At 61.9% G+C, this 56,971-nt stretch carries 55 protein-coding genes and 1 tRNA gene (1 of these 56 only partly in view); 35 read left to right on the top strand and 21 right to left on the bottom strand.

Going from position 1 to position 56,971, the window contains the following annotated elements; genetic code table 11:
* Window positions 1-186: 186 nt before the first annotated feature.
* Window positions 187-1,302: an alanine dehydrogenase gene (ald, locus tag NKH01_RS04520; RefSeq protein ID WP_352641875.1), complete on the bottom strand. Its 1,116-nt coding sequence runs from the start codon at window positions 1,300-1,302 to the stop codon at window positions 187-189.
* A 158-nt stretch (window positions 1,303-1,460) separates the two neighbouring features.
* Here ald and NKH01_RS04515 point away from each other — a divergent pair, with 158 nt between their 5' ends.
* Complete coding sequence (locus tag NKH01_RS04515; protein WP_023675099.1) at window positions 1,461-1,934, top strand: Lrp/AsnC family transcriptional regulator; 474 nt, start codon at window positions 1,461-1,463, stop codon at window positions 1,932-1,934.
* 30 nt (window positions 1,935-1,964) lie between these two features.
* Here NKH01_RS04515 and NKH01_RS04510 read toward each other — a convergent pair whose 3' ends face one another.
* Window positions 1,965-2,621: a 5-formyltetrahydrofolate cyclo-ligase gene (locus tag NKH01_RS04510; RefSeq protein WP_352641873.1), complete on the bottom strand. Its 657-nt coding sequence runs from the start codon at window positions 2,619-2,621 to the stop codon at window positions 1,965-1,967.
* A 180-nt stretch (window positions 2,622-2,801) separates the two neighbouring features.
* Between NKH01_RS04510 and NKH01_RS04505 the strand changes: the two genes are divergently transcribed.
* Together NKH01_RS04505 and NKH01_RS04500 are read left to right on the top strand one after the other, a co-directional pair.
* Window positions 2,802-4,067 (top strand): NAD(P)/FAD-dependent oxidoreductase, encoded by a 1,266-nt coding sequence (locus NKH01_RS04505; RefSeq protein WP_352496508.1) that lies wholly within the window; start codon window positions 2,802-2,804, stop codon window positions 4,065-4,067.
* 130 nt (window positions 4,068-4,197) lie between these two features.
* Window positions 4,198-6,177, top strand: a complete 1,980-nt coding sequence (locus tag NKH01_RS04500) for a bifunctional 2',3'-cyclic-nucleotide 2'-phosphodiesterase/3'-nucleotidase (protein WP_353019140.1) — start codon at window positions 4,198-4,200, stop codon at window positions 6,175-6,177.
* An 87-nt stretch (window positions 6,178-6,264) separates the two neighbouring features.
* Here the strand turns inward: NKH01_RS04500 and NKH01_RS04495 are convergent, their stop codons facing one another.
* Window positions 6,265-7,254, bottom strand: coding sequence for a glycerophosphodiester phosphodiesterase family protein (locus NKH01_RS04495; RefSeq protein ID WP_353019138.1), 990 nt, complete (start codon window positions 7,252-7,254; stop codon window positions 6,265-6,267).
* A 186-nt stretch (window positions 7,255-7,440) separates the two neighbouring features.
* On the opposite strand from NKH01_RS04495, the gene NKH01_RS04490 reads away from it, so the two are divergent.
* The 16 genes from NKH01_RS04490 (at window position 7,441) to NKH01_RS04415 (ending at window position 21,120) form a co-directional block, all read left to right on the top strand.
* The gene (locus NKH01_RS04490; protein WP_023675095.1) at window positions 7,441-7,575 is read left to right on the top strand and encodes a hypothetical protein; all 135 of its coding nucleotides are present in this window, start codon (window positions 7,441-7,443) and stop codon (window positions 7,573-7,575) included.
* A gap of 102 nt (window positions 7,576-7,677) precedes the next feature.
* Window positions 7,678-7,965 carry a Dabb family protein gene (locus tag NKH01_RS04485; RefSeq protein ID WP_023717556.1) on the top strand — a complete coding sequence of 96 codons (288 nt, stop codon included), beginning with the start codon at window positions 7,678-7,680 and terminating at the stop codon, window positions 7,963-7,965.
* 304 nt (window positions 7,966-8,269) lie between these two features.
* Complete coding sequence (locus NKH01_RS04480; RefSeq protein WP_353019134.1) at window positions 8,270-9,154, top strand: VOC family protein; 885 nt, start codon at window positions 8,270-8,272, stop codon at window positions 9,152-9,154.
* Complete coding sequence (gene kdsA, locus NKH01_RS04475) at window positions 9,151-10,002, top strand: 3-deoxy-8-phosphooctulonate synthase (RefSeq protein ID WP_031193559.1); 852 nt, start codon at window positions 9,151-9,153, stop codon at window positions 10,000-10,002. The genes NKH01_RS04480 and kdsA overlap by 4 nt, the downstream gene beginning before the upstream one ends.
* Window positions 10,003-10,124: 122 nt before the next feature.
* Complete coding sequence (locus tag NKH01_RS04470) at window positions 10,125-10,490, top strand: PRC-barrel domain-containing protein (protein ID WP_023717559.1); 366 nt, start codon at window positions 10,125-10,127, stop codon at window positions 10,488-10,490.
* 399 nt (window positions 10,491-10,889) lie between these two features.
* Window positions 10,890-12,164, top strand: coding sequence for a phosphopyruvate hydratase (gene eno / locus NKH01_RS04465; protein WP_353019131.1), 1,275 nt, complete (start codon window positions 10,890-10,892; stop codon window positions 12,162-12,164).
* A gap of 134 nt (window positions 12,165-12,298) precedes the next feature.
* Window positions 12,299-12,619: an FtsB family cell division protein gene (locus NKH01_RS04460; protein ID WP_023717561.1), complete on the top strand. Its 321-nt coding sequence runs from the start codon at window positions 12,299-12,301 to the stop codon at window positions 12,617-12,619.
* A 171-nt stretch (window positions 12,620-12,790) separates the two neighbouring features.
* On the top strand, window positions 12,791-13,831 hold the full coding sequence (gene pdhA, locus NKH01_RS04455; RefSeq protein ID WP_502895946.1) for a pyruvate dehydrogenase (acetyl-transferring) E1 component subunit alpha: 1,041 nt from the start codon (window positions 12,791-12,793) through the stop codon (window positions 13,829-13,831).
* A gap of 15 nt (window positions 13,832-13,846) precedes the next feature.
* Window positions 13,847-15,268 carry a pyruvate dehydrogenase complex E1 component subunit beta gene (locus NKH01_RS04450; protein ID WP_353019128.1) on the top strand — a complete coding sequence of 474 codons (1,422 nt, stop codon included), beginning with the start codon at window positions 13,847-13,849 and terminating at the stop codon, window positions 15,266-15,268.
* An 18-nt stretch (window positions 15,269-15,286) separates the two neighbouring features.
* On the top strand, window positions 15,287-16,663 hold the full coding sequence (locus NKH01_RS04445; protein ID WP_353019125.1) for a pyruvate dehydrogenase complex dihydrolipoamide acetyltransferase: 1,377 nt from the start codon (window positions 15,287-15,289) through the stop codon (window positions 16,661-16,663).
* 17 nt (window positions 16,664-16,680) lie between these two features.
* A complete protein-coding gene (locus NKH01_RS04440) occupies window positions 16,681-17,100 on the top strand; it encodes a hypothetical protein (protein ID WP_352789955.1) in 420 nt (139 codons plus the stop codon).
* Complete coding sequence (locus NKH01_RS04435; RefSeq protein ID WP_352789958.1) at window positions 17,097-17,735, top strand: SGNH/GDSL hydrolase family protein; 639 nt, start codon at window positions 17,097-17,099, stop codon at window positions 17,733-17,735. Before NKH01_RS04440 ends, NKH01_RS04435 begins: the two co-directional genes overlap by 4 nt.
* A gap of 12 nt (window positions 17,736-17,747) precedes the next feature.
* Window positions 17,748-19,193, top strand: coding sequence for a dihydrolipoyl dehydrogenase (gene lpdA / locus NKH01_RS04430; protein WP_353019122.1), 1,446 nt, complete (start codon window positions 17,748-17,750; stop codon window positions 19,191-19,193).
* Between the two features lie 95 nt (window positions 19,194-19,288).
* Window positions 19,289-19,546, top strand: a complete 258-nt coding sequence (locus tag NKH01_RS04425) for a GlsB/YeaQ/YmgE family stress response membrane protein (RefSeq protein WP_023717568.1) — start codon at window positions 19,289-19,291, stop codon at window positions 19,544-19,546.
* A gap of 134 nt (window positions 19,547-19,680) precedes the next feature.
* Window positions 19,681-20,646 (top strand): lipoyl synthase, encoded by a 966-nt coding sequence (lipA, locus tag NKH01_RS04420; protein ID WP_023717570.1) that lies wholly within the window; start codon window positions 19,681-19,683, stop codon window positions 20,644-20,646.
* Between the two features lie 12 nt (window positions 20,647-20,658).
* The gene (locus tag NKH01_RS04415; protein WP_023717571.1) at window positions 20,659-21,120 is read left to right on the top strand and encodes a type II toxin-antitoxin system RatA family toxin; all 462 of its coding nucleotides are present in this window, start codon (window positions 20,659-20,661) and stop codon (window positions 21,118-21,120) included.
* Here the strand turns inward: NKH01_RS04415 and NKH01_RS04410 are convergent.
* Both NKH01_RS04410 and NKH01_RS04405 read right to left on the bottom strand, forming a co-directional pair.
* Window positions 21,096-21,605, bottom strand: a complete 510-nt coding sequence (locus NKH01_RS04410) for a CinA family protein (protein ID WP_023717572.1) — start codon at window positions 21,603-21,605, stop codon at window positions 21,096-21,098. The genes NKH01_RS04415 and NKH01_RS04410 overlap by 25 nt on opposite strands.
* The gene (locus tag NKH01_RS04405) at window positions 21,602-22,822 is read right to left on the bottom strand and encodes a bifunctional 2-C-methyl-D-erythritol 4-phosphate cytidylyltransferase/2-C-methyl-D-erythritol 2,4-cyclodiphosphate synthase (RefSeq protein WP_352894850.1); all 1,221 of its coding nucleotides are present in this window, start codon (window positions 22,820-22,822) and stop codon (window positions 21,602-21,604) included. Before NKH01_RS04405 ends, NKH01_RS04410 begins: the two co-directional genes overlap by 4 nt.
* A gap of 181 nt (window positions 22,823-23,003) precedes the next feature.
* Between NKH01_RS04405 and dusB the strand changes: the two genes are divergently transcribed.
* The 8 genes from dusB to hflX all read left to right on the top strand — a co-directional run bounded on the left by dusB (window position 23,004) and on the right by hflX (window position 33,221).
* On the top strand, window positions 23,004-24,029 hold the full coding sequence (dusB, locus tag NKH01_RS04400) for a tRNA dihydrouridine synthase DusB (protein ID WP_353019121.1): 1,026 nt from the start codon (window positions 23,004-23,006) through the stop codon (window positions 24,027-24,029).
* Window positions 24,026-25,165 carry a two-component system sensor histidine kinase NtrB gene (locus tag NKH01_RS04395; RefSeq protein ID WP_352587536.1) on the top strand — a complete coding sequence of 380 codons (1,140 nt, stop codon included), beginning with the start codon at window positions 24,026-24,028 and terminating at the stop codon, window positions 25,163-25,165. The genes dusB and NKH01_RS04395 overlap by 4 nt, the downstream gene beginning before the upstream one ends.
* Window positions 25,162-26,622 carry a nitrogen regulation protein NR(I) gene (gene ntrC, locus NKH01_RS04390; protein ID WP_023717576.1) on the top strand — a complete coding sequence of 487 codons (1,461 nt, stop codon included), beginning with the start codon at window positions 25,162-25,164 and terminating at the stop codon, window positions 26,620-26,622. Before NKH01_RS04395 ends, ntrC begins: the two co-directional genes overlap by 4 nt.
* A gap of 127 nt (window positions 26,623-26,749) precedes the next feature.
* Window positions 26,750-29,035 carry a sensor histidine kinase NtrY-like gene (locus NKH01_RS04385; RefSeq protein ID WP_023717577.1) on the top strand — a complete coding sequence of 762 codons (2,286 nt, stop codon included), beginning with the start codon at window positions 26,750-26,752 and terminating at the stop codon, window positions 29,033-29,035.
* Entirely contained in the window at window positions 29,025-30,386 is a 1,362-nt protein-coding gene (ntrX, locus tag NKH01_RS04380) for a nitrogen assimilation response regulator NtrX (protein WP_352482545.1), read from the top strand. The genes NKH01_RS04385 and ntrX overlap by 11 nt, the downstream gene beginning before the upstream one ends.
* Before the next feature lie 188 nt (window positions 30,387-30,574).
* Window positions 30,575-31,438: a D-amino-acid transaminase gene (locus NKH01_RS04375; RefSeq protein WP_023717579.1), complete on the top strand. Its 864-nt coding sequence runs from the start codon at window positions 30,575-30,577 to the stop codon at window positions 31,436-31,438.
* A 145-nt stretch (window positions 31,439-31,583) separates the two neighbouring features.
* Window positions 31,584-31,829, top strand: coding sequence for an RNA chaperone Hfq (gene hfq, locus NKH01_RS04370; RefSeq protein WP_006202172.1), 246 nt, complete (start codon window positions 31,584-31,586; stop codon window positions 31,827-31,829).
* The gene (gene hflX / locus NKH01_RS04365) at window positions 31,830-33,221 is read left to right on the top strand and encodes a GTPase HflX (protein WP_353006125.1); all 1,392 of its coding nucleotides are present in this window, start codon (window positions 31,830-31,832) and stop codon (window positions 33,219-33,221) included.
* A gap of 5 nt (window positions 33,222-33,226) precedes the next feature.
* On the opposite strand, the gene mazG is transcribed toward hflX, so the two are convergent.
* Both mazG and NKH01_RS04355 read right to left on the bottom strand, forming a co-directional pair.
* Window positions 33,227-34,051 (bottom strand): nucleoside triphosphate pyrophosphohydrolase, encoded by an 825-nt coding sequence (mazG, locus tag NKH01_RS04360; RefSeq protein WP_352496547.1) that lies wholly within the window; start codon window positions 34,049-34,051, stop codon window positions 33,227-33,229.
* Window positions 34,052-34,186: 135 nt separating this feature from the next.
* Window positions 34,187-35,371, bottom strand: coding sequence for an amino acid aminotransferase (locus tag NKH01_RS04355; protein WP_352587530.1), 1,185 nt, complete (start codon window positions 35,369-35,371; stop codon window positions 34,187-34,189).
* 215 nt (window positions 35,372-35,586) lie between these two features.
* On the opposite strand from NKH01_RS04355, the gene NKH01_RS04350 reads away from it, so the two are divergent.
* The 4 genes from NKH01_RS04350 to NKH01_RS04335 are packed head-to-tail and all read left to right on the top strand — an operon-like array spanning window position 35,587 to window position 38,211.
* Window positions 35,587-36,120 (top strand): sigma-70 family RNA polymerase sigma factor, encoded by a 534-nt coding sequence (locus tag NKH01_RS04350; protein ID WP_023717583.1) that lies wholly within the window; start codon window positions 35,587-35,589, stop codon window positions 36,118-36,120.
* Entirely contained in the window at window positions 36,117-36,890 is a 774-nt protein-coding gene (locus tag NKH01_RS04345) for an anti-sigma factor family protein (protein ID WP_023717584.1), read from the top strand. Before NKH01_RS04350 ends, NKH01_RS04345 begins: the two co-directional genes overlap by 4 nt.
* Before the next feature lie 27 nt (window positions 36,891-36,917).
* Complete coding sequence (locus NKH01_RS04340) at window positions 36,918-37,625, top strand: Bax inhibitor-1/YccA family protein (RefSeq protein ID WP_023717585.1); 708 nt, start codon at window positions 36,918-36,920, stop codon at window positions 37,623-37,625.
* Window positions 37,626-37,656: 31 nt separating this feature from the next.
* Window positions 37,657-38,211, top strand: coding sequence for a DUF2076 domain-containing protein (locus tag NKH01_RS04335; protein WP_353019117.1), 555 nt, complete (start codon window positions 37,657-37,659; stop codon window positions 38,209-38,211).
* Window positions 38,212-38,301: 90 nt separating this feature from the next.
* Here the strand turns inward: NKH01_RS04335 and NKH01_RS04330 are convergent, their stop codons facing one another.
* From NKH01_RS04330 to NKH01_RS04290, 9 genes are all read right to left on the bottom strand, one after another.
* Window positions 38,302-38,817: a hypothetical protein gene (locus NKH01_RS04330; RefSeq protein ID WP_353019116.1), complete on the bottom strand. Its 516-nt coding sequence runs from the start codon at window positions 38,815-38,817 to the stop codon at window positions 38,302-38,304.
* A 277-nt stretch (window positions 38,818-39,094) separates the two neighbouring features.
* On the bottom strand, window positions 39,095-39,913 hold the full coding sequence (locus NKH01_RS04325; RefSeq protein WP_352482553.1) for an MBL fold metallo-hydrolase: 819 nt from the start codon (window positions 39,911-39,913) through the stop codon (window positions 39,095-39,097).
* A gap of 3 nt (window positions 39,914-39,916) precedes the next feature.
* Window positions 39,917-40,711: a TatD family hydrolase gene (locus tag NKH01_RS04320; protein ID WP_352494666.1), complete on the bottom strand. Its 795-nt coding sequence runs from the start codon at window positions 40,709-40,711 to the stop codon at window positions 39,917-39,919.
* On the bottom strand, window positions 40,711-42,297 hold the full coding sequence (gene metG / locus NKH01_RS04315; RefSeq protein ID WP_353019195.1) for a methionine--tRNA ligase: 1,587 nt from the start codon (window positions 42,295-42,297) through the stop codon (window positions 40,711-40,713). Before metG ends, NKH01_RS04320 begins: the two co-directional genes overlap by 1 nt.
* 120 nt (window positions 42,298-42,417) lie before the next feature.
* On the bottom strand, window positions 42,418-43,473 hold the full coding sequence (locus NKH01_RS04310; protein WP_353019112.1) for a DNA polymerase III subunit delta': 1,056 nt from the start codon (window positions 43,471-43,473) through the stop codon (window positions 42,418-42,420).
* Window positions 43,470-44,144, bottom strand: coding sequence for a dTMP kinase (tmk, locus tag NKH01_RS04305; protein ID WP_352482558.1), 675 nt, complete (start codon window positions 44,142-44,144; stop codon window positions 43,470-43,472). Before tmk ends, NKH01_RS04310 begins: the two co-directional genes overlap by 4 nt.
* A 64-nt stretch (window positions 44,145-44,208) precedes the next feature.
* Window positions 44,209-45,339, bottom strand: a complete 1,131-nt coding sequence (locus NKH01_RS04300) for a D-alanyl-D-alanine carboxypeptidase family protein (protein WP_036244342.1) — start codon at window positions 45,337-45,339, stop codon at window positions 44,209-44,211.
* Between the two features lie 132 nt (window positions 45,340-45,471).
* Complete coding sequence (locus NKH01_RS04295) at window positions 45,472-46,689, bottom strand: septal ring lytic transglycosylase RlpA family protein (RefSeq protein WP_353019111.1); 1,218 nt, start codon at window positions 46,687-46,689, stop codon at window positions 45,472-45,474.
* A gap of 275 nt (window positions 46,690-46,964) precedes the next feature.
* Window positions 46,965-47,711: a hypothetical protein gene (locus NKH01_RS04290; protein WP_245278523.1), complete on the bottom strand. Its 747-nt coding sequence runs from the start codon at window positions 47,709-47,711 to the stop codon at window positions 46,965-46,967.
* Between the two features lie 447 nt (window positions 47,712-48,158).
* Here NKH01_RS04290 and NKH01_RS04285 point away from each other — a divergent pair.
* The 4 genes from NKH01_RS04285 (at window position 48,159) to rimO (ending at window position 51,059) form a co-directional block, all read left to right on the top strand.
* Window positions 48,159-48,248, top strand: a tRNA-Ser gene (locus tag NKH01_RS04285).
* Between the two features lie 90 nt (window positions 48,249-48,338).
* Window positions 48,339-48,746, top strand: coding sequence for a DUF930 domain-containing protein (locus NKH01_RS04280; RefSeq protein WP_352641843.1), 408 nt, complete (start codon window positions 48,339-48,341; stop codon window positions 48,744-48,746).
* 193 nt (window positions 48,747-48,939) lie between these two features.
* A complete protein-coding gene (locus NKH01_RS04275; protein ID WP_023717595.1) occupies window positions 48,940-49,599 on the top strand; it encodes a TerC family protein in 660 nt (219 codons plus the stop codon).
* Window positions 49,600-49,745: 146 nt separating this feature from the next.
* Window positions 49,746-51,059, top strand: coding sequence for a 30S ribosomal protein S12 methylthiotransferase RimO (gene rimO / locus NKH01_RS04270; protein WP_353006123.1), 1,314 nt, complete (start codon window positions 49,746-49,748; stop codon window positions 51,057-51,059).
* Between the two features lie 66 nt (window positions 51,060-51,125).
* On the opposite strand, the gene NKH01_RS04265 is transcribed toward rimO, so the two are convergent.
* From NKH01_RS04265 to NKH01_RS04245, 5 genes are all read right to left on the bottom strand, one after another.
* Window positions 51,126-52,193 (bottom strand): BMP family ABC transporter substrate-binding protein, encoded by a 1,068-nt coding sequence (locus tag NKH01_RS04265; RefSeq protein ID WP_353019108.1) that lies wholly within the window; start codon window positions 52,191-52,193, stop codon window positions 51,126-51,128.
* 47 nt (window positions 52,194-52,240) lie between these two features.
* Window positions 52,241-53,161 (bottom strand): ABC transporter permease, encoded by a 921-nt coding sequence (locus NKH01_RS04260; protein WP_353019106.1) that lies wholly within the window; start codon window positions 53,159-53,161, stop codon window positions 52,241-52,243.
* A complete protein-coding gene (locus NKH01_RS04255) occupies window positions 53,161-54,273 on the bottom strand; it encodes an ABC transporter permease (protein ID WP_352847942.1) in 1,113 nt (370 codons plus the stop codon). The genes NKH01_RS04260 and NKH01_RS04255 overlap by 1 nt, the downstream gene beginning before the upstream one ends.
* Window positions 54,270-55,835 carry an ABC transporter ATP-binding protein gene (locus tag NKH01_RS04250; RefSeq protein WP_353019105.1) on the bottom strand — a complete coding sequence of 522 codons (1,566 nt, stop codon included), beginning with the start codon at window positions 55,833-55,835 and terminating at the stop codon, window positions 54,270-54,272. The genes NKH01_RS04255 and NKH01_RS04250 overlap by 4 nt, the downstream gene beginning before the upstream one ends.
* A gap of 179 nt (window positions 55,836-56,014) precedes the next feature.
* A protein-coding gene (locus NKH01_RS04245) for a quinone oxidoreductase family protein (protein ID WP_353019104.1) crosses the window boundary here: on the bottom strand, window positions 56,015-56,971 show its 3' portion. 21 nt of this gene lie beyond the right edge of the window; the window shows 957 of its 978 coding nt (coding positions 22-978); its start codon lies beyond the right edge, outside the window; the stop codon is at window positions 56,015-56,017.

Here is a 56,971-nt window from a genome sequence, read left to right as displayed (position 1 = left end):
AATAAACCCAGCATCTTCTTAGCATCGGGTCATTAGGGCGGCTGTAACAAAAAAGCCACAGAAAGAGCACATTGCATCAAACGGGCACCAGATGCGGGAAAAATCTGCTGTAGACCGTGAAAATTGCCTGTGAACAAGCAAGCCGCCGACGGCATCGGCGACTCATCCGGAAAAAACGGTTGGAAATCAGGCCGCGAGAACGGCCTTTGATTCGACCAGCTCGTAACCGAGTGCTTCGGCCACTGCGCGATTCGTGATCTTGCCCTTGTGGACGTTCAGCCCGTTGCGCAGATGGTGGTCGTCTACCAGCGCCTTGAGGCCCTTGTCGGCGAGTTGCAGGCCATAGTGCAGCGTCGCATTGTTGAGCGCGTGGGCCGATGTGACCGGCACCGCACCCGGCATGTTGGCGACGCAATAGTGGATGACGCCGTCGACCTCATAGGTCGGCTCGGCATGGGTGGTGGCGTGCGAGGTCTCGAAGCAGCCGCCCTGGTCGATGGCGACGTCGACCAGCACGGCGCCTTTCTTCATGCCCGAGAGCATTTCGCGCGTCACCAGCTTGGGCGCGGCTGCCCCCGGGATCAGCACGGCGCCGACGACGATGTCAGCCGAAAAACATTCTTCCTCCAGCGCCTCGACGGTCGAGTAGCGGGTGTGGACGCGGCCTCCAAAGATATCGTCGAGCTGACGCAGGCGCGGGATCGAGCGGTCGATGATGGTGACGTCGGCGCCAAGCCCGGCAGCCATCCGTGCAGCATGCAGGCCGACGACGCCGCCACCGAGCACAGTGACCTTGCCGGGCAGCACGCCGGGCACGCCGCCAAGCAGCACACCGCGGCCGCCATTGGCCTTTTGCAGCGCCGTGGCCCCCGCCTGGATCGACAGGCGGCCGGCAACTTCCGACATCGGTGCCAAGAGCGGCAGGCCGCCGCGCTCGTCGGTGACGGTCTCGTAAGCTATTGCGGTGACGCCGGAGGCCAGCAGGCCCTTGGTCTGCTCCGGATCCGGGGCGAGATGCAGATAGGTGTAGAGGATCTGGCCGTCGCGGAGCTGAACCCATTCGTTGGGCTGCGGCTCCTTGACCTTCACGATCATGTCCGACTTGGCAAACACGTCGGCCGCCGTCTTGGCGATCGTGGCGCCGGCGGCGCGGTACGCGTTGTCGTCGGCTCCGATGCCGGCGCCGGCGCCGGTCTCGATCAGCACTTCATGGCCATGCGCGACATATTCGCGGACCGAGCCCGGTGTCAGGCCGACGCGGTATTCATGGTTCTTGATTTCCCGGGGGCAACCGACGCGCATCTTTTTTCTCCTGATCCGGCCCTTTTAGGGCCTGTTCCCTGTCTAGAGATAGTGAACCACGAATCGTTCGGGAAGTGTTTGCGAATGCGCTTGCCGAAGAGACTACTGTTCGATAATCGTTGCGCGAAACAGTAGAATTATCGCAGGAACCCGCAAAAATGCCGCTCGACAGGATTGATATCGCCATTCTCGAGACATTGCAGAAGGATGGGCGGATACCCAATGCAGCGCTCGCCGAAAAGGTCGGCCTGTCGCAGTCGGCCTGTTCGCGGCGGCTGGACAATCTGGAGAAATCCGGAACCATCCGCGGCTATCACGCCCGGCTGTCCAACGCCGCACTTGGGCACCAGATGACGGCGATCGTGCATATATCGCTGTCCGGGCAGTTCGAGAAAACGTTGTCGGATTTCGAAGCGGCGATAAAGCGCTGCCCGAACGTCCTGTCCTGCCATCTGATGTCGGGCGAATATGATTACATCCTGCGCATCGCGGCGAAGGATCTCGTCGACTACGAACGCATCCACAAGGAGTGGCTGTCGGCAATGCCGCATGTGACGAAGATCAATTCGTCCTTTGCCTTGCGCGAAATCGTCGATCGCACGGCCGTTGGAATGAAGCCTGAGCTAGCCTAGGCCCCGAACTCGCCTAGGCCCCAAACTCGCCTAAACGTTGAATGACTCGGTCACCACACGGTCCATCGGAATATCGTGCGGCTGCGGGTAGATGGTCACGATGCGCTGCAACTCGTAGCCGACGCCGATGACCAGCGGCTTGAACGGCATCGCGGCAAGCGTGCGATCGAAGAAGCCGCCGCCATAGCCCAGGCGAAACTGTCCGGGATCGATTCCGACGATCGGCGAAATGACGATGTCGGGCAGCACCGGATCACCCTCGGCCGGTATCGGGATATTCCAGACGCCCTTCTCCAGCCGGTCTCCGTGGGTATAGGCGCGAAAGACCAGCGGCCGGTCTTTCTCCACAACAACGGGCAGCGCCGTGCGGCCACCCCGCGCGTTAACGGTTTCCATCCACGAGCGCAGGTCCGGCTCGCCGCGAAACGGCCAGTAGAGGCTGACCATGCGCCCGGCGATGTCGCCGATCACCGCATCGAGACCATCGGCAATGCGCTGCGACATGGCTGTGCGCATGTCGGCGGAAACGGCAAGGCGGGATGCGATCAACCGCTCGCGCTCGGCCTTGCGCCAGCGCCTGACATCGGTCCATTCGGACAGCGGCGCTTGGAACTCCGGATCGAGCTCGTGCATAAAACAAGGCGGCGAGGCGTACTGCCCCGAGCCTTCATCTTCATCCTTAGCCATGATTCACCTGCAATATACTGTTCCGACCAAGCCATATCTGGGACGTAGGCTATATCCGGGAATGAGTCTGCAGCATGCGTATTCACGACATCAGGCGACGAGTCCCAGGCAGGTGCAGCGCAGGCATTGCTGCACTGCACAAGGATACTTACATCAGCCTTGGCGAGAGGGATGAGTGAGATGAACACAGCCAACCATCACGTCGTCGTCGTAGGCGCCGGATTCGGCGGCCTCGAATTCACCCGCGCACTTACTGGCGCGCCGGTGCGCATCACCATGATCGATAGGCGCAATCATCACCTCTTTCAGCCGCTACTCTACCAAGTGGCGACGACGGCGCTGGCAACCTCCGAAGTCGCCTGGCCGATCCGCCATCTCCTGCGCAAACGCAAGGACGTGACGACGCTGCTTGCGACCGTGACTGGCATCGACCGCACCGGCAAGCGCGTGCTGCTGCAGGATGGCGGAGCGGTCGCCTACGACACGTTGCTGTTGGCCACCGGTGCGCGGCACGCCTATTTCGGCCATGACGAATGGGAGCCGTTCGCGCCGGGCCTGAAGACGCTGGAGGACGCCACCACCATCCGACGGCGTATTCTTTTGGCTTTCGAGCAGGCCGAGCGGGAAACCGATCCCGCCAAGCGCCAGGCACTGCTGACGCTGGCGATCGTCGGCGGCGGGCCGACCGGCGTGGAATTGGCCGGCACGATTGCCGAACTGGCGCATGACACGCTGCGCGGCGAGTTCCGCAACATCGACACGCGCGAGACGCGTGTGGTGCTGATTGAGGCCGGCGACCGCGTTCTTGCCAATTTCGCGCCGGAGCTCTCCGTTTATGCAATGAAGGCGCTCGAACGACTCGGCGTGACCGTCGAACTCGGCCGGGCGGTTACACGCTGCGATGCTGAGGGTGTCGTCTTCGGCGACAGGCATTTGCCGGCCAGGACAATTCTTTGGGCGGCGGGCGTCGCCGCTTCGCCGGCCGCCGAATGGCTCGGCACGGCAGCGGACCGCGCGGGCAGGGTGCTTGTCGAGCCCGACCTCACTGTGCCGGGAAACCCGGAGATTTTCGTCATCGGTGACGCAGCACACGTCCTGCGGCCGGATGGCCGGCTGGTGCCGGGCGTCGCGCCCGCCGCCAAGCAGCAGGGACGGCACGTCGCCGCGACGATCAAGGCCAGGCTCGCCGGCGAAACAACGGTACGTCCGTTCCGCTACAGGCATGACGGCGATTTGGCGACGATCGGCAAGCGCGCCGCGGCCATCGATTTCGGCTGGATCAAGCTCACCGGCCGGCTTGCCTGGTGGCTATGGGGCTTGGCGCATATCTACTTCCTGATCGGCTTCCGTAACCGGCTTGCGGTTTCCCTGAGCTGGCTATGGATCTACTTCACCGGTCAGCGCAGCGCTCGGCTGATCACCCAGGGCGACGACGACAAGGGCTGATTGTTCGCTGCCGGACGTTCATCAGCGCGTCACCTCCTCTTGATGGAATCGACTTCTGGACTCGGCTGGATTTCGGCGCGAAGCTTTGCTTCGGGCAGGACTTGTCACGTCGTGGAAGAAAGAGAAACGAATGTCCCAATTGCGCCACCTCGTCTCACGCCGCGATTTCCTCGCCGGCGTCGCCACCGGCGGAGCGCTGATCATGCTGCACCCGTTCTCCGCCCGGGCTCAAGCCAATCAGGCGCATCTGAGGATTATGGAGACGACCGACATCCACGTGAACGTGCTTCCTTACGATTACTACGCCGACAAACCTAACGACACGATGGGGCTGTCGCGAACGGAATCATTGATTGAAGCCGTGCGCAAGGAAGCAACCAACGCGATGCTGATCGATAATGGCGACATTCTGCAAGGCAACCCGATGGGCGACTACTTCGCCTACGAGAGGGGCATGAAGGACGGCGATCTGCATCCGGTCATGAAGGGCATGAACCTGCTCGGCTACGAATGCTCGACGCTCGGCAATCACGAATTCAACTACGGCCTGTCGTTCATGGACAAGGTGCTGGCCGGAGCCAATTTCCCGTTCGTCTGCGCGAATTTGACCCGCGGCACGGAGCTTGCCGCGAACCCGCGCGAAGACAAGCTTTATCTCAAACCTTACGTCATCCTCGACAGGAAGATCAAAGACGGGTCGGGCGCCGAGCAGCCGATCAGGATCGGCATCATCGGCTTCGTGCCGCCGCAGATCATGGTCTGGGACCTGAAGAATCTCGAGGGCAGCGTCAAGACGCGCGACATCGTCGAGGCGGCCAAGGCGTGGGTGCCGCAGATGAAGGAAGAAGGCGCCGACATCATCATTGCGCTCTCCCATTCCGGCATCGACGCGAAGCAAGGCGACATGATGGAGAATGCCTCCTTCTTCGTTGCCGGTGTCGAAGGTATCGATGCGGTGTTCACGGGCCACCAGCATCTGGTCTTCCCTGGTAAGAAGGACTTTCAGTCGCTGGAGGCCGTCGATACGGCGAAAGGCACGTTGCAAGGCAAGCCCGCCGTCATGGCCGGCTTCTGGGGCTCGCATATGGGGCTGATCGATCTGTTGCTGGAGCGCGACGGATCGACATGGAAAATCGTCTTGGCGACCTCTGAGGCCAGGCCTATCTTTGAGCGGGCCGACAAGACGAACAAGCCGACCGTCGCTGACGACCAGCGCATCGTCGACGCGCTCAAACAGGACCACGAGGCGACGCTTGCCTATGTGCGTCGGCCGGTCGGCAAAACCTCGGCGCCGCTTTATTCCTATTTTGCGCTGGTCGCCGACGATCCATCGGTGCAGATCGTGAGCCAGGCGCAGACCTGGTACTTGAAGGACATCCTGAAGAACACCGAATGGAAGGATATGCCGCTGCTGTCGGCGGCGGCACCGTTCAAGGCGGGCGGGCGCAACGGCGCCGACTATTACACCGACGTGCCGGTAGGCGATATCGCCATAAAGAACGTCGCCGACCTCTATCTCTATCCAAACACGGTGCGCGCCGTCGAAATCACGGGGGCAGAGGTGAAGGAATGGCTGGAAATGTCGGCCGGCATCTTCAACCGGATCGAGCCGGGCAAAGCTGACCAGGCGCTCATCAACACCGACTTCCCGTCTTATAATTTCGACGTGATCGACGGCGTCACCTACCGGATCGACCTGTCGCAGCCACCGAAATATGATTCGAAGGGCGGGCTGGTGAACGCCGGCTCGAACCGCATCATTGACTTGATGTTCGACGGCAAACCAATTGATCCCATGCGGAAATTCGTCGTCGCAACCAACAACTACCGGGCCGGCGGCGGCGGCAATTTCCCGGAGATCAATGCCTCGAAGATCATCTACGAAGCGCCCGACACCAACCGCGACGTGATCGTGCGCTATATCGTCAGCAAAGGCACCATCAACCCGTCGGCGGATGCCAACTGGTCGTTTGTGCCGCTGCCGGAAACCAGCGTCGTGTTCCAGACCGGCGCCAAGGCGAGAGAGTTTATTGCGCAAGTGAAGTCGCTGAAGATCGAGCCGGCGGGCGAGGGCGAAGCGGGGTTTTCCAAGTACCGCATCACTCTTTGAGGCGAGGATTTGAGCGTCGGCTCGAAACTGTCTCAGCGTTAAGATACTGTCCCGATACGGCCGATCCGTTTGAGGCAGGCAGCCTCTTCAGGCAGGTGGTGCGAAACGCCGCTTGACGGCAGGCATGACCAGATCCAGCGCATCCGTCGAAATCCCACCGGAATAATCGTCCGGCAGTTGGTCGATTGAGGCGGGGTCGTCGAGGCCTTGTGAAAAGCCGCCGCCGGAATAGGGACCGAGCAGGTAGACGCGGCTGCCGACGCTGTCCATACGGTCGAGAAAACGGCCGGGCCAGCCCCACATCCACTTTGCGACATTGACGGGGATGAGCAAGGTGCCCTGGCGGCAGGCATCCGGAACGTAGCCACTCCAGCCGAGCGCAGCATAGCGAAGAATGCAGCGCGTCAGGGACGCGCGGCTCTGTGTGTGCATGTCCGGCAACGCTGCCTTCACTGCTTCTATAGGCCTGTCGCCGCCATAGACCGTCAGATTGGCGCGCTCGGCCGGCGTCAATGTGGCGAGCCAGGCGGCCAGCATCTCGCCTTCCTTGGGATCGTTGCTTTTGATGTTGATATTAAAACGCCCGTTCGGGAAGCGCTGCAAGACTTCATCCAGCGACGGCATCATGCCGACACCCTTGCCGCGAAACGGAAAGGTCTTGCCGCCATCGGCAGTGTAGCCATAACCGATATCGAGCGTCTTCAATTCGGACATCGCATGGCGGCGCGTTTCTCCCTTGCCGTTGGTGCGACAATCCAGCGTCCAATCGTGGAAGACGGCGAACTTGCCGTCCGTAGTGGGATGGACATCGAGTTCGAGCGCGTCCGCACCGAGCGCGAAGGCGGCTTCCATCGAGGGTATCGTGTTTTCGAGGAAGGAATGGCGCGGCGTCAGCATGCGATCGGCCGTGCATGTTTCCGATCCGAGGTTCGTACGGTCGAAATCCTGAGCCAGGCCGCGATGGGCAAGCACCGAAGGGGTGACGGCCGGCCGGCTCGACAGCAGCGAAGTGTTGTTGAGCCAGATGCCGCCTGCAGCGACAAGAACTGCAATGAGGGAGATCGTCCGTTTTCGCATGGTATGATTCCTGAAGCGGTCGTCGAAGCCGAGCGGGGTTATCTTTCCAAGCCGCCTGCAGCGGTAGCGCCAGTTTGGCCAGCAAGCATCGCAGCAGACAGACCAAAGACCGTTAAAATTCGGGGAGGGTCCCAGCAGGGCCGGAATCACTATGGTTGCAACCACCCATATGCGCTAGTTTTAGCCATGCGTTATGTCATCATCATCACGACCGTCACCTTCTTCCTGATCTGGGACGGCATTTACAACCAAGGCCGCTACCTCGACAGGACCATCAGGGAGGTGACCCGCGTCGTGCACTATGTAACCAGTATGGTGTAGTTTCTCTTCTTCGCCACGGTTCGCCGACGCGACATCCTGCCGATTGACGGCACGCTCCCGCTGACACAAAAGAACGCCGGTCCAACGGTCGAGGAGGCTGGGTTGATCCGGCATATCGTTTTCTTCAGCGCGCGTCGTAAAGTGGACGTCGAGGCAGTGCGTACGGGTCTGCTGGCGCTCGGCAAGATACCCCACTCGCGCCGTTTCGAGGTGACGCTCAACACCAAGGTCGACCCGCTCTCGGATGAAATCGATGTGGTCGTCTACGCCGAGTTCGAAGACGAGGCAGCGCTCGCCGCCTACAAGGCGCATCCGCTCTATGCAGAGACCACCAGCCGGGTAAAACCGCTGCGCGAATTGCGTTATTCGGCCGATATAGTGGCAAGTTGACCGCCCTAAGGCAGATTTCACGTCGCGGAGCGGGGCCGCGCCGCAGCCCGATTCATTCCGTCTGAGCCGCGGAGGTCTCGGTCGGATCGACGCCCGGCCGCTTTGGCGCGTTCCAGATCAGCACGGCGATAACTGCTATCGCAATAACGGCCAGGGCAATGAAAAGGTCTCTTCCCCTGGCAATGAGCTAGGATGATTTTTGACGGCGGCAAGTCGGCTCCTCGCGGCCGGGCACTGCGATCGCCGCCGAGGTGCCGGCTAAGCCCTTGAACCATTTTCAGGAATGAGGCACACCGCGCGGGACATGACCGAGAACACCCCCGCAAGCCCTCATCCGCTCGATCACCTGGTGTTGCCGACCGCGAGCCTCGATGTTGCGCGGGCGCGCTTGACCTTGCTCGGCTTTACCGTTGCGCCGACGGGTATCCATCCCTTCGGAACGGAAAACTGTTGTGTCTTCCTCACCGACGGTACCTATCTCGAGCCGCTCGCGGTCGCCGACCGACAGGCCGTGGCAACGGCGATCGCGAACCGCAATGTCTTTGTCGCGCGGGATCACACCTATCGCGAAAGAAACGGTGATGAAGGATTTTCTGCCGTGGTGCTGGGCACCGAAAGCGCCGCCGCGGACCACGCGCGCTTCATCGAAGCCGGACTGTCGGCGGGAGACATGCTCAGCTTTTCGCGCGCCTTCGCTGATGCGACAGGAAAGAGCGACACCGCATCATTCAAGCTTGCCTTCGCGGCTCTAGGCAAGGCAACGGACGCTTTTCTCTTCGCCTGCGAACGGATCAATGCGCCGAAGGTCGACCGCACCGTTTTGCAGGCCCACGCTAATGGCGCAACCGGCATTGTCGAAGTCGTGGCAGTCAGCCGCGAACCTTCCGAACAAGGCCATGTGATTTCGATCGCAGCCGGGATGGAGGCGCAGAGCGGCACTGTCTATAAGCTGCCGAATGCCGCTGTGACCGTTCTGGATCCTGCAGCCTTTGCGGCAGGCTTCGGCATTCCCGCCGGCGCGCCGTCTGAACTCCGCTTTGCTGGGATCGTCTTTTCGATTAGGCACTGCGACACCGTCGCAAAGCTGCTTGCAGCCAATTCCGTCGAACACGACATACGCGGCGGTGATATCATCGTGTCGCCGGCGCCAGGGCAGGGCGCGGCCTTCATTTTCCGGGAGATCGCATGAACAAGCTCAATCCTCTGATGCCAAATTCTTCCGTTGCGATCGGAAAGGTCATTTTCGGCAACAGCGCGCCCCTATCGCTGATCGCCGGTCCATGCCAGCTGGAATCGCGGCAGCACGCTTTCGACATGGCCGGTGCGCTGAAGGAATTGACCGAACGGCTCGGCATCGGGCTCGTCTACAAGACCAGCTACGACAAGGCCAATCGCACCTCGCTTGGCGGCACGCGCGGTGCGGGACTTGAAGCGGCAATGCCGATCTTCGACGATTTGCGCAAGAATTTTTCGCTGCCGATCCTGACCGACGTCCACACTGAGGAACAATGCGCGATCGTCGCGCCGCATGTCGACATTCTGCAGATTCCTGCCTTCCTCAGCCGGCAGACCGATTTGCTGATTGCTGCGGCAAGAACCGGCAAGGTGGTCAATGTAAAGAAGGGCCAATTCCTCGCGCCATGGGACATGAAGAACGTCGTCGCCAAGATCACCGGCTCCGGCAACGCCAATGTCTTGGTGACCGAGCGCGGCGCATCCTTTGGTTACAACACCTTGGTGTCCGACATGAGGGCGCTGCCGATCATGGCCGAGATCGGCGCGCCGGTCATTTTCGATGCCACTCATTCGGTGCAGCAGCCGGGCGGGCAGGGCGGTTCGTCTGGGGGCGACCGGCGCTTTGTCGAGACGCTGGCGCGCGCGGCTGTCGCGGTTGGCGTCGCCGGCGTCTTCATCGAGACGCACCAGGACCCCGACAACGCGCCTTCCGACGGCCCCAACATGGTGCCGCTAAAGGATCTTCCCGCATTGCTTGAACGGCTGATGGCGTTCGATCGCATCGCCAAGAGCGTGGGTTGAACCAGCAGTTGCGCCACAGCAGCGTCGCCAAGAAAACTTTGAAGAATTTCGAACCTGTCTGGAACCTTAGCCCGCGGCCCTCATTGTCAAAATCTAATGTCAACGACGACGAGGAGCACACCATGACGACCCAGACGGGACACACCGAAGCCATTGCCGCTTCGCGGGTTATCGGCACATCGGTCTACAACACGGAAGGCACTCATATCGGCGACATTGAGGACGTCATGCTCGACAAATTGTCGAACGGAATCATGTTCGCCGTGATCGGTTTTGGCGGATTTCTCGGCATTGGCGAGAAATACCACGCCATTCCGTGGGCGAGCCTTGATTATGATGAGAACAGGGGTGGCTATGTCGTGCCGTTCACCAAAGACCAGCTGATGGCCGCTCCTTCCTACTCGATCAACGAGCTGACCGGCGCCGACGGCGAGGCAGCACGTGACGCCTCATACAACTACTACAAGGTCGAGCCTTACTGGCACTGACTAAGTCTCCTGGAATCAAAAAGGCCCCCGGGAAATCGGGGGCCTTTCGATGTGGCGGGATGCTACTGCGCAATTTGCAGGGCCGGCAAAGGCGACGATCCCTGCGGGGGTTGCTGATTGTCGCACGACGTCAGGAACGCAGCCGCAATCAGGAACAAACTCACAATACCGCTCAACTGGGACATGGCGAAACTCCTCCTGTTTCGCCCCGCGCGACAACAGCCATAAACCAGAAACCGGCATGCCGCGCATGACAAATGATGACAGCGCTTTGTGCTTCGTGAATCCCAAGAGCGGCAATGGGCGCACGGGCAATATTTGCAAGTGCCCCGATTGCGTTTTGCAGCGCTTTGGCTAAGAGGTGCGCGACGCTTCAATCGATCAAACGGGGACATCGCAATGACGGCCATCATCGACATTGTCGGGCGTGAAATCCTGGACAGCCGCGGAAATCCGACCGTCGAGGTCGACGTCGTGCTCGAAGACGGCTCAATGGGCCGCGCCGCGGTGCCGTCCGGCGCATCGACCGGCGCGCATGAGGCGGTCGAACTGCGCGACGGCGGCCCCCGCTATCTCGGCAAGGGCGTGCTCAGGGCGGTTGAGGCAGTGAACGGCGAGCTGTTCGAGGCGATCGGCGGCATGGAGGCCGAGAATCAGATCCACATCGACCAAACCATGATCGAGCTCGATGGTACGCCCAACAAGGGCCGGCTCGGCGCCAATGCCATTCTCGGTGTGTCGCTGGCCGTGGCCAAGGCCGCGGCCGAAGCGGCCGGCCTGCCGCTCTACCGTTATGTCGGCGGCACCAAGGCGCATGTGCTGCCGGTGCCGATGATGAACATCATCAACGGCGGTGCGCATGCCGACAACCCGATCGATTTCCAGGAATTCATGATTCTGCCGATCGGCGCGCCGACGCTGCGCGATGGCGTGCGCTGGGGCTCGGAGATATTCCACACGCTGCGGAAGAGGCTGAAGGATGCCGGCCATAACACCAATGTCGGCGACGAGGGCGGCTTTGCCCCCAACCTGAAAAGCGCGCCGGCCGCGCTCGACTTCATCATGGAATCGATCGAGAAGGCCGGCTTCAGGCCAGGCGAGGAGGTCGCACTCGGACTCGACTGCGCGGCGACCGAGTTCTTCAAGGACGGCAACTACGTCTATGAAGGCGAGAAGAAGACCCGCGACCCGAAGGCGCAAGCCAAATATCTGGCCAAGCTCGCTGCCGACTACCCGATCATCACCATCGAGGACGGCCTGGCCGAGGACGACTGGGACGGCTGGAAAATGCTGACCGACCTCATCGGCAAGCAAACGCAGCTGGTTGGCGACGATCTGTTCGTCACCAACACGGCGCGGTTGCGCGACGGCATCCGCATGGGTGTCGCCAATTCGATCCTGGTCAAGGTCAACCAGATCGGCTCGCTTACCGAAACGCTCGACGCCGTCGAGACCGCGCACAAGGCCGGCTATACCGCGGTGATGTCGCACCGCTCGGGCGAGACCGAGGATTCGACCATCGCCGACCTCGCCGTTGCCACCAATTGCGGGCAGATCAAGACTGGCTCGCTGTCACGCTCGGACCGCATGGCCAAGTACAACCAGCTCATCCGCATCGAAGAGGAGCTCGGCAAGCAGGCGCGGTATGCCGGCAAGTCGATCGTTAAAAGCTGATTTTCGACAGAAAATCCGAGCGAGCGAGGGCGGGGACATTCCCGCCCTTTTGCTTTCAGGGCTCCGAATCCAGCAATCCGTAACCGTCCATTAAGCACAATCGGGCGACAAAGGCGGCGCAGAGGATTCGGACCATGTGGACACGCCAGCACAAGCAAAGAAACACCGGCCGGCTGATCATCCCCTCGCTCTGCGTGGTGTTCCTGACCTATTTCGGCTTCCATGCCTATCATGGCGAGTTCGGCATCTATTCCAAGTATCGGCTCGAAGCCGAGACTGTCGAATTGCAGGGCAGGCTTGATGCCGTCAAGGCACGCCGGATCGACCTGGAGCGCCGCGTCCAGCTGATGCATGAGGGCACGCTCGAGAAGGACATGCTGGACGAGCAGGCGCGCAAGGCGCTCAATCTGTCCCATGCCGACGAGATCACCATCATGCTGCCGGTCGCAAGGTAACGCAATTTCAGTTAATCGGCGATATTTGCAATGATTTTAGGCGCTTAGATGCATGACAGCCATGCGTTTTCGGCATGGCGAAAGCCTTCCCTGCATGTTAGCCTGCCTCAAATCGGTGGGAGAACTGATCTCCCTCGCTGTCCGCCAAGAGACGCCAACAGGGAGTGATGCATGGCCACCGCCGCCAGAAAAGCGCCTGCCAAATCCAAATCCGACGGCAAAACGATGGGCCTTTCCACCCCAAAGCCTGTTGAATTCACCAAAGACCAGGAGCTTGCCGCCTACCGGCACATGCTGCTCATCCGCCGCTTCGAGGAAAAGGCCGGCCAGCTTTACGGCATGGGCTTCATCGGCGGTTTCTGCCATCTCTACATCGGCCAGGAGGCGGTCGTTACCGGCATGAAGATGGCGCTGATCGATGGCGACCAGATGATCACCGCCTATCGCGACCATGGCCATATGCTGGCCATGGAGTTGTCGCCGCGCGGCGTCATGGCCGAACTGACCGGGCGCCGTAGCGGCCTGTCGAGAGGCAAGGGCGGCTCCATGCACATGTTCTCCAAGGAGAAGCATTTTTACGGCGGCCACGGCATCGTCGGCGCGCAAGTGTCGCTCGGCACCGGCATTGCCTTCGCCAACCGCTATCGCGGCAACAACAATATGACGCTGACCTATTTCGGCGATGGCGCCGCGAATCAGGGCCAGGTCTACGAAAGCTTCAATATGGCCTCGCTATGGAAGCTTCCGGTGGTCTACATCATCGAGAACAACCGCTACGCCATGGGCACCTCGGTCTCGCGCTCGTCGGCCGAGACGGATTTTTCGCATCGCGGCGCCTCCTTCAAGATTCCAGGCATCCAGGTCGACGGCATGGATGTGCGCGCCGTCAAGGCCGCCGGCGACCTCGCCGCCGAATGGTGCCGCGCCGGCAACGGGCCGCTCATTCTCGAAATGCAGACCTACCGCTACCGCGGCCATTCGATGTCGGATCCAGCAAAATACCGCTCCAAGGAAGAAGTGCAGAAAATGCGCTCCGAACGTGACCCGATCGAACAGGTCAAGGCACGGTTGCTCGACAAGAAATGGGCAAGCGAGGACGAGCTCAAGGCCATCGACAAGGAAGTCCGCGACGTTGTCGCCGACGCTGCAGAATTTGCCCAGAACGACGCGGAGCCGGATCCGTCCGAGCTCTGGACCGATATCGTACTTTAACGAGAGGGCAAGGACATGCCGATCGAAATTCTCATGCCCGCCCTCTCGCCGACCATGGAAGAGGGTAATGTTTCCAAGTGGTTGAAGAAAGAAGGCGACAAAGTCGCAGCCGGTGACGCCATTGCCGAGATCGAAACCGACAAGGCAACGATGGAAGTCGAAGCCGTCGATGAAGGCACACTTGCCAAGATCGTGGTTCCTGCCGGCACCGAAGGCGTCAAGGTCAACACGCTGATCGCTGTGCTGGCCCTCGATGGCGAAGACATCGACGAGGCGGGCGAAGGCATTGGCGAGGAGGCTGTCGAGTCGCAAGCGGCAGCGCCCGCGGCTGCTCCGGCCCCCGCGGCTGGTCCGGCCCCCGCTGCTGCTCCGGCCAAGAGCGAAGCGGCAACACCTGTTGCCGCCGCGCCCAAGCTGGAAATTGCCGCCGATCCGGACATCCCGGCCGGCACCGAAATGGTCTCGACCACGGTGCGTGAAGCGTTGCGCGACGCAATGGCGGAGGAAATGCGCCGCGACGGCGACGTCTTCGTCATGGGCGAGGAAGTCGCCGAGTACCAGGGCGCCTACAAGATCACACAAGGCCTGTTGCAGGAATTCGGTCCGAGACGCGTGGTCGACACGCCGATCACCGAGCACGGCTTTGCCGGCGTTGGTGTTGGCGCGGCGATGGCCGGCCTGAAGCCGATCGTCGAATTCATGACCTTCAACTTCGCCATGCAGGCGATCGACCAGATCATCAATTCAGCCGCCAAGACGCTCTACATGTCCGGCGGCCAGATGGGCGCCCCGATCGTCTTTCGCGGCCCGAACGGCGCTGCTGCCCGCGTCGCCGCGCAGCATTCGCAGTGCTATGCCGCCTGGTACAGCCATATTCCTGGATTGAAGGTGGTGATGCCTTATACCGCCGCCGACGCCAAGGGTCTGCTCAAGGCGGCGATCCGCGATCCGAACCCGGTCATCTTCCTCGAAAACGAAATCCTTTACGGCCACTCCTTCGACGTGCCGACGATGGACGATTTCGTGTTGCCGATCGGCAAGGCGCGCATTCACAAATCCGGCAAGGACGTGACCATCGTCTCGTTCGGCATCGGCATGACCTACGCGATCAAGGCGGAGGCGGAGTTGCGCGGCATGGGCATCGATGCCGAGATCATCGACTTGCGCACTATCCGCCCGCTCGACTTCGACACGATCATCGCCTCGGTCAAAAAGACCAATCGCCTGGTGGTGGTCGAGGAAGGCTTTCCGCAGAACTCGGTCGGCGACCATATCGCCAATCAGGTCTCACAGCGCGCCTTCGATTTCCTCGACGCACCGGTCATTACCATTGCCGGCAAGGACGTGCCGATGCCCTATGCGGCGAACCTCGAAAAGCTGGCGCTGCCCAATGTCGGCGAGGTCGTCGAGGCGGTCAAAGCCGTCACGTATCGCTGAGCAGGGCGGGAGGACAAAATGCCGATCAACATCACCATGCCGGCGCTGTCGCCCACGATGGAAGAGGGCAATCTTTCCAAGTGGTTGGTCAAGGAAGGCGACAAGGTTTCGCCGGGCGACGTGATTGCCGAAATCGAGACCGACAAGGCAACGATGGAAGTCGAAGCCGTCGACGAAGGCACGGTTGCCAAGCTGGTGGTTCCGGCCGGCACTGAAGGCGTCAAGGTCAATGCGCTGATCGCGGTGCTGGCGGCCGAGGGCGAGGATGCTGCTTCTGCCGCCAAAAGCGGTGATGGCGCTGCGCCGGCAAAGGCTGAGGCTCCGAAAGCGGACGCCTTCAAAGCTGAAACACCAAATCCCGAAGCGCCGAAGCAGGAGCCTGCCGCACCTGCACCTAAAGCGGAACCGGCGGCGGCCGCCAACGGCCATGCAAACGGTGAGCGCATCTTCGCCTCGCCGCTGGCCCGCCGCATCGCCAAGGAAGCCGGTGTCGATGTGTCGGCGGTGACGGGCTCCGGCCCGCATGGTCGCGTGGTCAGGGCCGATGTCGAGGCCGCAATTTCCAGTGGCGGCGCCAAGGCGGCACCAGCAGCAAAAGCAGCGCCCGCCGGTGCTCCGGCACCTGCGGCAGCAGCACCCAAGCCAATGTCCGACGAGCAGGTGCTCAAACTGTTTGCCGAAGGCTCCTACGAGCTGGTCCCCCATGACAATATGCGCAAGACAATTGCGCGGCGGCTGGTCGAGGCCAAGACCACCATCCCGCATTTCTATCTGACGCTCGACTGCGAGCTCGACGCACTTCTGGCCCTGCGCACGCAGATCAATGCGGCCGCCCCGGTGAAGAAGACCGAGAAGGGGGAAACGCCGGCCTATAAGCTTTCCGTCAATGACATGGTCATCAAGGCTCTGGCCATGGCGCTGATGGCGGTGCCGGATGCCAATGCGTCGTGGACAGAAAACGCCATGGTCAAGCACAAGCATGCCGATGTCGGTGTTGCAGTGTCGATCCCCGGCGGCTTGATCACGCCAATCATCCGGCGTGCCGACGAAAAGACGCTGTCCGTTATCTCCAACGAGATGAAGGATCTTGCCGGCCGCGCCCGCAGCCGCAAGCTGAAGCCGGAAGAATATCAGGGCGGCACCACGGCAGTGTCCAATCTCGGCATGTTCGGCATCAAGGATTTTTCTGCCGTCATCAACCCGCCGCATGCGACGATCCTGGCGGTCGGCGCCGGAGAGCAACGTGCGGTGGTCAAGAACGGCGAGATCAAGATCGCCACGATCATGTCGGTGACGTTGTCGACCGATCACCGCGCCGTCGACGGTGCGCTCGGCGCCGAGCTGCTCGTCGCCTTCAAACGCATGGTCGAAAACCCGATGGGCATGCTGGTCTAAGAGAAGGGAACAGGGCGGTGCGGAAATTCTTCACCAGCCTTTTTGCCTTCTTTCTTTCCGGTTTGGCCGGCGGATTGGTGGCGCAGTGGCTCGCCGTCGCAACCAATGCCGACGTAGAGTACATCCTTGTGTTCATGATCTCGGCTCTCGTCACCGTCCTCGTGACGGTCGCGTTCTTCATCGCACAATTCATGTCGGACCCACGACGGGCAACAAAGCTGACGGCGACCATAGGGGTAGCGTTTTTTGTGCTCGTTGGAGTTTCCCTGATCGGCTGGACTTCCTCCCAGCCCCCAGGCAAGAGCCAATGGTCGGGCGATCTTCCCATAGTCGCGGGTCTCGTCCTGCCGGGCATCGCTACGGTGCTGGTCCAGTGGCTTTTCGTGCGCTGGCGATTGGCGCGCTCGCAACCAGGTTTCGGCGGGGCAGGCACATGAAGACGGTCCTCTGCTACGGCGATTCGCTTACTTGGGGCTATGACGCGGCAAACCTCGGCCGACATCCGCTGGAAGATCGCTGGCCGAGCGTGCTGCAGGCGGCATTGGGCAGCGGCGTCGAGGTCATCGCCGAAGGCCTGAATGGCCGAACCACCGCCTTCGACGATCACTTGGCCGGAGCGGACCGCAATGGTGCAAGGCTGTTGCCAACGATCCTGACGACTCATGCGCCCATCGACTTGATCGTCATCATGCTCGGCGCCAACGATATGAAGCCGTGGATTCACGGTAATCCGGTCGCGGCCAAACAAGGCATGCAACGCCTGATCGATATCGTGCGCGGTCATGATTACCCGTTCGATTGGCCGGCGCCGCAGATCCTGATCGTCGCGCCGCCCGTAGTCAGCCGCACGGAAAACGCCGAGTTCAAGGAAATGTTCGCCGGCGGAGATGACGCGTCAAAGCGGCTGGCGCCGCAATATTCCGCCCTTGCCGACGAGGCCGGCTGCGGCTTCTTCAATGCGGGCGCGGTGGCCGAAACGACGCCGCTCGACGGCGTCCACCTCGACGCGGAAAACACGCGGAATATCGGGCAGGCGCTGGCGCCGCTCGTGCGTGTCATGCTGGAATTGTGAAGGAGAAAAGCCGTGGCTGAGAACTACGACGTCATCATCATCGGCTCCGGCCCCGGCGGCTATGTCACTGCAGTGCGTTCGGCGCAGCTTGGCTTCAAGACGGCGATTGTCGAGCGCGAGCACTTGGGCGGCATCTGCCTCAACTGGGGCTGCATTCCGACCAAAGCGCTGCTGCGCTCGGCCGAGATCATGCACTATTCGGATCATCTGAAGGATTACGGCCTGAAGATCGACGGCAAGGTCAGCGTCGACACCGCCGCCGTCGTCGATCGCTCGCGAAAGGTCTCGCTGCGGCTCAACGGCGGCGTCGGCTTCCTGATGAAGAAGAACAAGGTCGACGTCATCTGGGGCGAAGCCAAACTGACGAAACCCGGCGAGATCGTCGTGTCGAAATCGTCGAAGAAGCCGATGGAGCCGCAGCCGCCGGCGCCAAAGGGCGTCAAGGGCGAGGGCACCTACACCGCCAAGCACATCATCCTGGCGACCGGAGCCAGGCCGCGCGCACTGCCCGGCATCGAGCCGGACGGCAAGTTGATCTGGACCTATTTCGAGGCGATGGTGCCAAAAGAGATGCCGAAATCGCTGCTGGTGATGGGCTCGGGCGCCATCGGCATCGAGTTCGCCTCGTTCTACCGCACCATGGGCGCGGAGGTGACGGTGGTCGAACTGCTGCCGGCCGTGATGCCGGTCGAGGACGCCGAAGTGTCGAAGTTTGCGCAAAAGCAGTTCGAGAAGCAGGGCATGAAGATCATCCTCGAGGCCAAGGTGACCAAGGTCGAGAAGGGCGCCAATTCGGTCACCGCGCATATCGAGATGAAGGACGGCAAAGTTGAGAAGATCACCGCCGACCGCATGATTTCAGCCGTCGGGGTACAGGGCAACATCGAAAATCTCGGCCTCGAGGCGCTCGGCGTGAAGACCGAGCGCGGTTGCGTCGTCGTCGACGGCTACGGCAAGACCAACGTGCCCGGTATCTATGCCATCGGCGATGTCGCCGGACCGCCGATGCTCGCCCACAAGGCCGAGCATGAGGGCGTGGTGTGTGTGGAAAAGATCGCCAATTTCCCCGGCGTGCATGCCATCGACAAGCTGAAGATCCCGGGCTGCACCTATTGCAATCCGCAAGTCGCCTCGGTCGGATTGACGGAAGCCAAAGCGAAAGCCGAGGGCAAGGACATCGGCGTCGGCCGCTTCCAGTTCGCCGCAAACGGCAAGGCGATTGCGCTGGGCGAAGACCAAGGCTTCGTCAAAACCATTTTCGACAAGAAGACCGGCCAGTTGCTGGGCGCCCACATGGTCGGCGCAGAAGTAACCGAACTGATCCAGGGCTTCGTCGTGGCTATGAACCTGGAAACCACCGAGGAAGAGCTGATGCACACAATCTTCCCGCACCCGACGCTGTCGGAGATGATGAAGGAGAGTGTTCTCGACGCCTATGGCCGTGCGCTGAACGCATGATAAATTGGCTGCGCGAGACTCACACATGTATGTCAAGGAACTCGACTGCAAGGTAATTCGTTTCCGGATGCATTCATCACCACAGGAGAGGGCATATGGACGTGAACGGCGTGGGCTGGGTAGCAGCCATCATCATCGGCGGTTTGGCAGGCTGGTTTGCCGAGATGTTCATGAAGAGCAACACCGGCATCTTGATGAACATCATTCTTGGCATCGTCGGCGCGATCGTGCTGAATGCCATCCTGCAGGCGCTCAACATCGGCGCCTTCGGCGCCGGCTGGATCGCCTATCTGATCACCGGGTTCATTGGTGCCTGCCTGCTGATCTGGGTAGGACGCATGGTGCGCCGTTAGTTGCTGAACTCTTGCCATGCGAAAACGGCAGTGGCGGCATGCGCCGCCGCGGCCTTTTTCTTTGCAGCGAAAAGTCCTAGATGACTTGGGAAAGCGAACGTCGGACAGGCGATCGCGAATGAACCGGATTTCATATGGTCACCGTCCTTGACACGATCGCCAATGCGCCGCGCCTGCGGCATCCCGAAAAGGCGCACAAGCCCGACCAGGATGTGCTGCGCAAGCCCGACTGGATCCGCGTCAAGGCGCCGATGTCGAAAGGCTATGCCGAGACGCGCGAGATCGTGAAGTCGCATAAGCTGGTGACGGTGTGCGAAGAGGCCGGTTGCCCCAACATCGGCGAGTGCTGGGAAAAGAAGCACGCCACCTTCATGATCATGGGCGAGATCTGCACGCGCGCCTGCGCCTTCTGCAACGTGGCTACCGGTATACCGACCGCACTCGATCCCGACGAGCCGGCGCGCGTCGCACACGCCGTCAAGCAAATGGGCCTAAGCCATGTCGTCATCACCTCAGTCGACCGCGACGATCTCGCCGATGGCGGAGCTCAGCACTTTGCCGAGGTCATCCGCGCCATCCGGGCGGCAACGCCTCTGACGACGATCGAAATCCTGACGCCCGACTTCCTGCGCAAGGACGGTGCACTGGAGATCGTCGTGGCGGCCAAGCCCGACGTTTTCAACCATAATCTCGAGACCGTGCCGTCGAACTATCTGACGGTTCGGCCGGGTGCGCGCTATTTCCACTCGATCAGGCTCTTGCAGCGAGTCAAGGAACTCGACCCCTCGATCTTCACCAAGTCCGGCATCATGGTTGGCCTTGGCGAGGAGCGGAACGAAATCCTGCAACTGATGGACGATCTGCGTTCGGCCAATGTCGACTTCATGACCATCGGCCAATATCTTCAGCCGTCGAAGAAGCACCATCCGGTGATCCGCTTTGTCACACCGGAGGAGTTCAAGTCCTTCGAGACGATCGGCCGGACCAAGGGCTTCCTGCTGGTGGCGTCGAGCCCGCTGACGCGCTCGTCGCACCATGCCGGCGACGATTTCGCCAGGTTGCGCGCGGCGCGCGAAGCGTTTCTCAGGAAGTCCGCCTAACAAACTGGTTTCATGCCACAATTCGAAGCCCATCGCCGCGTCGCGCATACGCCTGAACAGATGTTCGCTCTGGTCGCGGATATCGAATCCTATCCGCAATTCCTGCCGCTTTGCGAGGCACTTACGGTTCGTTCGCGCAAGGAACGCGACGGACGCACGCTGCTCATCGCCGACATGAGCATTGGCTACAAGGCGATCCGCGAGACTTTCACCACGCAGGTGCTGCTGAAGCCTGACGAGAACGCCATCGACGTCAAATATATCGACGGCCCGTTCAAATATCTGAGCAATGTCTGGCGCTTCGACCCGGCGGACGGCGGTGGTTGCAACGTCTGCTTCTTTATCGACTATGAGTTCAAGAGCCGCATTTTGGGTGCGCTCATGGGAACCATGTTCGACCGCGCCTTCCGCATGTTCTCCGAGGCGTTCGAGAAACGCGCCGAAATCATCTACGGCACGCCATCGGCGGCCTGATCCGCAGCGAGCGCGCGCAGACCCAGTTCAAGCGCATGCCGGACCGTCTCCCGGCGGATGAAATCACGGCCCTTGTCGCCGAACAGCTGGCATTCGCTGACCACCGGTCGGCCAGCCACGGCAACGCCGAACCAGACCAGGCCGACAGGTTTTTCCGCTGAGCCACCGCCCGGACCGGCGATGCCGGTCACCGCGAGCGCAAGCCCGGCGCGCGAATGGGCCAAGGCGCCGGCCGCCATCTCCACCGCAGTCTCGCGCGAGACCGCCCCGTTCGCCTCGAGTGTAGCGGCCGAGACGCCGAGCATCTCGGTCTTGGCCTGGTTGGAATAGGTAATGAAGCCGCGATCGACCACAGTGGAAGAGCCGGCAATGTCGGTCAGCGTGGCGATGATCATGCCGCCGGTGCAGCTCTCGGCCGTCGCCAGCATGATGCCGCGCTGCTGGCAGGCCTGAAGCAGGGCATCTGCGAGATCGCTATTGCTCATTCGGGGACATCCCCTGGAAACACAACGCTGGCGGTCGCGATGGCCGCTATGCCTTCCTCACGGCCGACGAAGCCGAGCTTCTCATTGGTTGTCGCCTTGATCGAGATGCGGTCGCGCGAAATTCGCAACATTGCGGAAAGCGTTTCGGTCATGGCCTCGCGATGCGGGCCGACGCGCGGCGCCTCGCAAACCAATGTGATGTCGGCGTTGGCGATGCGCCCGCCGCGCTCGCGCACCAGCTTCGCCGCGTGTTCAACGAAGATGCGTGAAGCGGCCCCTTTCCACTGCGGGTCGGAGGGCGGGAAATGCGTGCCGATGTCACCGGCGCCGCAGGTGGCGAGCAGGGCGTCGGTCAAGGCGTGGAGACCGACATCGGCATCCGAATGGCCGGACAATTTCCTGTCGTGCGGAATAGCGACACCGCACAGGGTGACATGGTCGCCGGGCTCGAAGGCATGGACGTCGTAGCCGTTGCCGGTTCGGATGTCCGGAAAACGTGAGGCGCTGGAAAGCCGCTGATCCGCCATCGCAATATCCCGTGCCCAGGTCAGTTTGACATTGTCCGGCGAGCCGGGAACGATCTTCACCGGAATATGCGCCCATTCGGCGATTGCCGCATCGTCGGTGAAATCCGCCTTGCCCAATTGATGAGCCTTTTCGTGCGCGGCCAGGATCGGCCAGAACGGAAAGCCTTGTGGTGTCTGTGCGGCACGGAGCCCGGCCCTGGACACTGTTTCGCCGCTCATGCCTTCGGCCGTTTCGCGCTTCAGCGTATCGGCAACGGGCAAAGCAGGCAGCGCTCCCTGGCGCTCTTCAATGGCGGCGATCGTGCGATCTATCAGTTCCGCATCGACAAACGGCCGAGCCGCATCATGGATCAGGACCCGGCCCGGCGCATGGCTTCTCAACGCCAGCAGTCCAAGCCGGACGGACTCCTGCCGTGACGTACCGCCGATCACAGCGACGACACGGTCGGCGTTCGCGCCGGCGGCGCGGCGGAAAAGCGCGCCGTCTTCGGCATGGATAGCAACGACGACAGGTCCAATTTTCGGATGCGTCAGAAAGGCGTCGAGCGTGCGTGCGATAACGGCGCCGCCGCCAATCTGCTGGTACTGCTTCGGCCCATTGGCCTGCCCCGCGCGCGCGCCGCGCCCGGCAGCAACGATGACCACGGCGACCTTGTCGTCGGCAGCTGGCTTTTCGCTGACATGTCTCATGCCGAGACGCTTAGCGCATGATCCTGAAAAGTGGTATCGCTTTCACAAGACCTAGGATTGATGCCGTCCGGCGATCCATATTTTTCCCAAATGCGCCTTAATGTCACGACATTGCGCGTTGCACATTGCCGTCGTTCTGGCTAGAGAATGTGCAGCAATCGAAGGTGCTTGGTTTTTGTGCATGCCTGATGTGACCAAATTGGCTTCGCCGCTGGAGGTGGGTGGCGTGAGAATCCGCAACCGCGTGTTTCTCGCGCCGATGTCGGGCATTACCGACGAACCGTTCCGGCAGCGCGCCCATGCGCATGGCGCCGGGCTGGTTGTATCGGAAATGGTGGCGAGCGGTGAGCTTGCAAAGGGCAGGGCTGGCTCGGGCCTGCGCATCCGTCATTCCGGGCTGCCTGTCCACATGGTCCAGCTTGCCGGCCGCGAGGCGGTGCACATGGCCGAGGGCGCACGAATCGCAGCCGGCGAAGGCGCCGACATCATCGACATCAACATGGGCTGTCCGGCCAAGAAGGTGACGGGCGGCTATGCCGGTTCGGCACTGATGCGAGACCTCGACCACGCGCTGTCGCTGATCGAAGCGGTAGTCGGCGCGGTCGACGTGCCGGTCACGGTTAAGATGCGGCTTGGCTGGGAGGAGAGCGCGCTCAACGCGCCGATGCTGGCGCGACGCGCCGAGCAGGCCGGCGTCAGGATGGTGACGGTGCACGGCCGCACACGTTGCCAGTTCTATCAGGGCACGGCCGACTGGCGTGCCATCGCACGCGTCAAGCAGGCCGTCTCCATCCCTGTGGTTGCCAATGGCGATGTCGGCTCGCCGGCAGAGGCAGCCTTGATCCTCGACCAGTCCGGCGCCGACGCGGTGATGATCGGCCGTGCGCACTATGGCGCGCCGTGGACTGCCGGCAGCATTGTAGCGGCCGCGCTGGCCGAGCCAGTATCCGGCATGCCGGACAGCCCGCAAGCGCTGACCGACTACGTCATTGCCCATTACGAAGACATGCTGACGCTCTATGGCGTCGAAAGCGGATTGCGCCAGGCGCGCAAGCATCTCGGCTGGTATCTCGACCGCCATGCCGTCACAAGCGATGACTGGCGCAAGGCCATCCTCACGTCTTTCGAGCCTGGGCGGGTCATTGCCTTGCTGCGCGACATGTTTTCAAGCGCTCCCGAAGCGCCGAACCTGCGGAGTGCGGCATGAACGCCACCGTCACACAGAGCACGGACATGGCGGACGCCGCGCATATTGTGCTCAACACAATTCGTCGGCCGGTGATCATGGTCGATCCGCAAGGCTTCATCACCTTCGCCAATGCCGATGCCGAGGATTTTTTCCGCTCGAGCGCCACGATGCTCGCCCGCAACACGCTGCACAAGCTCATTCCTTTCGGCAGTCCGCTGCTGACGCTTGTCGACCAGGTGCGCGAGCGCCGGGCGCCGGTCAACGAATACCGGGTCGACGTGTCGTCGCCGCGTCTCGGCATCGAGAAGGTGGTCGACCTCTACGTCGCGCCGGTGACGGAATTTCCAGGCTCCGTCGTGGTGATGTTCCAGGAACGCTCAATGGCCGACAAGATCGACCGGCAGATGACGCATCGCGGTGCGGCGCGCTCGGTCACCGGCCTTGCCGCCATGCTTGCCCATGAGATCAAGAACCCGCTGTCCGGCATTCGTGGCGCCGCGCAGCTGCTTGAGCTGTCGGCGTCCGACGAGGATCGCGCGCTGACGCGTTTGATCACCGACGAGACCGACCGCATTGTCTCGCTGGTCGACCGCATGGAGGTGTTTTCGGACGAGCGGCCGATCGACCGCTACCCCGTCAACATCCATGTCGTGCTCGACCATGTCAAAGCAATCGCCAAGAACGGTTTTGCCAAGCGGATCAAGATATTAGAGGACTATGATCCATCATTGCCTCCGGTTTTTGCCAATCGCGACCAGCTCATCCAGGTGTTCCTCAATCTGGTAAAAAATGCCGCCGAGGCGATCGGCAGCGATCCGCAGGGCGAGATCACGCTGTCGACTGCCTTCCGCCCGGGCATCCGTGTTTCCGTGCCCGGAACGCAGGACCGGGTGTCGCTGCCATTGGAATTCTGCGTGCGCGACAACGGTTCGGGTGTCTCCGAGGATATCCTGCCGATCCTGTTCGATCCCTTCATCACCACCAAGCCGAACGGCTCCGGTCTCGGTCTGGCGCTGGTCGCAAAGATCGTCGGCGAGCATGGCGGCATCATTGAATGCGAATCGACGCCGCGCGGGACCACCTTCCGCATCCTGATGCCGGCGTGGAAAGAAACCCAGTTTGCCGACGACGACGGTGAAGGAGACCGCAAATGACCATTCGCGGCAATATTCTCGTCGCCGACGACGATGCGGCCATCCGCACTGTCCTCAACCAGGCGCTTTCGCGCGTCGGTCACGACGTGCGCGTCACCTCCAATGCCTCGACGCTGTGGCGCTGGGTGGCCGCGGGCGAGGGGGATCTGGTCATCACCGACGTTGTCATGCCTGACGAGAACGCCTTCGACATGCTGCCGCGCATCAAGAAGGCGCGACCGGAACTGCCGGTCATCGTCATGAGTGCGCAGAACACGTTCATGACGGCGATCCGGGCCTCCGAAACCGGAGCCTATGAATATCTGCCAAAACCGTTCGACCTGACGGAGCTGCTCAACATCGTCAATCGGGCGCTTTCCGAGCCGCGGCGGCCCAAGATCGATACGCGTGCCGACGAGCCGCCTGAAACGATGCCGCTGGTCGGCCGCTCGGCGGCCATGCAGGACATCTACCGCATGCTGGCGCGGATGATGCAGACCGACCTGACGGTGATGATCTCAGGCGAATCGGGTACCGGCAAGGAACTGGTGGCGCGCGCGCTGCATGAATATGGCCGCCGCCGAGGCGGTCCTTTCGTCGCCATCAACATGGCGGCGATCCCGCGCGACCTGATCGAATCGGAACTATTCGGGCACGAGAAGGGCGCCTTTACCGGCGCACAGAGCCGCTCCACTGGCCGTTTCGAGCAGGCCGAAGGCGGCACGCTGTTCCTCGACGAGATCGGCGATATGCCGATGGAAGCGCAGACGCGGCTTCTGCGTGTGTTGCAGCAGGGCGAATACACCACGGTCGGCGGCCGCACGCCGATCAAGACCGACGTGCGCATCGTCGCTGCCACCAACAAGGACCTGCGCACGCTGATCAATCAGGGGCTTTTCCGCGAGGACCTGTTCTACCGCTTGAACGTTGTGCCGCTCAGGCTGCCGGCGCTGCGCGAGCGATCGGAGGACATTCCGGACCTCGTCCGGCACTTCTTCAAGCTCGGCGCCAGTGAAGGCCTGCAGACCAAGCGCATTTCCACCGGCGGCATCGAGCTGATGAAGCGCTACCCATGGCCTGGCAACGTGCGCGAACTCGAAAACCTCATCCGCAGGCTGGCTGCACTGTATTCGCAGGACGAGATATCCGCCGAGATCATCGAGGCGGAGTTGAAGACTGGCGAAAGGCCTGTCGTTCCAGGTGGCGGCAACCTCATTCCCGACGACCTTTCCATCGGCCAGGCGGTGGAGCATTTCCTGCAGCGCTATTTTGCCTCGTTTGCCGGCGACTTGCCGCCGGCCGGCCTCTATCAGCGAATCCTCTCCGAGGTCGAGTATCCACTGGTCCTCGCCTCGATGACCGCAACGCGCGGTAACCAGATCAAGGCCGCCGAATTGCTAGGACTCAACCGCAACACGCTGCGCAAGAAGATTCGCGAACTCGGCGTCAACGTCTACAAGTCCTCCAGGCAGGTCTAGACGAACCCCTTACGAGCGCTTTCCAGGGGATCGATCGCCGAAAGATTTCCGTCTCGGCCACACTTGTTGCATAATCGCCACAATGCGTTGCATACATCCGACGCAATCACTGGCTCTAGACGGCGACATGGCTCTGCACGCACCGACACTGAGCAAACCGCATTTCAGCACCACCGGCGCGCGAGACGGTCGCCGGCTGCTTGCGCTGCCCGGCGTGGTCGCCATTGCCGGTGCGCTGGTGACGGCGGCGATCTCCTTCGCCATTCTGGTTGGCGCCACGCCGATCACGCCCGACGCGCGGACGACGCTGGCGCTGATCGCGCTTAACGCCGCGTTCGTCCTGTTTCTGATCTTGCTGGTCGGCCGCGAAGTGCATCGCATCCTGATGGCACGCCGGCACGGCAAGGCTGCGTCGCGCCTGCATGTGCGCATCGTGGCGATGTTTGCGCTGGTCGCCGCCATCCCCGCGATCATGGTGGCGATCATCGCGTCGATCACGCTCGACATCGGCCTCGACCGCTGGTTCGAGATCCGCACCAAGACGATCGTCAATTCGTCGTTGTCGATCGCCGACGCCTATGTGCAGGAAAACGCACGAAATCTTCAGGGCACGACGTTGTCGATGGCTTACGACCTCGACGCTTCGCGCACGCTTTACGGCCTCGATCGGACCGGCTTCCTTGACCTCATGAACAAGGAGGCGGTTGGACGCTCCCTGGCACACGCAGCACTCATCAAGCCCGATGGTTCCTTCGTCATGAGCGCCAAGACCGACGCGGACTTTGCCATGCCGGAGCCGCCGGAGGGCGCTGTGGCAAGCGCGGCCAACGGCAAGCCGGTGCTGATCGAGCCGCGCACCCGTAACATCATGGGGGCCATCGTCAAGCTGCGCGAGATCGACGGGCTCTATCTCTACACCATTCGCCTCGTCGATCCCGAGGTGATCAAGGCACGGCAGATCGTCAAATCCAACACCGCAGAATATCGCGGTCTCGAAGACAATCGCCGCACCTCGCAAGTGGCTTTCGCGCTTCCCTATCTGTCGCTGACGCTGATCATTATCCTGTCCGCCATCTGGACCGGCATTGCGGTGGCCGACCGCCTGGTGCGGCCGATTCGTCAGCTCATCGGCGCGGCCGACGAGGTCGCTACCGGCAATCTCGATGTGGCCGTGCCAGTCCGCCCCTCCGACGGCGACGTCGCCTCGCTCGGCGACACCTTCAACAAGATGCTGATGGAGCTGAAATCGCAGCGCAACGAGATCCTGTCGGCCAAGGATCTGATCGACGAGCGGCGGCGCTTTTCGGAGGCTGTGCTTGCCGGCGTCACCGCCGGGGTCATCGGCGTCGATCCATATGGCATCGTCACCATCGTCAATCGTTCGGCCGAAACGATGCTGGCCATATCCGCCACCGCGGCGCTTGGGCAGAACCTTTCCGCCGTGCTGCCGCACGTCGGCCGCGTCTTCGAGATCGGCCGCAAGTCGGGCAAGCCGGTCTATCGCGAACAGGTCACCTTCTATCGTGCCGGCACCGAACGGACCTTCAACGTGCAGATCACGATTGAAGCCGGCGACGACGGTTCGGAGGATAAATCCTACGTCGTGACAGTCGACGACATTACCGATCTGGTCCAGGCACAGCGTTCCTCTGCATGGGCCGACGTGGCGCGGCGCATCGCCCACGAGATCAAGAACCCACTGACGCCGATCCAGCTTTCGGCCGAGCGTATCAAGCGCCGCTACGGCAAGGTCATCACCGAGGACCGTGAGGTTTTCGATCAATGCACCGACACCATCATCCGGCAAGTGGAGGACATCGGCCGCATGGTCGACGAGTTCTCAGCGTTCGCCCGCATGCCGAAACCAGAAATGAAGGCCATCGATCTGCGCGATTCGTTGCGCGAGGCCTCGTTCCTGGTCGAAGTGAGCCGCGCCGACATCACCTTCGAGCGCGTCTTCGGCAATGAGCCGCTCAAAGGCACGTTCGACAGCCGCCTGATGGCGCAGGCTTTCGGCAACGTCATCAAGAATGCTGCCGAAGCTATCGACGGACTTGATGCAGAGGATCGTCCGCACGGCATAATCCGGATTCAAGCCGGGCGTCAGAATGGCGCGATTCGAATCGACGTCATCGACAACGGCAGGGGCTTGCCGCGCGAAAACCGGCAGCGCTTGCTCGAGCCTTACATGACGACACGCGAGAAAGGCACCGGGCTTGGCCTCGCTATCGTCAAGAAGATCGTGGAGGACCATGGCGGGCGACTCGAATTGCACGATGCACCAGCGGAATTCCACGATGGGCGGGGTGCGATGATCAGCATCATCCTGCCGGTTGCCGCCACCGTTCCGATACGCGGCGAAAGCAAGACGGAACACGAAAAAGAAACTGAAAAGGTCGGTAATGGCGTCTGATATTCTCATCGTCGACGACGAGGAAGACATCCGCGAACTCGTCGCCGGTATCCTGAGCGACGAAGGTCACGAAACCCGCACGGCGTTTGACGCCGACAGCGCGCTGGCGGTGGTTGCCGACCGGGCACCCAGGCTGATCTTCCTCGACATCTGGCTGCAGGGCTCGCGGCTCGATGGCCTCGCTTTGCTGGACGAGATCAAGACGATGCACCCGAACCTGCCGGTGGTGATGATCTCGGGCCACGGCAATATCGAAACGGCAGTCTCGGCCATCCGCCGCGGCGCCTATGATTTTATCGAAAAGCCGTTCAAGGCCGACAGGCTGATCCTTATTGCCGAACGGGCGCTTGAAACGTCCAAATTGAGACGCGAGGTTTCGGATCTCAAGCTGCGCAGCGGCGAGACTTTCGACCTCATCGGCATGTCGTCGGCAATGAGCCAATTGCGCCAGACCATCGAGCGCGTCGCGCCGACCAACAGCCGCGTCATGATTATCGGCCCCTCCGGCTCGGGCAAGGAACTGGCGGCGCGCGCCATCCACGCACTGTCGGCGCGCAAGAGTGCACCGTTTGTGACGCTGAGTGCCGCCAACATCACGCCTGAGCGTATGGAGATCGAGTTGTTCGGCACCGAATCGAACGGCGTCGAACGCAAGGTCGGTGCGCTGGAGGAGGCCCATCGCGGCATTCTCTACATCGACGAAGTGGCCGACATGCCGCGTGAGACGCAAAACAAGATCCTGCGCGTGCTGGTCGAACAGCAGTTCGAGCGGGTAGGGGGCACCAAGCGGGTCAAGGTCGACGTACGCATCATCTCGTCGACCTCGCAGAACCTGGAAGCCATGATCGCCGACGGCCGTTTCCGTGAGGACCTTTATCATCGCCTGGCCGTGGTTCCGGTCATGGTGCCGGGACTGGCCGAGCGTCGCGAGGACATTCCTTATCTGGTCGACAATTTCATGAAGCAGATCGCTCGCCAGGCCGGCATCAAGCCGCGCCGCATCGGCGACGACGCGCTGGCGGTGCTGCAGGCGCACAACTGGCCGGGCAACGTTCGGCAGTTGCGCAACAATGTCGAGCGCCTGATGATCCTGGCGCGCGGCGACGATGTCGATGCGCCGATCACCGCCGACCTCCTGCCAGCCGAGATCGGCGACGTCATGCCGCGCACTCCAACCAAGTCCGATCAGCACATAATGGCACTGCCGCTGCGTGAAGCACGCGAACAATTCGAGAAGGACTATCTGATCGCCCAGATCAACCGTTTTGGCGGCAACATCTCGAAGACGGCAGAGTTTATCGGCATGGAACGCTCTGCACTGCACCGCAAGCTGAAGTCGCTGGGCGTCTGAGAGCCAAACCAGCCGTGGCCCACGCAATTACCGGTTACGGCGGTCGTGGAATCGCATAAGAGCACTGCAGCGCCGCGCGTCTTTGGGACGCACAAAGGAGGCTGTAGCATTTTGATTTTTGCGCATGATCCTTTCCGAAATCGATTCCGATTTTCGGGCTCATGCGCTGACTTCTCCAGGGGTTATCCATGCCGCGCATTGCCTATGTGAACGGACGCTATGTCGCTCACGCCGAAGCTTCCGTGCACATCGAGGACCGTGGCTATCAATTCGCCGACGGCGTCTACGAGGTCTGCGAGGTGGCGCGGGGCTTCATCGTCGACATGCCGCGCCATCTCGCCCGATTGAACCGCTCGCTCACCGAACTCTCGATCGACTGGCCGATCACGCGCGGCGTGCTGCCGCTCGTCATGGGCGAGGTGGTGCGCCGCAACCATGTCGTCGACGGCCTGGTCTATGTCCAGGTGACACGCGGTGTCGCCAGCCGTGAGTTTTTCTTCCCGCCGGCGGGCACGAAGCCGTCGCTGGTGGTGACCGCCAAAAAAGCCGATCCTGCAGCTGCCGCGAAGCGGGCCGAGAGCGGGATCCGGGTTATCACGGTGCCGGAGAACCGGTGGGATCGGGTCGATATCAAGTCGGTCGGCCTGTTGCCGAACGTGCTGGCCAAACAGAAAGCCAAGGAAGCAGGCGCCCAGGAGGCGTGGTTCGTCGATGTTGACGGCACCGTCAAGGAAGGTGGATCGTCGAACGCCTGGATCATCACCAGGGACGGCGTGCTGGTGACGCGGCCGGCCGAGCATGGCATCCTGCGCGGTATCACCCGCACGACACTGTTCGATGTCGCCGCCAAGCTCGGCCTGAAGATCGAGGAGCGCGGCTTTTCGGTTGCCGAGGCCAAGGCCGCGCGCGAGGTTTTCATCAGCTCCGCGACCACGATCGCCATGCCGGTGGTGGCAATCGATGGCGCTCCCGTCGCCAACGGCCACCCGGGCTCGATAACAGTTTCACTACGGCGGGCCTTTTTTGACGTTGCGGAAAAAAGTCCAGCCTGATAACCGCACAGATGGAATGAACATCAATATATCTCGTTCTGCTTGTCGTTACTGACGGCAAGATGGTGTTTGCGTGCTTGACATGTGCCAGCTAATTTGGCGCATTGGCTTGCAAACCGAAGGGGATCGGCGAAAGACAAGAACAATGGCGGAACGATCGCAAAATCTTCAGGACCTGTTCCTGAATTCAGTTCGCAAGAGCAAAAACCCACTCACCATCTTTCTCATCAACGGCGTGAAGCTGACCGGCGTGGTCACTTCGTTCGACAATTTCTGCGTTCTGCTGCGTCGCGACGGCCATTCCCAGCTCGTCTACAAGCACGCCATTTCCACGATCATGCCGAGCCAGCCGGTTCAGATGTTCGATGGTGAGGAAAGCCAGGGCGCCTGATTGGCACGTGAGAAAGACGCGGACCGCAGCGTTCGCGGAAAACCAGCACATCAGACCGGGACAGAGGCCAACGGTCCGACCCGGGCGGTGGTCATCGTGCCGGTGCTTACCCGGCAGCCGCGTGGCAACGACGACACCAATCGCCCGCGCCTGACCCGTTCCGCCGAGGCCCGTCGCGACGAGGCGGTCGGCCTCGCCAGCGCCATCGACCTTGACCTGGTCCACACGGCAGTGGTGACCGTCAACGATCCACGCCCGGCGACCTTGCTCGGCAGCGGCAAGGTCGCGGAGTTCGCCGAGATCGTCAAAGAGGGGCACGCGGAAGTGGTCATTGTCGATCATCCGCTGACACCGGTACAGCAGCGCAATCTCGAAAAAGAGTTGAACGCCAAGGTGCTCGACCGCACCGGGCTGATCCTGGAGATTTTCGGCGAGCGCGCCCGCACCAAGGAAGGCACGCTGCAGGTCGACCTTGCCCATCTCAACTACCAGAAGGGCCGCCTTGTGCGGAGCTGGACCCACCTTGAGCGCCAGCGCGGCGGCGCCGGCTTTCTCGGCGGCCCTGGCGAGACGCAGATCGAGTCGGATCGGCGTGTGTTGCAGGACAAGATCACCAAGCTGAAGCATGAGCTCGAAACGGTGCGCCGCACCCGCGACCTGCACCGCGCCAAGCGCAAGAAGGTGCCGTTTCCGGTGGTGGCGATCGTCGGCTACACCAATGCCGGCAAGTCGACGCTGTTCAACCGGCTGACCGGAGCAGGGGTGCTGGCGGAAGACATGCTGTTTGCCACGCTCGACCCGACGCTGCGCCGCGTGCGCCTGCCGCACGGAACGCCGGTCATCCTTTCCGATACGGTCGGCTTCATTTCCGACCTGCCAACGCATCTGGTCGCGGCCTTCAGGGCGACACTGGAGGAAGTGGTCGAGGCAGACCTCGTCATTCATCTGCGCGATATCTCCGACCCCGATACGGCCGCACAGGCCGAAGATGTCGAGCGCATCCTTGCCGATCTCGGCGTTGATGCCCGCGATAGCAAGCGCGTCATCGAAGTGTGGAACAAGATCGACCGGCTCGACGAGGGCAACCGCGCGCGGCTGCTTGCCGATGGTGCTGACGGCAGGAAGGCGCCGCCTATCGCCATATCGGCGGTTACCGGCGAAGGCATCGATGCGCTGAAGGCGATCATCGAGACGATGATGTCGGGCGAACTGGAGACGTTCACCGTCACGCTCAAGGCCGACCAACTCGGCGTCGTCGACTGGCTTTACCGCAACGGCGACATCGTCTCGCGTGATGACAATGAGGATGGCAGCGTGACCATCGCGCTCAAGGCCACACACAGTGCTCGACAAGAGATAGAAAGCCGATTGCGACGTCAAAACAATGGATAGGGCGTTTATTTCGCGCTTTTTGCCTGCTGCCAGAGCGCTTCCATCTCGTCCAGCGTCGCCTCTTCGAGGCTGTTTCCCGACGCTTGCAGCGCCTGCTCGACATGGTGGAAGCGCGACCGGAATTTTTCGTTGGTGCCGCTGAGTGCCGCTTCGGAATCGATTTTGAGGTGCCGGCCGAGATTGACGATCGCAAACAGCATGTCGCCGAACTCGTCCTTGATCGGTGCGCTGTCGCCTTTGGCCAGCGCTTCGCGTAATTCGCCGATCTCCTCCTCGATCTTTTCGAGGATCGGTGCCGCCTCGCTCCAGTCGAAGCCGACGCGGGCGGCCTTTTCCTGCAGTTTGAGGGCCCGGGTCAGCGCGGGCAGGGCGACCGGCACGCTGTCGAGAAAGCCCTTGCCATGGTCCTCGGGGTCGAGCCCTCGGACGAGGCGGGCGCTGCGCTTCTCCGCTTTTTCCTCCGCTTTGATCTTTTCCCACATGCCCTTCGCCATGCCGGCGCTGCGCGCCTTTTCGTCGCCGAAAACATGCGGGTGGCGGCGGATCATTTTTGTGGTGATGGCCTCGACCACATCGCCGAATGAGAATTCGCCGGCCTCCTCGGCCATTTGCGCGTGGTAGACCACTTGCAACAGGAGATCGCCGAGTTCATCGCGCAGATCGTCCAGGTCGCCCCGCGCGATGGCGTCCGCCACTTCGTAGGCTTCCTCTACCGTGTATGGCGCGATTGTCGAAAAGTCCTGCTCGATATCCCACGGGCAGCCGGTTTCCGGCGCCCGCAGCGCTGCCATGATCTCGATCAGCCGGGAAATGTCTTTCGAGGGTTTCATCTGGGAAACGCTATCCTGTACACGGCTGTGCGGCCAACGGCTTCAGCCGGTGAGGGCGCCTTGTCCACAGATCGGCGGCCAGACCATGATCGTGGAAGCCGGTTTTCGGAAAAGATCATGGTCAAGCAAAAAGTATCAGTCGAGCACGGAGACAATCGCCTTGGCGAGCGCGTCCATGCCGTCCTCGGGCAGGCCGGCAACGTTGATGCGGCTGTCGCCGACCATGTAGATGCCATGCTCGGCGCGCAGCCGCTCGACTTGCGCTTCCGACAGGCCAAGCCGGGAAAACATGCCGCGATGGCTGGCGACGAAATCGAAACGGTCGGAGTTGGACTGCCGCCGCAGCGCTTCGGCGAACTGGACGCGCAGCCGCAGCATGCGCAGGCGCATCTCTTCAAGCTCTGCTTCCCAGTCGGCCCGCAACGTAGCGTCCTCGAGCACCATGCGCACCGCAGCCGCGCCATGGTCCGGCGGCATCGAATACATGGCGCGCGCCGCCGACAGCATCTGGCCCATCGCCATATCCGCCTGCGCACCGTCTTTCGCCATGATCAGCGCTGCACCAACGCGGTCGCGATAGACGGCAAAGTTCTTCGAGCAGCTCGAGGCAACGACCATTTCCGGAACTTTCGCCGCCAGCAGGCGCAAGCCGGCGGCATCCGCATCAAGCCCCTCGCCAAAGCCTTGATAGGCGATGTCGACAAAGGGCAGCAGACCACGCTCAACGACGAGATCGGCAACGGCAGCCCATTGCGAGATGTCTAGATTGGCGCCCGTCGGGTTATGGCAACAGCCATGCAACAGCACGACGTCGCCGGGATTCGCGGTTCTCAACGCATCCAGCATGTCGTCGAAGCGAACCGCACCAGAAGCAACGTCGAAATAGGGGTACTCGCGTATCTGCAGGCCAGCGGCGCGCATCACCGGCATGTGGTTCGGCCATGTCGGATCCGATAGCCAGACCGTCGCGTCGGCGCGGGTCCTTTTCAGCAGCTCTGCCACCAGCCGCAGCGCGCCGGAGCCGCCGGGCGCCTGTGCCGCACGAATGCGCGTCATGTCGGCGGTTGGGCCGAACACCAACCTAGCCATTGCCGCGTTGAAGGCGGTATCGCCGGCAAGGCCGAGATAGGTCTTGGTGTCCTGGCCTCGCAGCAGCCGCTTTTCGGCTTCGCGCACCGCGCGCATCACCGGCGTCTTGCCGTCGCGATCCTTATAGACGCCGACCCCAAGATCGACCTTGTCGGGACGCGGGTCGGCGCGATAGAGCCCGATCAAGGCAAGGATCTTGTCGGCGGGCGCGGGCTGGAGATTTTCGAACATCGATAAGGTTCCGTTGGCGGCGGAGTGATACGCAAACCGGCCGTGCTTTGCCAGCGGTTTCATATGCGCCAACTCGGCGCCGGTTTGCCTCGAGGGCGGCCGATACTATCTACCGGGCGAGGGCAGGCCCGAGATCTCCCAGGACGAGAGCGCGGCGAGCCGAAAAAATTCGGGGAGAGCGGGATTAAAACCCCGACCTGCTCCGTAAACAGGACATGAAACGGCCGATGCCACGCTTCGATATTCTGGGACAGCTCGGTTCGCTGCGCCGCTACGCACGCTCGCTGACGCGCGACAGCGCCGATGCAGAGGATCTGGTGCATGATGCGCTGGTGCGTGCCTATGAGCGACGCGGCAGCTTCCGCTCAGGCGGAAATCTTCGCGTATGGCTGCTGTCAATCGTCCACAATGCGTTCATCGACGGCTTGCGATCCCGCAAATCCGAAGCGGTGCGCATCGAACAGGCCGGCCATCTCACCGAGGCCAGCGTCCAGGCTCCGCAGGAACATTCCGTCCGGCTGGCACAGGTGCGCGACGCTTTTTTCACATTGCCGGAAGAGCAACGTTGCGCGCTGCATCTCGTCGCCATCGAGGGGCTTAGCTACAGCGAGGCGGCCGAGGTTAGCGGCGTGCCGCTTGGCACGCTGATGTCGCGCATCGGTAGGGCGCGTGCGGCACTCCGCGAGATGGAGGACGCGGCACCGGCACGCACGAAAAGCCATCTGAAGATCGTCGGAGGTGGATCATGAACCAACTGCGCGATCCCGTCACCGACACCGATCTCGACGCCTATGTCGACGATCAGCTGGACGTTGCTCGTCGCATCGAGGTCGAGGCGTTCCTTTCGGCTCGCCCGGAAGCGGCCGCGCGGGTGATGACTGATCTGAGGACGCGTGACGAGCTGCGCGTGGCGCTTGCCGGATCGAAAGGCATGGCGCGGCCGGCGACGGCTGATGCGGCACGGCGGCTGGAGCGGGGGTTAGCGCGCGGCCGTGTCCTTGGTGCTTTGCAGCGCGCGGCGGCTGTCGCTGTTTTCGTCGCCGCCGGCTGGCTTGCGAACGGGCTCATCGGACCGATATCGGTGACGGAAGTCGTCGCTTCGACCCATCCGCCCGCCTATGTGGAGGACGCAGTCCGGGCGCATCGGACGACGCTCGTGCGCGAGGCGATGTCGTCACAACTCGAGGCGCCCGGCTACAATGCCGACGAAATCCGTGCCGCCACGGCGATCGTCATGCCATCGCTGCCAACGGACTGGACGGTCCGTGACGTGCAGATCTACCCATCGCAGTTCGGCCCGAGCGTCGAGATGGCTGTCGAGACAAAAGAGATGGGGCTGCTCTCGCTGTTCGCCATCCGGCCCGGAACATTCGACGTCGTCAAGCCGACTGTCGTTCCGTCGGGCGAGGTTTCCTCGGCCTATTTCCAGATCGGCGAGGTCGCCTACGCAGTCGTCGCACGTAGCGATGTCCGCGGCCTCGATCGCACGGCCGAAGCGCTCGCCAAAACACTCTACTGATCGACTACCTCTAAGAAGGAGAACCAAATGAACAATCTGGGATACATTGGGACCAGAGCCCGAGCCGGAGCCGTCTACGACGAAGGCCTGCGCCGGCACATGCTGCGCGTCTATAACTACATGGGCCTTGGCCTCGTCGTTACGGGCGTGATCGCCCTCGTGGTGGCCTCCACGCCCGCCCTTTACGTGCCGATCTTCTCCACCCCGCTGAAATGGGTGGTGATGCTGGCGCCGCTGGCCTTTGTGCTGCTGTTCTCGTTCCGTATGCAGACGATGTCGGCGGCCGGGGCCCAGGCAATGTTCTGGGCGTTCTGCGCGGTCATGGGTCTGTCGCTGGCTTCCGTGTTCCTGGTCTTTACCGGCACCAGCATCGCCCGCACCTTCTTCATCGCCGCCACCATGTTCGGCGCCACCAGCCTTTATGGCTATACGACCAGTCGCGACCTGACGCAGTTCTCGTCCTTCCTGATCATGGGCCTGATCGGCGTGGTGATCGCCAGCATCGTCAATATCTTCCTGGGTTCGACAGCGCTGCAGTTTGCGATCTCGGTGATCGGAATCGCCGTCTTCGTCGGGCTCACGGCCTGGGACACGCAGACGATCAAGGAGCAGTACGCCGAAAACTTCGGCGCCGAAACACAGCAAAAGCTCGCCGTTTTTGGTGCATTCTCGCTCTATCTGAACTTCGTCAACATCTTCCAGCTGTTGCTGAACTTCACCGGCGAGCGCGAATAGCCGCGTCGGACCGAGACCGGAATAGTACATCATGGACAGAAACGACCAGCAGGCGATCGGACAGCTCTTCGAGAAGCTCGCAAATGTCGAGCGCCAGGCGCCGCCGCGCGATGCCGAAGCGGAACGCTTGATCCAGGACCAGATCACCCAGCAGCCTGGGGCGCCATACTACATGGCACAGACGATCGTGGTGCAGGAGCGGGCCCTGAACCCAGCGCAGGCGCGCATCGAAGAGCTGGAGGAGCAGGCGCGGCAGCCTGCCGGCGGTGGACCGCTCAGTGGCTTCTTCGGCCGCAGCGGCGGCAGGCGCTCAGGCTCGGTTCCGCGGGTAGGGCGCACCGCCTCTGCTGCCGCGGAGGAGCCACAAGACCAGTCACAGCGGGCCGGCGGCGGGTTCCTTGCCGGCGCCGCGCAGACCGCGATGGGGGTGGCAGGCGGCGTGCTGCTCGGCAATGCGATCGCCGGCATGTTTGGCGGCAGCGAAGCGCAGGCAGCCGAACGGCCGGCACCGCAGCCGGACGAAGCCGACCAGGCAGACGATGCCAGCTCCGATAATGGCGGTGACTTCGGGGATATGGAATTCTGACGAGCGACCCAGCCTGTGCCGGCGCTCGTGACGATTGCCGGTCACCGGGTAGGCGGGGGCAGCATCCGGCAAGCGCGCCCTCGCCGGCGGCTAATAGCCCAAGCGCTTCAATTCAGCCTTGACCGCCCTGATCGTCTTGAAACGGAAACGCTTCGTCGTGCCGTCGCGCCATCCGCAGTCGCAGGTGGCGTCGAACTTTTGGCTCACTTTCAATTGCGTCAGCGCCTTCTGGCCCGGTTTGGGGGCGTCGAAGATGCGAACTTCGTAGAGCGTCCCCGAAACGTCGTAGTGCGAAACAGGCCAGGCAAGTATGACAGTCAGTTCCTTTGCCGGATCGTGATCGGCGTTGACGAGGCCGAGCGCTGTAATCTCTGGCGTGCCGCCTTCGTGTTCGCCAAGCGTGACCTGGATTGTACGGTACCCGTCGGGTTGCTGCTGTAGTGCGACGAGTGGGCGTTCCGGATATTCCTCAGTGGTCTGGTAATCGACGAACAGTGTCTGGAGGCCGTTCCAGGTCACGGCTGTGGTGTGCGGATCAGCGTTGTCCGCGAACCCAACCACACGTTTCGCGAAAGCCAGGTCATTCTCGCCCTGGCGCACGATCAAAGTCCTGCGCTCGCGCGTCAGTTAATGCGCAGGCGAGGGTGAGGGCAAGACTTGCAAGCAGTGTGTTCATGATTCGCAACCCTAGCACCGCGTTGCCCCACAAATGCTGTCTCGCTGCCAACGGACGCTACAGGCTTCAGTGGACGCTACAGGCTTCAGTCGCATAAGATAGATTATGGAACTGACATGGCCGATAGGACGTGGCGAAGATAGCATAAGCGAGCCACTGGGCGGTTTGGAGCGAACTCTGTAACCCAGCTATGAAAACCTTGGTCCTTTACGCTGATTTGTAAGGGATTTCGATCGTCATGCCGTCATAGGCAGGCTCGACGTTGGCCGGCGTCTCGGCCATTACCGTGGCGTAGTCGAGCGGCACATGCATATGCGTCAGCACCGCGTTCTTCGGCGCCAGTCTTTCGATCCAGCCGAGCGCCTGGCCAAGCGACAGATGGCTCGGATGGAAGGTGTATTGCAGCGCGTCGATGACCAGCATGTCCAGCCCGCGCATACGCTCGGCTGTCGCTCCCGGAAAGTCGCTGATGTCAGGGCAATAAGCGAGATTGCCGATACGAAAACCCAGCGAGATGATGTCGCCGTGGATTTGCGGCAGCGGTTCGAGGGTGAGGGCGCCGCCCTCGCCTTCGATCACCACCGGCCTGTTGTGGTCGATGATATGGGCGTTGACGATCGGCGGATACGAACTGCCTTTCGGTGTTTCGAAACAGTAGCGGAACGCTTCCCTCAGCCGCAGCATGGTAACCTGATCGGCATGGATGTCGATCAGGTGGCGCTGCTCGAGCACGAAGCCGCGCAAATCGTCGATGCCGTGGATGTGGTCGGCATGCGGATGCGTATAGACGACCGCATCGATGCGCCTGACCGATGCCAGCAGCATCTGCTCGCGAAAATCCGGGCCGGTGTCGATGACGACCGTGGTCCTGGCGCCATTCGCCGCGATCCGCTCGACGAGCGCTGCGGTGCGCATGCGCCGGTTCTTTGGGTTGGTCGGATCACAATTGCCCCAGTCGCCGGTGATGCGTGGCGTGCCCGGCGATGAGCCGCAGCCGAGGACGGTAAGACGCAACCGATCGCTCATGCGTCAGGCGCCCGGCGCGCTCGGGCGCGGCATTTTCCTGAACAACCGGAAGAAATTGTCGGTGGTGATAGCAGCGATCTCGGCCTCGCTGACGCCGATCGTGTCGGCCAGCACCTTGGCTGTATGCGCGACATAGGCAGGCTCGTTGCGCTTGCCGCGAAACGGGATCGGCGCAAGGTATGGCGCGTCGGTTTCGACCAGCAGACGGTCGCGCGGCACATCGGCGGCGACGGCGCGCAGCTCGGCGGAGTTCTTGAAAGTCAGGATGCCGGAAAACGAAACGTAGCCGCCGAGCGCCACGCCGATCTCGGCCAGCCGGCGCCCCGATGAAAAACAGTGCAAGATGAAGGGGAAGGCGCCCTTCCCTGTTTCTTCTTCGAGGATATCAGCCATGTTGTCGTCGGCGTCGCGTGAATGGATGACCAGCGGCAGACCGGTCTCACGAGCCGCGGCGATGTGGGTGCGAAAGCCCTGCGCCTGTGCATCGCGCGGCGCATGATCGTAGAAATAATCGAGCCCGGCCTCGCCGATCGCCACCACCTTGTGATGATCGGACAGCCGCACCAGATCCTCGACAGTCACATCAAGCTCTTCGGCCGCATTGTGCGGATGGGTACCGACCGAGCAATAGACCTCATCGAAAGTCTCCGCAATCTCAAGCACTTGTTGAAACCGCTTCACCCGCGTCGAGATCGTCACCATGCGGCCGACACCGGCCGCAAGGGCGCGGGCGACGATGGCCGCCCGCTCCTCGGCGAAATCCGGAAAGTCGAGATGGCAGTGACTGTCGACCAGCATCAGGCGCTTGTATCCGTTTGCTCGACATAGCGTGGAAATACCGGTTCCGGCGCCGGCAGTGCCGTGCCGGATACCAGCGCGTGAGCCTCGGCGACATTCGCGAAATCGCGGCTGTCCGCCGGCACCGCCAAAAGGTCGAGCAGCTTTGCCGCCGACTCCGGAATGAAGGGCTGGCACAGCAGCCCGACACGCCGGATCACTTCAGCCGTCGTCCACAGCACCGTTTCCATGCGTGCCGGATCGGTCTTCTTCAGCGCCCATGGCTCCTGGCCGGCGAAATAGCGGTTGGCTTCCGCCACCACGCCAAAGATCGCCGCCAGCGCCAGATGGATGCCCTGGTCGGCCATCGTCCTGCGCGCCGTGACAAGGGCGGCATTGGCCTGATCGAGGATCGCCTTGTCGGCATTGCTCAATTCGCCGCGCTTAGGCACCACGCCGCCGCAGTTCTTGGCGATCATCGACAGCGAGCGCTGCGCCAGATTGCCGAGATCGTTGGCAAGATCGGCATTGGTGCGGTTGACGATGGCATCGTGACTGTAGCTGCCGTCCTGGCCAAACGGCACTTCGCGCATGAAGAAATAGCGCACCTGGTCAAGGCCGTAGTGCTCGATCATCGCGAACGGATCGACGACATTGCCGACCGACTTCGACATTTTCTCGCCACGGTTGAACAGAAAACCATGCGCGAACACGCGCTTCGGCAATTCGATGCCAGCCGACATCAGGAATGCCGGCCAGTAGACCGCGTGGAAGCGGAGGATGTCCTTGCCGATGACGTGGGCGTTTGCCGGCCAGAAAGACCATCTCTCATTGGCCGGATCCGGATAGCCGGCGGCGGTGATGTAGTTGGTTAGTGCATCGACCCAGACATACATCACATGCTTCTCATCGCCGGGCACCGGCACGCCCCATTTGAATGTGGTGCGCGAGATCGACAGATCCTTCAGGCCGGATTTGACAAAGCTGATGATTTCGTTGCGCCGCTCCGCCGGTCCGACGAATTCGGGGCTGTTCTCGTAGAGCGCGAGCAGTCTGTCCTGATAGGCGGAAAGGCGGAAGAAATAGCTCTCTTCCTCGGTCCATTCGACGGGCGAGCCGAGTGGTTCGCGGCGCACGCCGTCGTCACCGACCTTGGTTTCGGCCTCGTCGAAATAGGCTTCCTGCCGCACCGAATACCAGCCGCTGTAGCGGTCGAGGTAGATGTCGCCATTCTCAGCCATGCGCGTCCAGATCGCCTGGCAGGCCTTGTAATGACGCTCCTCGGTGGTGCGGATGAAAACGTCGTTCGAGCAACCGGTCGCTTCGAGCATCGAGCGGAAGATCGCCGAGTTGCGATCGGCAAGCGCTTTCGGCGCTAAGCCTTCGGCGTCCGCCGTCTGCTGCATCTTCAAACCGTGCTCGTCGGTTCCCGAGACGAAGAAGACGTCCTTGCCGTCGAGCCGCTGGAAGCGGGCCAGCGTGTCGCTGGCGATGACATTGTAGGCATGGCCGATATGCGGCTTGCCGTTCGGATAGAAAATCGGCGTCGTGACGTAGTATTTTTCGCGTGCCATGGATGAGCCGTCATGAATGTCTGAATGAAAGATGTCGCGGTGAGATATCGCATCGAAACGGCAATTGCCATCCGACGCCAATGTGGTGGCTTCGAAGTTCCTGCGATTGATTGGGATCAAAACTCAGGGGCTTCAAAGCCACGCCAGCGGCCGTCACATTCGCATTGCAGAATTCAGGCGGTCGATCATGGTCAGGGCGTGCTGCTTCTTGTCGAGATTGTAGGTCTCGGTTTCAGATATAGCGTTCAAAGCCTCGTGCCAAGTATCCGACAGCGTTTTGGCCCGCGCCAAATCGCCGGCCAGCGCGGCCTGGCTGGCGCCGGCCGACAGAAGATCAAGTGCGCGGCGATTGAAGATGTCGAACGGGATCGCCTGGTCGCGGCCGGCGACCGCCTCGGCAAGACGGTAGGCGCCGGCGACATCTGTCTTTTTGGCCATCACCAGGGCGTCGAGGGTGGCGGCGATTTCCAGCCCGCCATATTGCGTCAGCAGGATCGCATTGCGGGCGCTGCCCCCTGCCCGTTCCGCCAGCGCCGCGCGCGCCGCAGGATCCTCCGGTGGCGGTGGCTCGATGCCCTCCAGAACCGTCATCAAGCTCTCGGCATCGAGCGGCGCCAACCGCACCATCTGGCAGCGCGAGCGGATCGTCGGCAGCAGGCTGCCCGGCGCATGGACGATGAGGATGAACAAGGTGCGCGCCGGTGGTTCTTCAAGATTCTTCAGCAAGGCATTGGCAGCATTGGTGTTCATGTCGTCGGCGGGATCGACGATAACCACCCGGTAGCTGCCGTCATGCGAGGTCAGCGACAGAAAGCGGCTGACCTTGCGGATCTCGTCGACGGTGACCACGGTCTTGAAGCTCTTGGTCTTGTCGTTTGCGGGGCGCGTAAGATGCAGCACCGAAGGATGCGCGCCGGTGGCGATCTGACGAAACAGCGACGATGCCGGATCGGGAACGGCAAGGCTTTCCGGCGCCTGCCCGAAGGCCGGGTGCTTCAACAGGTGATGCGCCAGGTGAAAGGCCAGCGTCGCCTTGCCGATGCCGACCGGCCCGGCAAAGATCAGCGCGTGCGGCAGCTTTCCCGAGCGATAGGCGGCGGCAAGCATATCGGCGGCCTGAAGATGTCCGACGAGACGCGGCGTCTCGGATGGCTCCGGCACCCCGTCCAGCGTATCGTGCTGTTCGGGTGCGATGCGTTCGAAAATCATGCCGGCGCCGCCTGTCTGCTTTGCGCCGGCATCATCTTCTCGAGAGCCGCGAAGACGGTGGCGGTAACGACATCCTCCACCGTGTCCGGGTCGGCTGATGCATCGACGACGACGCAGCGTTCGGGTTCAGCCGCGGCGATCGTCAGAAACGCCTCGCGGCGGCGCTGGTGGATGGCCAATGTTTCCTTCTCGAAGCGGTCCGGGCCGTCACTACTGCCCCGTCGGGCGGTAGCGCGCCTCAGTCCCTCGGCGGGGTCGATGTCGAAGATCAGCGTCATGTCCGGCACCATGCCGTTGATGGCGACCTTCTCCAACGCGTCCATGAATGCCGGGTCGAGGCCTCCGGTGACGCCCTGGTAGACGCGAGAGGAATCCATGAAGCGGTCGCAAAGCACGACCGAGCCGCGCTCGACTGCCGGCCGGATGACCTGTTCGACATGGTCGGAACGCGCGGCGGCGAAAAGCAGCGCTTCCATCTTGGGGCCGAACGGCTCGGCTGCGCCTGAAAGCAGGACATGCCTGACCGCCTCCGCGCCCGGCGAGCCACCCGGCTCACGCGTCACCAGTACATCGTATTTCTTGGCGCGCATCTTCTTTGCCAGCCGCCCGATCTGCGTCGACTTGCCTGCTCCTTCGCCGCCTTCAAAAGTGATGAAAAATCCGCGCGCCAAAGCCTTTGTCCATACTTCGGGGACCGTATAGTCCCGGCGGGAAAAAAGGTCCACCGCGACGGTGCTAACGCAGCCAGCCGACGGCCAGTTCCTTGGCGGCATCGAGCGCGCGTTGCGGCAACGAACCGACACCGATCGACTCGGCGGCAAAAAGCGGCGTCTCCTGGCTCAGCGTATCGCCGATCCAGACGCGCAGCGTACCCACCGGCTGCCCCTCCTCCACCGGCGCTGCCACCGGTCCGTCATAGACAATCCTGGCGGTGAGCTTGTCGCGGTTGGCGATCGGTAGGAAGATCTCCACGGGTCCATTAGCCTTTAACGCGACGCCGGATTTGGAGCCGCCAAAGACCTGGGCTTCGCCAACCACTTCGTCCTTGGCGAATATCTCCGTCTTCTCGAACGAGCGAACGCCCCAGTCGAGCAGCTTTCGCGCTTCCTCGGCGCGCTCGCGGTCGTTTGCCAGTCCGCTCATTGCCGCAATCATCCTTGTTCCATTGTGGCTGACCGAGCCGACTATGCCGAATCCGGATTGCTCGCTGGCGCCGACTGCAAGGCCGTCGGCGCCTATATCCATGGCCAGCAACGGGTTGCGGTTCCTCTGGGAAATCTTGTTCCAGCTAAAATCCTTCTGGCCATAATAGCGGTAGAGATCCGGGTAGTTGCGCCAGATATGCAGGGCCAGAAGCGCAAGCTCGCGAACGCTCGTTTGCTGCCCGTCGGCCGGCAGACCGGTGGAATTGACGAAGGTCGATTTCTGCAAGCCGATCTGGCGGGCGCGCTCGGTCATCTGCGCCGCGAAATTCGCTTCGGACCCGGCCATTCCTTCAGCGATGACGATACAGCCGTCATTGGCCGCCTGCACGGTCACGCCCTGGATCAGGTCCTCCAGCCGGATCGTCGACTTGAGTTTCGCGAACATGGTCGATGTCCCCGAAGGAGCGCCGCCCTTGCGCCAGGCGTTCTCGCTGACCACGAAAGTGTCGTCGAGCGTCATGCGCCCTGATTTGATGGCGTCGAAGACCACTTCCATCGTCATCAGCTTGGCCAGCGAGGCCGGCGGGATCAACCTGTCCGCATCCTTGGAAAACAGCACGGTGCCGGTTTCGGCGTCGATCATGAAGGCCTGCGCGGCCTTGGTCTCGAAAAGCTGTGCTGAGACCGGCACAAGCGAGAGCAGCAGCAGGCCGAGCGTCATGAGCCCGGTGGAAGGACGGAAAAATTTCATCGGGTTCGACCAGTCAGCCGGCGCTCTTTTGCAAGTTGGCCGAAGCTAGCAGGCTTTTCCACGGCGGATCAATCGCGCACGAGAAAGCCAGGCGACCCGCCATCAGTTGCGTACGGCAAGCGCATCCGGCGCACCATGCGACCACGCGGCCTGCAGCATCTCGTCCAGGCTGCCATGGCCGTCGGCATAGAGGTTGACCGAGTACCAGCCTTTGCCGTCGAGTTCGGAGCGCTGGATCTCGGTCTTGCCGAAGCTGGAAAGTTTGGCCGCCACCCGCTCGGCTTCGGCGGCATCCTCGAACGAACCCGCCGCGACATAGTCCGTGGGCGACCCGGCTGGAGGAGCTTGCCGTTTCCAGGATTGAAGAATCTCGGCGGGCGACATGCCGACGTCATCCAGCGCGGCGAAGGCGTTGGAGGCGCGCTGCACGCGCTCATTGGCATAGGACAGCGACGCCACAGTGAATGGCGATTGCGCCGGCAGGTTGATTTCCGGACGCTCCGGCACGATCGGTCCAAATTCGGGCAGCGTCACATCGCCGGAGGCCGGTGCCTGCGTCGCAACGACAGCTTCCGATGCCTGCCCGGAATTCGTCAGCTGACCGGGGAACGGCACCACCGCGGCGCTTACCGGCAGGCTCGGCGACGGCCCATTCATGGCGACCATGACACCGCTGGGCAGACCGTCCGATGGATCCGGTGCCCTGTTGCCGGGATGGTACGAGGCCATCAGATATTGACCGTCATTGCCTTCGAGCGGCGCACGGCCGACATATTCGACCTTCACCTCGGCCGTACCGATATTGGCATAATCGAGCATTTCAGCAGCGCGCTTAGACACATCGATGATGCGTCCATCATGATAGGGTCCGCGATCGTTGACGCGCACGATCACCGAGCTGCCGGTCTTCATGTTGGTGACACGCGCATAGCTCGGCAGCGGCATGGTCGGATGCGCCGCCGTCAGATCTGCCATGTCGTAGACTTCGCCGTTGGCGGTCAACCGGCCGTGGAAGGCCTCACCATACCAGGATGCGAGGCCAACCTTGGCGTAACGCTTGTCTTCCTTTGGATAGTACCACTTGCCGCGCACCTGATAGGGTCTGCCGAGCTGATCGCGTCCGCGAGACGTCTTGAACATCACGCGCGGGCTGGCTTTCACACCGTATTCGGCTTCGGAAAAATATTCCTTGGAGCGTGGTTTCTTGTTGACCATCGCCTTTTGCTGCGGCCCGGCACATGCCGCAAGAAAGGCTGCCGACAAGGCAAACAGCGCGAAAGCGGAAGCGCGACGAAGACGCGGGCGCGCCGTAGTCTGCATTTTCGATTGTCCCCTACAGTCTCGACGAAGGCACCGCAGCTTTAACGTTGGCGGTGCCAAAGCACCCACTCCAGAAACGCCGGCGACTCCCAACCCCAATCCTTTTGTGCGCAGGAATTGTTTATCACCGTATTAACCGATTGTGGTCGGAACCGGGCGAGATTGTGGCACGACCGTCTCGCCGATCGGCATGAAAATCATCGCGTATCGATCACCAGCGCCATTCGTGCCCGCACGCTTTGCTGCCCGGCGTTGGCATGTCTCCGAGCGCAGATTCAGGGACCGAATATCACAAGCTCGGTGAACGTCAGATCTCCAAGTGCGGGTGGTCTGGGGCCCTTGAAGTATTTCAGCCCCTTGTTGGCGCGGTACCACCCCAACAAACCTGGAATCGGCTCCTTGGCGTCGACAAAGCAAACCAGGATTCCCCTTCGCAAGAGAAAGCGCCCCACGGCACCGGCGCACCGGCTTAAATCCGCGAGCGAGCGGCAATAGATGATCTGATGGCATCGGATAAGACCGTGCAACATTCGGCGCGGCATCAACACCAAGGGAAACGCTGCTCCGTCGCAAATGCAGATCAACGACAGGCAGCCCAGCGTGGAGTGTTCAGAGAGTATGTATCTCTCACTCTCGGACAGCATCGCCAATTCCGGAAGATCGGGACGCGCTTCGAGCACGCGACATGACCGCTGCGCCGAACTTAAAGCCGGCACGAAGGTAAATTGTCCGCTGGAGAAGAGCCGAAAGCCGAGCGCCCGGTTGGCTTTCAATGTCGCTTGTGCCGGCGAAATGTTCGTGTAGGTCACATCCCTTCGCTTGAGAACCGCCGCAACCAACATGGCGCCGTAGGGACGGAATTCTGCGTCGACTGACCAGCTTGAAAGATTGCAGCGGATTTCGTCGCCCTCCGACCCCTGGTAGCGAGCATAAAGGGTGAGCACAACGCCGACGATCCGACCGGCATGCTCCAAAACAAAGCCATATTGTGGGAACTCGGCAACTGCGGGCCGCTGCGACAAACGGGTCAGAGCCTGTATCCAGTAACTCCGGTTACGCGCCGGAAAGCCCCTGCACAGACAGTCGACCACTCCCTCCCAGTCGGTTTCTCGAATTGGTCTACAGCGAAGACCGGGCGGGAGAGCGCCAAGTACGGCCAAAATCAACTCCGGAATACGATTTACTTACATGTGTTTAATGCGCCCAACATATCGGCGCACAACGATTAATAGTCTGTGCGGGTTTTAAAAACGATTTTCCACACTCAGCACAAAACACAGGTCGCCATGCCGGGCTGCTCACCGTCCTGAATCGCGCCCAAAGGTGCGGTCGCCATGGTTGACTTGGTGTTGAATGCGGCTTTACAGGAATGAAGCGCGAACCGGTCGGGGAACGTCCTGGTGCCAATCCGGTACCGACTGCTCGAACCCGCCCTCTCGCGATATCCTAAGTGATTGAAAAATCACCTTGGAGGGATGGCCGAGCGGTTTAAGGCACCGGTCTTGAAAACCGGCGTGGGTGCAAGCCCACCGTGGGTTCGAATCCCACTCCCTCCGCCATTTGAAGCCTTGTCCCGAAAGCAATCTCCTGGGCTTGCGTCGAGATGACCGGGAAGTGACCCCCGATCGGGTTGATTTCTCCGTCCGAATATGATGCTTCTCCCGCCTATGAATAAACTATTTTCTGCGGTTTTCGCATGGACGATAGTGGCTTGGCCGGCCAACGCGATGGACAGCGCATTGCGCGCCGGCCTGCTTAAACTCGACCCGCAAACCCGGCTGGAGCAGCGATGCGACGCCGAAATTCTCGACCGGATTACCCGCGACGACCACAAATACAGAGCCGATCGCGTCGTCGCTTACGCCTTTGCGACGCCCGAAATGGGCGCCGATGCGATCAGGAGCCCGGGCGCTGCGTTTCGCAGCAAGGGACAATGGTACCGGCTGAAATTCAAATGCGAGACAGCGCCGGACCATATGGAGGTCCTGCAGCTCCGCTACCGGATCGGCGACGAAATTCCCGAAAGCGACTGGCCCAAATACAATCTCTACAACTAGGCATTCGCGACCTCTGGCCGCATTTTCGCCGGTGTTTCGGGCCGATCGTCGCAAACTCTGTATGTTGCCGCCGTGACGGGCGGTTTGCCGACCTTGTTCCAACCAGTCCCTTGACGCGCGGGAACCATACACGTTAGGGCCTCCAGGCATTCGACGCGAACGGCCGGCCAACCAGCAAGGGAACTCCCAGTCGATGGAAATTTTCACCGCCGCGGGCTTCTCTGCCCTGCTCCAGGTCATCGCCATCGATCTCGTGCTTGCAGGCGATAACGCCATTGTCATCGGCCTTGCCGCTGCCGGCCTGCCGGTCGAGCAGCGCAAGAGAGCGATCCTTATCGGCGTGGTGGCGGCGACGGTGCTGCGCATCGGTTTTGCAGCTATCACTGTCACTCTGCTCCAGATTGTCGGCCTGCTGCTGGCCGGCGGCATCCTGCTGCTGTGGGTGTGCTGGAAGATGTATCGCGAACTGCGCACCTCCCATGCCGACGAAGTGGAGGCGACCGAGGCGTTGTCCAATTCCGATATCAACAGCGATAATATGGTGGCCGGGAAGGCGCGTAAGAAGACCCTGGGTCAGGCTGCATTGCAGATCGTCATCGCCGACGTCTCTATGTCGCTCGACAACGTGCTGGCAGTCGCCGGCGCAGCGCGCGATCACTTCCAGGTGCTGGTGATCGGCCTGGTCCTGTCGATCGCGCTGATGGGCCTTGCCGCGAGCTTCATCGCCAAGCTGCTGCACCGCCATCGCTGGATCGCCTATATCGGCCTTTTGATCATCTTCTATGTCGCACTCGATATGATCTATCGAGGCGCGGTGGAAGTCTTGCCGCATGTCAGCAGTGCGGTGAGCTGACGCATCGACTCGAATTCGCATCGGCCGGCACTTCGACTTCGGCCAGCCTTCGGGGGCGCTTGCGTTTCGCTGCAGCCGCTGCCCATACCAATGCGGCAACAACTGTGGTACTGCGCCGCCAATCCTGAAAATCCGGAAAAGCTTTGATGTCCGCCCCTCGTGTCAGCTTCGTCAGTCTTGGATGCCCGAAAGCCCTTGTGGATTCGGAACGCATCATCACGCGCCTGCGCGCCGAAGGCTACGAGATCGCCCGCAAGCACGACGGCGCCGACCTGGTCGTCGTCAACACCTGTGGCTTCCTCGATTCGGCCCGCGACGAATCGCTCAACGCCATCGGCTCGGCACTTTCGGAGAATGGCAAGGTCATCGTCACCGGCTGCCTCGGCGCCGAACCGGACGTCATCCGTGAAAGACATCCCAACGTCCTCGCCATCACCGGCCCGCAAGCTTATGAAAGCGTGATGGCGGCAGTGCATGAGGCCGCTCCCCCGAGCCACGATCCCTATATCGACCTTTTGCCGCCGCAGGGCGTCAAGCTCACGCCGCGCCACTATGCCTATCTCAAGATTTCGGAAGGCTGCAACAACCGCTGCACCTTCTGCATCATCCCGGCGCTGCGCGGCGATCTCGTATCGCGGCCGGCCGCCGACGTGTTGCGCGAAGCCGAGAAGCTGGCCAAGGCCGGGGTCAAGGAGATCCTCGTCATCTCGCAGGACACCAGCGCCTACGGCATCGACATCAAATACCAGACCAGCATGTTCGGCGATCGCGAAGTGCGGGCGAAATTCCTCGATCTGTCGGAAGAGCTGGGTAAGCTCGGTGTCTGGGTGCGCATGCACTATGTCTATCCCTATCCGCATGTCGCCGACGTCATCCCGCTGATGGCCGAAGGCACTATCCTTCCCTATCTCGACATCCCGTTCCAGCACGCCTCGCCGCAGGTGCTGAAGAACATGCGCCGGCCCGCCCATGGCGAAAAGACGCTCGAGCGCATTCGCGGCTGGCGCGAGGTTTGTCCGGATCTCGCCATCCGCTCCACCTTCATCGTCGGTTTCCCCGGCGAGACGGACGACGATTTCGAGATGCTGCTCGACTGGCTGGACGAGGCCAGGATCGATCGTGCCGGCTGCTTCAAATACGAGCCGGTCAGAGGCGCCCGTGCCAACGAGCTCGGCCTCGAGCAAGTGCCGCAGGAGGTCAAGGAAGCCCGCTGGCACCGCTTCATGCAGCGCCAGCAGAAGATCTCGGCAACGCAACTCACCAAGAAAATCGGCAAGCGCCTGCCGGTCCTGATCGACGAAGCACATGGCAATTCGGCCAAGGGCCGGACCAAATACGATGCGCCCGAAATCGACGGTTCGGTCCATATCCAGTCGCGGCGGCCGTTGCGCGCCGGCGACATCGTCACGGTCAAGATCGATCGTGCCGACGCTTACGACCTCCACGGCTCGGCGGTCTGATATCGTTCAATCCAAAACAAAAAGGGCGCCGCGTGGCGCCCTTTCGTTCGATGTGTTTCCGGTTGCTTACTGTGGCAGCTTGTCGTCGACGCCCTTCACGTAGAAATTCATCCCAAGCAGCGTGCCGTCGTCAGCGACCTCGCCGTCCTTCAGCCATGGTGTGCCGTCCTGCTTGACGATCGGCCCGGTGAAGGGATTCCAGCCGTCGGCTATCTTCTTGGTGGTGGCCTCGGCCATCACCTTGACGTCGTCGGGCATATTGGTGAACGGCGCCAGCTTGACGGCGCCGTCCTTGATGCCGAGCCAGACATTGTCGGGCTTCCAGGTGCCGTCGAGCGCCGCCTGGACCCGGCTGATGTAGTACGGGCCCCACTCGTCGGTCAGCGAGGTCAGCTGCGCGTGCGGCGCGAACTTGATCATGTCGGAGGACTGGCCGAAGCCGTGCAGCTTGCGCTCCTCCGCCACCTGCAAAGCAGCGGTCGAGTCGGTGTGCTGGACGATGATGTCGGCGCCTTGGTCGAACAATGCCTTGGCTGCGTCGGCTTCCTTGCCCGGATCGAACCAGGAGTTCACCCAGACGGTCTTCGCCTTGAAGTTCGGGTTGATCGACTGCGCGCCGAGCATGAAGGAATTTATGCCCATCACCACTTCCGGGATCGGGAAGGAAACGATGTAGCCGGCGACGCCCGACTTCGATTGTTTGGCGGCGATCTGGCCAAGCACGTAGCGGCCCTCATAGAAACGCGCATTGTAGATGCCGAGATTTTCGGCCGTCTTGTAGCCGGTGGCGTGCTCGAACATCACCTTGGGGAATTTCTTGGCGATCTTCACTTCCGGGTCCATGAAGCCGAAGGATGTGCCGAAAATGATCTTGCAGCCCTCGCGTGCCAGGCGTTCGAAGGCGCGGTCGGCATCGGGGCCTTCGGAGACGTTCTCGAGATAGGCGGTCTCGACCTTGTCGCCGAGTGCCTTTTCCACCTCGAGGCGGCCTTGGTCGTGCTGGTAGGAGTAGCCGAAATCGCCGATCGGGCCGGTATAGACCCAGCAGGCCTTCAGCTTGTCCGCCGCCTCGGCTGAGGCCGCCAGCGACAATGCGGCCGTCGTCGCCATCAGGGCAATAAGCAGTTTTTTCATTGTGTTACCTCTCTGAGTTAAGCCTTGGAGCTTCCGTCTTTTTGTTGTCAACGATCCGGAACGAATGGCTGCCCCAGGGAAGCCGGCGTGTTCATCATCGTCAGACGCTTGTTGCGGGAGATTAGAACGAGAACCACGACGGTTGCCAGATAGGGCAGCGAAGAAAGCAGTTGCGAGGGGACCGGAATGCTAAATGCCTGTGCATGAAGCTGGCCGATCCAGACCGCGCCGAAGATATAGGCGCCGGCCAACACCCGCCATGGCCGCCAGGAGGCGAAGACGACCAGAGCCAGCGCGATCCAGCCGCGGCCGGCGGTCATGTTCTCCACCCATTGCGGTGTGTAGACCAGCGATAGATGACCGCCGGCGAGGCCGGCACAAGCGCCGCCGAAAATCACTGAGAGATAGCGGTAACGGATGACGTGGATGCCAAGCGCATGGGCGGATGCATGGCTGTCGCCGATCGAACGCAGAGTGAGCCCGGTGCGGGTCTTGAACAGGAACCACATGACGGCGGCGGTCAGCGCGATCGAGATGTAGAAGATCGGATCCTGACCGAACAGCAGCCTGCCGACGATGGGGATTGCGGTCAGGCCGGGAATATCGAGGTTGGGCAATCTCTCACCGGGCTGGCCGACAAAATTCGTCCCCATCATGCCGGAAAGGCCGAGGCCAAGCAGCGTCAGCGACAGGCCGGTGGCCACCTGATTGGTGGCCAGCGACAGGGTCATGAGGGCGAACAGAAGCGAGAACACTGCCCCCATGGCAATTGCCGCCAACAGCCCTATCCACGGCGAGCCGGTCAGATAGCCGGCGCCGAAGCCGCCGACCGCACCCATGATCATCATTCCTTCGACGCCGAGATTGAGCACGCCGGAACGTTCGACCACCAGTTCGCCGATCGCCGCTATCAGCAGCGGCGTCGCCGCCGTCGCGATGGTCAAGAGGATGTTGACGGTGATGTCCATCAGCGGGCTTCCTCCAGCTTCGGTGCTGCCTCGAGTTTCGGCGCGGCAAAGCCGATTAGGCGGATGCGATAATGAATGAGCGTGTCGCAGCCGAGCACGAAGAACAAAAGCATGCCCTGGAACACGCGCGCCACCTTGTCGGAGATGCCGAGCGCGCTTTGCACCGCCTCGCCGCCGAGATAGGTCAGCGCCAGCACAAGGCCGGCGGCAACGATGCCGAGCGGATTGAGCCGGCCGAGGAATGCCACGATGATGGCGGTAAATCCGTAGCCGGGCGAGATCACCGGCTGCAGCTGGCCGATGGCGCCAGAGACCTCCGAAATGCCGGCAAGTCCGGCCAGCGCGCCCGACAGCAGAAAGGCAAAGAAAACCATGCGGCTCAGGCCGAAACCGGCGAAGCGCCCTGCCCTCGGGCTCGAGCCGAGCACGCGGACCTCAAAGCCTTTCAGCATCCGGCTCATCAGGATCCAGATCAGTACTGCCGCGATCAGCGCGAAGACAAATCCCCAGTTCGCCCTGCCGGATTCCGGGAGGAGTTCCGGCAGTATGGCCGAGTCGTTGAACTGGATGGTCTGCGGGAAACCGTGGCCTTGCGGATCGCGCCACGGCCCGCGCACCAGCCAATCGAGGAAGAGCTGGGCGACATAGACCAGCATCAGGCTGGTCAGGATCTCGTTGGTGTTGAAGCGCGTCTTCAGCAGTGCCGGAATTGCGGCATAGGCGGCCCCGCCGACCATGCCGAGCAGAAGCATCAGCGGCAGCACCAATGGACCTTCGAACTGCGGAAACAGCACGGGAATGATCGAGCCGACAATGCCGCCCAGGATGAACTGGCCTTCGGCGCCGATGTTCCAGATGTTTGCCTTGTAGCAGACCGACAGCCCGACCGCGATCAGGATCAGGGGGGCGGCCTTGATCGCCAGCTCATGCAACTGCCAGACTTGGCTGATCGGTTCAATGAAGTAGATGCGGAACGCCGTCAACGGGTTGACGCCGAGCAGCGCGAACATGATAGCACCAGCAATGATCGTCAAAACGAAAGCGATGAACGGCGAGAGTGCCGAAAACAGCATCGAGCGCTGCGGGCGTTTTACAAGTTCGAGGCGCATCAAGCCGTCTCCAACGTATGTTCGGCATGCCCGGGTTCTGAGCCGCCCATCAGCAGCCCGATCTTCTCGAATGTCGCTTCAGTTATCGGCAGCGGCCTCGACAGTTCGCCATTGTGCATGACCGTGATCGCATCGGAAATCTCGAACAGCTCGTCGAGGTCCTGGCTGATCACCAGCACCGCCGAGCCGCTGCGCGCTAGCTCGATCAGCGCCTGCCGGATGTGGGCCGCCGCACCCGCGTCGACCCCCCAGGTCGGCTGATTGACCACCAGGACGCGTGGCCGGCGGTCGAGTTCGCGGCCGACGATGAATTTCTGCAGATTGCCGCCCGAAAGAGCCGCAGCCTCCGGATCCGGCGCGCTCTTGCGCACGTCCATCGCCTTTATGATGCGCTGGGCAGCGGAATAGATTGCATCGCTCTTGACCATTCCACCGGCGCCGACAAACATCTTGCCATCGGTGGCGTGGCGCGACAGAAGCAGGTTCTCCGAAAGCTTCATGCGCGGTGCTGCGCCGTGGCCGAGCCGCTCTTCCGGGACGAAGGCAGCGCCCATCAGGCGCCTGCCGGTGATCGTGAGGCCGCCGGCATCTTTGCCGCGGATGCGGACCGAGCCGGCATCCTGCTGCAGCACCTCGCCGGAAACGGACTCGAAGAATTCGCCCTGGCCGTTGCCGGCGACACCGGCAATGCCGATCACCTCGCCGGCGCGGACTTCAAGATTGATGTTCCTGAGCGGGATGGAGAACGGAGTCGCCGGCTTGCGGGTGAGTTCGCGGACTTGAAGCAGCACCGGCGCGGTCTCGATACCTTCGGCCGGCGCCCGCACCACAGCCTGAACCTCGTTGCCCACCATCATTCGCGCCAACGAAGACGCGGTTTCCTGGCGCGGATTGCAATGGCCGACCACCTTGCCGTGACGCAGCACGGTGGCGCGGTCGCAGATGCGTTTGACCTCTTCCAGCCGGTGCGAAATGTAGAGGATGGACTTTCCTTCCGAACGCAACCGCTCGAGCGTCTCGAACAGCTTATCGGCTTCCTGCGGCGTCAGCACCGAAGTCGGCTCGTCGAGGATGATGAGTTGCGGCGTCTGCAACAGGCAGCGGATGATTTCGATACGCTGACGCTCGCCGACCGACAGATCACCGACCAGCGATAGCGGATCGAGAGGCAGGCCATAACTGTAGGAGAGCGCCCTCGCCTTGGCCGCGATCGTGCTGATCGGCGAGCCGTCATCCAGCGACAGCGCGATGTTCTCCGCCGCCGTCAGCGCCTCGAACAGCGAAAAATGCTGGAAAACCATGCCGATGCCGAGCTTTTTTGCGGTGCCGGGGCTGGTGATCCGGACTGCCTGGCCATTCCAGAAAATCTCGCCTGAATTCGGTTCCAGCGATCCAAACAGCATTTTCACCAGCGTCGACTTGCCGGCGCCGTTCTCGCCAAGCAACGCGTGGATCTCGCCCTTGGCGATGTTGAGATCGACATGGTCGCACGCCGTCAGCGTGCCGAATATCTTGGTGAGGCCGCGAACCTCCAGCAGGTTTGCGCCGTCTTGATCTGCACTCACAGTGCCTCCATCTGGTTTGCCAGATATGTTCTGTGTTCCCGCAAGCATCGTATGCGCGCCCTGCTCTCGACGGTAAGCGCCTCACGACTTGAAAGAGCTTCAAGAATTTCAGCGGAAACTCAAGCGGTAAAGCGCAGTTCGCAAGAACCGCGGCGTCGGCGGGCCGAAACTGCGGGCGCTCAAGGGATAAGTATCGTTGTCCCGGTCGTCCTGCGCCCTTCGAGATCGGAATGCGCCTTGCCGGCATCGTTGAGCGCGTAACGCTGATTGATCTTGATCTTGACGGCACCGCTGAGCACGACATCGAACAAGGCGGCGGCGGAAGCCTCGAGGTCCTCGCGCTTGGCATTATAGACGAACAGCGTCGGCCGCGTTGCGAACAACGAGCCCTTCTGCGCCAGCAATGAGATGCTGAAGGGCGGGATCGGCCCAGATGATTGACCGAAGCTGACGAACGTGCCGAGCGGCCGCAGGCAATCGAGCGAGGCCGGGAACGTATCGTTGCCGACCGAATCGTAGACCACGTCGCATTTCTTGCCACCGGTGATGGCGGCAACACCGGCGACGAAATCCTGCTCGCGATAGTTGATCACGTGGTCGAAGCCGTGCGCCTTGGCGAGCTCGATCTTGTCGGTCGAACTTGCGGTGCCGATCACCGTCGCGCCGAGATGCTTGGCCCATTGGCCGAGGATCAGGCCAACACCGCCGGCCGCCGCATGAAACAGGATCGTATCGCCCGCCTTCACTTTGAACGTACGGCGCAACAGGTACTCGGCGGTCATGCCCTTCAGCATCATAGCCGCGGCCTGTTCGTCGCTGATGCCGTCGGGCACCTTCACCACGCGGTCGGCGGCGATCACGCGCTGCCCGGCATAGGCGCCGGTGGTCACCGCATAGGCGACGCGATCCCCGGGCGTCAGCCAGTCGACATCTGTGCCGACCTCCAAAACCACGCCGGCCGCCTCACCGCCGGGGATCAGCGGAAATCCGCCCTGCGGCGGATAAAGGCCCGAGCGATAATAGACGTCGATGAAATTGAGACCGATCGCGGTGTGCCTGACCAGAATCTGCCCCGAGCCCGGCTGCCCGGGATCGGTATCCTCATAGGTCAGGACCTCCGGACCGCCATTGGCGTG

Source organism: Mesorhizobium sp. M1403 (genome assembly GCF_040317695.1).
Lineage (GTDB): Bacteria > Pseudomonadota > Alphaproteobacteria > Rhizobiales > Rhizobiaceae > Mesorhizobium.
The sequence above is the reverse complement of the archived record's forward strand: the minus strand, read 5'-3'. Positions and strand labels throughout refer to the sequence as shown.

Coding starts and splice junctions, on each gene's coding strand:
- NKH01_RS04260 (WP_353019106.1), bottom strand. CDS start 53,161: ATGGACATCACCGTCAACATCCTCTTGACCATCGCGACGGCGGCGACG.
- NKH01_RS04355 (WP_352587530.1), bottom strand. CDS start 35,371: ATGTTCGAAAATCTCCAGCCCGCGCCCGCCGACAAGATCCTTGCCTTG.
- mazG (WP_352496547.1), bottom strand. CDS start 34,051: ATGAAACCCTCGAAAGACATTTCCCGGCTGATCGAGATCATGGCAGCG.
- rimO (WP_353006123.1), top strand. CDS start 49,746: ATGTCCGCCCCTCGTGTCAGCTTCGTCAGTCTTGGATGCCCGAAAGCC.
- NKH01_RS04350 (WP_023717583.1), top strand. CDS start 35,587: ATGAAACGGCCGATGCCACGCTTCGATATTCTGGGACAGCTCGGTTCG.
- NKH01_RS04410 (WP_023717572.1), bottom strand. CDS start 21,605: ATGAGCAATAGCGATCTCGCAGATGCCCTGCTTCAGGCCTGCCAGCAG.
- ald (WP_352641875.1), bottom strand. CDS start 1,302: ATGCGCGTCGGTTGCCCCCGGGAAATCAAGAACCATGAATACCGCGTC.
- NKH01_RS04335 (WP_353019117.1), top strand. CDS start 37,657: ATGGACAGAAACGACCAGCAGGCGATCGGACAGCTCTTCGAGAAGCTC.
- NKH01_RS04490 (WP_023675095.1), top strand. CDS start 7,441: ATGCGTTATGTCATCATCATCACGACCGTCACCTTCTTCCTGATCTGG.
- NKH01_RS04500 (WP_353019140.1), top strand. CDS start 4,198: ATGTCCCAATTGCGCCACCTCGTCTCACGCCGCGATTTCCTCGCCGGC.
- NKH01_RS04510 (WP_352641873.1), bottom strand. CDS start 2,621: ATGGCTAAGGATGAAGATGAAGGCTCGGGGCAGTACGCCTCGCCGCCT.
- NKH01_RS04295 (WP_353019111.1), bottom strand. CDS start 46,689: ATGCAGACTACGGCGCGCCCGCGTCTTCGTCGCGCTTCCGCTTTCGCG.
- dusB (WP_353019121.1), top strand. CDS start 23,004: ATGCCTGATGTGACCAAATTGGCTTCGCCGCTGGAGGTGGGTGGCGTG.
- NKH01_RS04385 (WP_023717577.1), top strand. CDS start 26,750: ATGGCTCTGCACGCACCGACACTGAGCAAACCGCATTTCAGCACCACC.
- NKH01_RS04450 (WP_353019128.1), top strand. CDS start 13,847: ATGCCGATCGAAATTCTCATGCCCGCCCTCTCGCCGACCATGGAAGAG.
- ntrC (WP_023717576.1), top strand. CDS start 25,162: ATGACCATTCGCGGCAATATTCTCGTCGCCGACGACGATGCGGCCATC.
- NKH01_RS04280 (WP_352641843.1), top strand. CDS start 48,339: ATGATGCTTCTCCCGCCTATGAATAAACTATTTTCTGCGGTTTTCGCA.
- NKH01_RS04470 (WP_023717559.1), top strand. CDS start 10,125: ATGACGACCCAGACGGGACACACCGAAGCCATTGCCGCTTCGCGGGTT.
- NKH01_RS04395 (WP_352587536.1), top strand. CDS start 24,026: ATGAACGCCACCGTCACACAGAGCACGGACATGGCGGACGCCGCGCAT.
- NKH01_RS04345 (WP_023717584.1), top strand. CDS start 36,117: ATGAACCAACTGCGCGATCCCGTCACCGACACCGATCTCGACGCCTAT.
- NKH01_RS04340 (WP_023717585.1), top strand. CDS start 36,918: ATGAACAATCTGGGATACATTGGGACCAGAGCCCGAGCCGGAGCCGTC.
- NKH01_RS04325 (WP_352482553.1), bottom strand. CDS start 39,913: ATGAGCGATCGGTTGCGTCTTACCGTCCTCGGCTGCGGCTCATCGCCG.
- NKH01_RS04405 (WP_352894850.1), bottom strand. CDS start 22,822: ATGAGACATGTCAGCGAAAAGCCAGCTGCCGACGACAAGGTCGCCGTG.
- NKH01_RS04480 (WP_353019134.1), top strand. CDS start 8,270: ATGACCGAGAACACCCCCGCAAGCCCTCATCCGCTCGATCACCTGGTG.
- NKH01_RS04425 (WP_023717568.1), top strand. CDS start 19,289: ATGGACGTGAACGGCGTGGGCTGGGTAGCAGCCATCATCATCGGCGGT.
- NKH01_RS04415 (WP_023717571.1), top strand. CDS start 20,659: ATGCCACAATTCGAAGCCCATCGCCGCGTCGCGCATACGCCTGAACAG.
- lipA (WP_023717570.1), top strand. CDS start 19,681: ATGGTCACCGTCCTTGACACGATCGCCAATGCGCCGCGCCTGCGGCAT.
- NKH01_RS04515 (WP_023675099.1), top strand. CDS start 1,461: ATGCCGCTCGACAGGATTGATATCGCCATTCTCGAGACATTGCAGAAG.
- NKH01_RS04445 (WP_353019125.1), top strand. CDS start 15,287: ATGCCGATCAACATCACCATGCCGGCGCTGTCGCCCACGATGGAAGAG.
- NKH01_RS04460 (WP_023717561.1), top strand. CDS start 12,299: ATGTGGACACGCCAGCACAAGCAAAGAAACACCGGCCGGCTGATCATC.
- pdhA (WP_502895946.1), top strand. CDS start 12,791: ATGGCCACCGCCGCCAGAAAAGCGCCTGCCAAATCCAAATCCGACGGC.
- NKH01_RS04495 (WP_353019138.1), bottom strand. CDS start 7,254: ATGCGAAAACGGACGATCTCCCTCATTGCAGTTCTTGTCGCTGCAGGC.
- NKH01_RS04505 (WP_352496508.1), top strand. CDS start 2,802: ATGAACACAGCCAACCATCACGTCGTCGTCGTAGGCGCCGGATTCGGC.
- eno (WP_353019131.1), top strand. CDS start 10,890: ATGACGGCCATCATCGACATTGTCGGGCGTGAAATCCTGGACAGCCGC.
- NKH01_RS04265 (WP_353019108.1), bottom strand. CDS start 52,193: ATGAAAAAACTGCTTATTGCCCTGATGGCGACGACGGCCGCATTGTCG.
- hfq (WP_006202172.1), top strand. CDS start 31,584: ATGGCGGAACGATCGCAAAATCTTCAGGACCTGTTCCTGAATTCAGTT.
- ntrX (WP_352482545.1), top strand. CDS start 29,025: ATGGCGTCTGATATTCTCATCGTCGACGACGAGGAAGACATCCGCGAA.
- NKH01_RS04375 (WP_023717579.1), top strand. CDS start 30,575: ATGCCGCGCATTGCCTATGTGAACGGACGCTATGTCGCTCACGCCGAA.
- NKH01_RS04275 (WP_023717595.1), top strand. CDS start 48,940: ATGGAAATTTTCACCGCCGCGGGCTTCTCTGCCCTGCTCCAGGTCATC.
- NKH01_RS04435 (WP_352789958.1), top strand. CDS start 17,097: ATGAAGACGGTCCTCTGCTACGGCGATTCGCTTACTTGGGGCTATGAC.
- NKH01_RS04320 (WP_352494666.1), bottom strand. CDS start 40,711: ATGCTGGTCGACAGTCACTGCCATCTCGACTTTCCGGATTTCGCCGAG.
- kdsA (WP_031193559.1), top strand. CDS start 9,151: ATGAACAAGCTCAATCCTCTGATGCCAAATTCTTCCGTTGCGATCGGA.
- NKH01_RS04310 (WP_353019112.1), bottom strand. CDS start 43,473: ATGATTTTCGAACGCATCGCACCCGAACAGCACGATACGCTGGACGGG.
- NKH01_RS04300 (WP_036244342.1), bottom strand. CDS start 45,339: ATGACGCTCGGCCTGCTGCTGCTCTCGCTTGTGCCGGTCTCAGCACAG.